Here is a 55565-nt window from a genome sequence, read left to right as displayed (position 1 = left end):
ACGCCCGGCAACTGGCGCGGCATGGTGCAGGCGAAGCTCCGGAATCTCAAGAGCGGGAACAGCTTCGAGTACAGGTTCCGCTCCGAGGATCGGGTGGAGAAGGCGGACCTCGAGGAGCACGAGATGGAGTTCCTGTACGCCGCGGGGGACGATTTTCATTTCATGAACACCGAGTCGTACGAGCAGGTGGCGATCCACCGCGACGACCTGGGAGACGCCGTCCACTACCTGGTGCCCAACACCAAGGCGATGGTGGAGTTCTATGAGCACCGGCCGGTGGGGGTCGAGCTTCCGGTGACAGTCGATCTGCGCGTGGTCGAGACCGCCCCCGGCATGAAGGGGGCAACCGCCAGCAACAGCGGCAAGCCGGCCGTGCTCGAAACCGGCCTCCAGGTCATGGTCCCCCAGTTCATCGACGTGGGGGAGGTGGTGCGCATCGACACCGCCGAGGGGAAGTACCTGGAGCGGGCCAAGTAGGGCCCCCGGGTGGCGGACCTCCTCCGGCTGGCGCGCTTCCGGGACAAGGATCGCTCCTTCTACGCCCTCCTCGAGAACGACGGGCGCGCCCGGCCGTTGTCCGCCGATCCCTTCGAATCCGACCCCTTCGCGGCCCTGGCACGGGTCAAGGGCCCGGCCCTGCCGGTGGACGGCTGGGAGTGGCTGCCCCCCTGCCGGCCGTCCAAGATCGTCGGCGTCGGGCGCAACTACCGGGACCACGCGGCCGAGCTCGGCCACGCGGTGCCCGAGGTGCCGCTTCTCTTCCTGAAGCCCCCGTCCGCGCTCCTTCCGCCCGGGGGCGTGATCCGGCTGCCCCGGGACAGCCGGCGCGTCGATTTCGAAGGGGAGATCGGCGTGGTGGTCGGCCGGACGGCCCGGGACGTCCCGGAGTCCCGGGCGAGGGACTTCATCCTGGGGTATGCCTGCGTGAACGATGTCACGGCCCGCGATCTGCAGAAGAAGGACGGGCAGTTCACGCGCGCCAAGGGGTTCGACTCGTTCTGCCCCTTCGGGCCTGCCATCGCGGTCGGCCTGCAGCCCGACGCGCTTCGGATCGAGACCTTCGTGAACGGGGAGCGCCGTCAGTCCGCGCCGGCGTCGAGCATGATCTTCGGCATCGACGCCCTCGTCAGCTTCGTCTCGCATATCATGACCCTCCTTCCCGGGGACCTGATCGCGACCGGGACCCCGGAGGGGGTCGGTCCCCTGGAACCCGGGGACGAAGTCACCGTATCAATAGACGGGATCGGCCGCCTGACGAACCGTGTGGAAGCGGCGCCGATCCAATCGGAGGGATGAGATGGCGGCCTTCGTGGTCCTGCTCGTGCTTCTGGGGGTCTTCGGCCTGACTCTGGTGGGCATCTACAACGGCCTGGTCACGCTGCGCAACCAGGTGCGCAACGCCTGGCAGCAGATCGGCGTGCAGCTGAAGCGGCGGCACGATCTGATCCCGAACCTGGTCGAGGTCGTGAAGGACTACATGGGGTACGAGCAGGAGACGCTCGACAAGGTCATCCGGGCGCGAAACCAGGCGCTTTCCGCGACGGGAGTCCAGGGCACGGCGGCGGCGGAAGGGGCCCTGACCGGCGCGCTGCGCTCGCTCTTCGCGGTCGTCGAGGCCTATCCGCAGCTCAAGGCGAACGAGAACGTGTCGCGCCTTCAGGAGGAGCTGACCTCGACCGAGAACCGCATCGCCTTCGCGCGGCAGTTCTACAACGACATGGTGATGCGCTACAACACCCGCATCCAGGTGTTCCCTTCGAACCTCCTCGCCTCGTTCTTCGGCTTCAAGGACGAGGCCTACTTCGAAATCCCCGCCGAGGAGCAGCAACCGGTCAAGGTCGATCTGAGGTAGAGCCGGACATGCCGCGGGTTGCCTGCCCGACGTGTGGCTACCGGAACCCCGCCTCGTACGCGGCCTGCGACCTGTGCCGATCGCCGCTTCGGGGGGAGGGGACCGGCGCGCCCGCCGCGCCGCCCCCCGCGCCCCGGCGGGATTTCTACAGCGAGCAGGCGGCGAACTCGAGGCAATCCTGGATCCTCATGGCCGCCTTCATCGGGCTGGTCGTCCTCGTCGCCTGGGTGGCCGGCGAAGCCTCGGGCCTCGGGCCGGTGGGCCTGCTGTTCGGCCTGGCCTTCGGATCGGCGGGTGCGCTTCTGGCCTACTACGCGGGGGATCGGATGGTCCTCTCCGCCAGCGGCGCCGTGGAAGCGTCCGCCGACCGGGAGCCGGTGCTGCACAACATCGTCGAGGAGCTGTGCCTGGCCTCGGGGATGCCGAAGCCGAGCCTCTACATCATCGAGTCGTCCGCCCCGAACGCCTTCGCCACCGGGCGGGATCCGGCCACGGCCTCCGTGGCGGTGACCCGCGGTCTTCTCCAGAAGCTGAGCCGCGAGGAGCTGCAGGGGGTGCTGGCTCACGAGATGAGCCACGTGCGCAATCTCGACATGCGGTTCGCCACCATCGTAGGCATCCTGGTCGGGACGGTCGCCCTCCTCTGCGACTGGGGCTGGCGCTCCTGGCGATTCCGCGGTGGCCGCCGGTCCTCCGGCAGCGCCGGCCTCGTGATCGTCCTCCTGGCGCTCGTCCTCGCGATCTTCGCGCCCCTGGCGTCGCGGCTGATCCAGATGGCCATCTCCCGCCGCCGCGAGCTGCTGGCGGACGCCTCGGCCGTGGAGCTGACCCGCAACCCGGGCGGCCTCGCCGCCGCCCTGCGCACGATCGCGGCCGATCCGGCCGGCCTGGAGGTCGCCAACCGGGCCACGCAGCACCTGTTCATCGTGAATCCGCTGAAGTCGTACGGGATCGATTCGAGCGCGCTTCTCAGCACCCACCCGCCGATCGAGGCGCGCATCCGGATCCTCGAATCGATGATGTGAGCGCGAGGACGCCGACAGGCTCCCAGGAGCCGGCCCAATACTCGGACAGGCTCCTAAACCGGCGCCGCGGTCGCGCGCGCGCCGCCGACGGACGCGGCCATCGTCACGCGGCGTCGCCCGGCCAGGAGGGCGGCGCGGAGCTGCGTCCTGGCCAGGGCGAAGGACGGCACGATATCCGAGGCGGCCCGATACTGATCGGCCGCCTCCGCATGGCGTCTCTGCCGCATCGCCAGGGCCCCGAGCCGCATGCGCGCCCAGAGAGATCGAGGATCGGCCTCCAGGATGGCGAGGTATTCCCTCCGGGCCGAGGCGAGGGCCCCACGGCGCTGCCAGTGCTCGCCGGCCGACAACCGGAGCGCGTAGCAGTCGCCGACGACCGCGCGCTGCCGGTCGAAATCTCCGGGCCCATAGGCGGCCAGGCGGCCGACGCGGCGCAGGGTCGACAGGAGCGTGCGGATCGAGCGGCGGGTCCAGGGGTCCTCACGGACATAGAACGCCTCGCGTCGCTCCTTCACCCAGTAGTCGTCCGTGAGCCCGTGCCGCACGCGGGCCTCCTCGTGGAGGGCGGTGCCCGGGTAGATGGTCATCGGGGAGACCAGGCCATCGTGCGGCCTGATCTCCTCGATGAGGCGGATGGTCGCTTCGAGGTCCCCGTCGGTCTCCGATTCGATGCCGGTGATCAGGTAGATGGAGAGCCCGAGTCCGACCTTGCGCGTGGCCGCGGCGGCCGCCCGCACCTGATCGATCGTGATCCCCTTGTTCAGCCGCTGCAGCATGCGCGGCGACCCGGACTCGACCCCGTACTGGATGTGCGTGCAGCCGGCGCGGCGCATCCACGCCAGGCGCTCTTCGTCCACCGCGTTGACGCGCGACTGGCAGTCCCACAGGAGGTCGATGTTCGCGTCGACGAGGCCGCGGCAGAAATCGATCACGCGCTTCTTGTTGACCGTGAACGTGTCGTCGCGCACCGAAACATAGACGACACCGTGCTTCTCGCGCAGCAGGCGCACCTCCTCGATCATGTTCGCCGCCGATCGGAAGCGCATCCCACGGCCCCAGAAATCGGGAGAGGAGCAGAAGGTGCAGGCGGCGGGGCAGCCGCGGGACGTGATGATGAACTCGAACTGGGTCGTTGGATCGACGCCCACCGAGGCCGGATCGGCCGAGGGGTGGGGGAGCGTGTCGAGATCCAGGATGACCGGCCTCTCGGGGGTGTCGATGAACCCGGCGGCCCCGGGGCCCGGAGTGCGGCCTCGAAACGTCACTCCGGAGATGAGAGGGAGCGCCTCGAGGAGATTCCCGCGCGCGTGGGCCCGCGCCAGCTCGAGCAGGGTGTCTTCCCCCTCGCCGCGCGCCACGATGTCGACCTGGGGGTAGTGCGCCAGGAGGTGGTGGGGCAGGTGCGTGGCGTGCGGCCCGCCCGCGACGATCACGCAGCGCGGGTTGGCGGCCCTGGCCAGGGCCGCCAGGCGCATCGCCTCGTGGCGATTGAAGGTGAACACCGAGACGCCGAACAGATCGGGGCGCTCGGCGTCGAGGAAACGCTCCGTGCGCCGCCAGCTCCAGGCGCTGCAGTTGACGATGCGGGCGTTGAAGCCGTCGCGCCTGAGGACGGCGTTGAGCGTGCCCAGCCCGAGCGGCGTGAAGCGGGAGTAGAACTCCATCTTTCCCAGGTCGTGACAGGTGTAGCCGAGGAGGATCTTCATCGTTTCCTCCGCGGCGAGCCCGCGTCCGGCACCGCGAGCAGCCGCTGCACCTCGCGCGCCAGGACCGGGAGCCGCTCGTCGCGCAGGAGCGGCAGCACGGTGCGGGCGCGGCGGAGGGAGGCACGCGGCAGGTCGCACACCACGAGCTCCTCCTGAATCAGCCGGCCTTCGGCCAGCGCCTCGCCTGCGGGATCCACGACGCACGATCCGCCGCTGAAGTTGATGCCGTCCTCGAAGCCGACGCGGTTGGCGTAGATCACGTAGAGCGTCTGCATCTGCGCCGTCACCCGGGCGAGGTTCCTCCAGGTCGCGTGGACCGCCAGCCCGCGCCGGTCCATCCCTTCCGTGGGCCCCGCCGACAGCACCACCAGGTAGTCGGCGCCGTCCTGCGCGAGGACGAGCGAGGTGGAAGGGTGCCAGAAGTCCTCGCAGATCAGAATGCCCATGCGGCCCAGCGGCGTGCTGAAGGCCTGCAGACGATCTCCGGCGGCGAAAAAGCGCCCCTCGTCGAACATCCCATAGGTCGGCAGGTAGACCTTCCGGTGCACGTGACGCACGCGGCCCCCCTCGAGAAACATGGCACTGTTGTGGTAGCGGTGCCCCGGCGACTCCTCGACGAAGCCGGCCACGATGGCGATTCTCCGGCTGAGGTCGACGAGCGGGCGGAGGCGGTCGCCGAGATCCGCGAGCGGCAGGGCGACCTCCGCGACCAGGTCCTGAAGCAGGTAGCCGGTCAGGCTCAGCTCCGGAAAGACCACGAGATCCGCGCCGCGCCGGAGCGCCCTGCGGGTCCAGTCGGCATGCAGGGACACGTTGGCCTTCAGATCGCCGAGGACCGGCTCGATCTGCGCCACGGCAACCCGGAGCCGGCCGCCGGATCGATCCACCGCTCGCTGCCGCGCCATTCCTCCCGCCTTCCGTGGTGAGCTTGGGATGAAGGCGCGAATCGTAGCACAGGCAGGCCAACGAAACAATGCAAGTGTCCCATTTTGTTGAATTTGGCACATTCATCTGGTAGCATGGCGGCCGCTCCCCGGATCGCGGGGAGCACCGGAAACCGAGATGATCCGCAGGCCCGCCGTCGCCGGCCAGTTCTACGCAGCCGATCCGGAGACACTGAGGCGCGACCTCACAGCGCTCACGGACGGGCAGCCGTCGCCGGCCGGGCCACGGGGGATTGCCCTCCTCGTGCCCCACGCGGGATACATGTATTCGGGCCGGGTGGCGGGCGCGACGTACACCTCGACGCGCCTGCCGCGGCGTGCGGTCATCCTCTGCCCGAACCATACGGGTGTCGGAGAGCCGATCGCGATGAACGACGAGGGGCACTGGGAGACTCCCCTGGGCCGTGTCCCGATCGACGTCCCTCTGGCGCGCGCCATCCTGGAGCGCTGCCCGCACGCCCGGGTGGACGCCCGGGCGCACGGCCGCGAGCATTCCCTGGAGGTGCAGCTCCCGTTCCTGCAGCACCTCGTCGGCGAGTTCCGGTTCGTGCCGATCTGCGTCGGCACGATGCACCTCGGCACACTGCTCGACCTGGGGCGCGCTCTGGCGGCGGCGATCGGAGACGGCGGGGACGACATCCTGACGATCATCAGCAGCGACATGTCCCATTACGTGCCGGCGGAAGTGGCCAGGAGACAGGATCGGAAGGCGATCGACCGCCTGCTCGCGATCGACCCCGAAGGGCTGCACCGCGTCGTGCGGGAGGAGGCGATCAGCATGTGCGGAATCGCTCCGGCGGTCGCCGGGCTGGAGGCGGCACGTCGGCTGGGCGCCTCCGGGGGGCTGCTCGTCGCCTACGGTCACTCGGGGGAGACCACGGGTGACGGCCGATCGGTCGTCGGGTACGCCGGCGTCGCCGTCTCGTGAGGGGAAGCCGGCGACGCATGCATCCGGCCGGGAGGCTTGCAACGGGCCTCTCCCTGCTCGCCGTCCTCTGCGGCAGCGCGACCGCGCAGGACCCCCCACCCGGTCCGCCCCCCTCTGCCGCGCCGGAGCGCCAGCGCAAGATCGTCAGCGCGGAGGAGGGGGGAAAGACGCTCGAGATCGCGGCCGGTCCTGGATCGGTCATAGGCAAGGACGAGCTCGTCCTCAAGGAGTATGTCGACATCAAGTATGGGGACACGAGGGTCCAGGCCGATTTCGTGCGGTACATCCCCTCCACCAAGGAAATCACGGCGCTGGGGAACGTCATCCTCGACCAGGGGACCTCGCGGCTCACCGCCGAGAAGCTCACCTACAACCTGGGGACGGAGACCGGCACCTTCTACGCCGCGCGCGGCTACGCCGAGCCCTCCTACTATTTCGAGGCAGCGCGTGTCGAGAAGATCTCCGGGAACGAGATGGTCCTCTACGATGCGACCTTCACGGCCTGCACGCAGCCGGTGCCCTACTGGAGCTTTCGGGTCGGCCGGGGGCTCATCCGGGAGAACGATTACGCCTACCTGCACAATCTCCGATTCAAGATCGGGCGCGTCCCCGTGTTCTACTCTCCGTACCTGGTCTGGCCGGTCAAGTCCGACCGGGCATCCGGCCTGCTGTTCCCGGAATTCGGCTTCTCGCGCCGCGGCGGAACGATCATCAGCAACGCCCTGTACTGGGCGATGCGCCGCAACATGGACGCGACCTTTTACCTGGATTACCTGTCCCTGGCCGGGTATGGCACGGGGCTCGAGTACCGCTACGTCCCCAGCGAGAGCGGCCGGGGGTACTTCACCGGCTACTACATCCGCGACCAGGTGGCCAAGGAGGAGCAGAAGGAGGGCGTCCCGATCGACCGCTGGGTGATCAATTATGGACACAACCAGGAATTTCTTCCTGGCTGGCGCTTCGTCGCGAACGCGAATTTCATCAGCGACTTTGACTATTACCGGGACTTCGAACGGGATCTGAGGCTGTCGACGAACCCGCAGGCCCTGAGCAACGTGTTCGTGACCCGCACCTGGGGTTTCTACACGCTGAACCTGAGAGGGGAGAGGCGCGAGCAGCTGATCAACGTCCCGGTGGAGCCCCTTATCGGCGACTCGTTTTCCCTGACCGAGGAGGAGACGATCACCCGCTGGATCAAGCCGAAGGTCGAGCTGCGCGGCCGGCGGCAGCGGCTTGGCCGGACGCCCCTCTTCATGACGCTCGAATCGTCGGCCAACTACTTCGACAAGGGGGTCGGCGGCCCCGGCTACACCCGCTTCGACGCCTTTCCCCTGTTCTCGTCGCAGCTCTCGCCGCTGCCCTGGCTCGACATCGACGCCAGCCTGGGATACAGGAACACCTTCTACTCCGCCAGCCAGATTACCGATGCCGGCTGCGACGGCATCCCCGGCACGGGCGATTTCGGCGAAGGGGACGGCAAGGACAACAGCGAGCACGACGAGAACCTGGACGGCTTCTTCGACGCGGGGGACGACATCGGGTGCGACAACAATGCCCTGACGATCGATTTCGGCCAGGGAAACGGGATTCGCGACGAAGAGAGGGCGCTGCCCTCCAACGAGTCATTCAACCGGCACAACTACCAGGCCGGCCTGACTCTCATCGGTCCGCGGTTCAGCCGGGTCTTCGATCGGCCGGGCTCGCATTTCTCGCCGCAGTACAAGCACGCCTTCGAGCCGCAGATCCGCTACAGCTATCTCTCACGGGTCGAGGACACCGATCGGGTCGTCCCGTTCGACGAGATCGACGCCGTGCGGGCGAACACCAACCGTGTCACGTACGCCCTGGTCACCCGCCTCTACGCCAAGCGCCCCGTGGCCGGGACCGCCGATCTCGGGGCGCTTCTGGGGCCCTCGAACGCGACGTTCGTGGGCGGTGGTGGCGGAGGCGATGCCCTCGCCCAGGCGGCGCAGATATTACGCCGCAAGTCGGAGGCTGCCCGCGGTGCAACGGGCGTCCCTGCCCCCGAATCCACGGAGGACAAGAAGAAGCTCAGCACTGTCGAAATCGCCACGCTCGAGATCAGCCAGGACTACTCGTTCCTGGGGCCGCTCAGCTCCTCGACCGCGCTCGGCTTCCCCGACGATCCGGTGACGAGCCCGGTCTCGCCGGTGCGCGCGACCCTGCGGATCAACCCGTCGATCCACGCCAGCCTCGACGTGCGCGGCTCGTTCGACATTCTGTTCCGGCAGATCCGCGAGGCCAGCCTGAGCGCCAACCTGCGCAGCACGCGGCGCGGGTTCGTCGATCTCACCTGGTCCATGGTGCGCGACCTGGAAGGCAGGGCGGCCTTCGACAAGGGGCTCGCCTTCAGCGAGGCGTTCGACCGCAACCAGATCGGCCTCCAGGGGGAGACCAACTTCCTCGGCCGGCGGGTTCTCCTCGGAATGCAGACGAACTACGAGCTGGGAGACGTCCTTCCCGGCGAGCCGCGGCTCCGCGATCAGCGCTACCGGTTCGGCTACAACACGCAGTGCTGCGGCTTCCAGCTGGAGGTGCTGAACCGCAATTTCCTGGGCACCAGCCAGCGCGAGTTCCGCTTTCTCATCAACCTGAAGGGGGTGGGGAACGTGATCGACTTCCAGTCGGGCTCCTCGGGGGCGCTGCCGGGGACCTTCCCGGGCATCGTCCCATGAAGACCCGCGCCGAGTTCGTCCCGATGGTGCTCGGGGCCGGCGGCATGCTCGGGCGCGTGCTGGTGGAGGTCCTGGAGGAGGTCTTTCCCGGCACCATTTCCGCCACCCGCGCCGAGGCCGACGTGACGGATCGCTTTCGCCTGGAGACGGAGATCGAGCGGCTGCGTCCCGACGCGATCATCAACTGCGCCGCCTATACCGACGTGGACGGCTGCGAAGCCGATCCGGAAGCGGCGAGGCGGATCAATGTCGAAGGGGCCGGAAACGCGGCGCGCGCGGCGGCGGCGGCCGGTTGCCGGATCCTGCACGTCAGCACCGATTTCGTGTTCGACGGTCGCGCCCGTCGGCCCTACACCGAGGACGACCCGCCGGCGCCGCTGTCGGAGTATGGTCGCGGCAAGCTCGAAGGCGAAGGGGAGGTGGCCGCGCTGGCTCCGGATCACCTGATCGTGAGGACCGCATGGCTGTACGGCGCCGGACGCCCCAACTTCGTGGACGCCATCCGCGCCCGCGCCAGGAACGGCGGAACGCTCCGCGTGGTGGACGATCAGCTCGGCTCGCCGACCTACGTGCTCGACCTGGCGCGCGCCTTGTGCCGCCTGGTCGACGGCGAGGTCCGCGGTCTCATTCACTTCGCGAACTCAGGCATCTGCTCGCGCTTCGAGATGGCGCGGTTCATCCTCGACGCCGGGGGCTTCCGGGGGGTGGCGCTGCAGCCGATCCAGACCGCCGAGGCCGGGCGGATTGCCGTCCGGCCCGCCTTTTCGGCGCTGGACGCGACGCGCTACACCCGCCTGGCGGGAAAGGCGCCCCGCACGTGGCAGGAGGCGCTCCGCGAGTATCTCGTCGCCACGCCGGCGGGGGAGGCGCACGCGTGAAGGTCCTGATCACGGGCTCGACCGGCTACCTCGGGGCGCACGTCGCCGCGCGTCTCGCGGGGGCCGGACACTCCGTCCTGGCCCTGGTGCGCCGCGGAAGAGAGGCCGCCGGCCCGCCGGGCTGCTCCCCGGTCGCGGGGGACGTGCTCGACCCGCCCTCGCTCGAGCGGGCGCTCGCCGGCTGTGACGCGTGCGTGCACATGGCGGCCCTGGTCAAGATGTGGGTCCGCGACCCGCGCGAGTTCGACCGGGTCAACGTGGAGGGGCTCGCGGCGGTCCTGCGCGCCGCCGAGCGGCGCGGCGTTTCGAGGATCGTCTACACCTCCACGATCGCGGCCCTGGGGCCGACCGGCCCCGAGGCGCGCGATGAGACCTGCGCGCGCACCGAGTTCAACTTCAGGACCGACTACGAGCGCAGCAAGTGGGCCGCGGAGAGGCTGGCGGTCGAGCGGGCCTCGGCAGGGCACCCGATCGTGATTCTCTACCCGGGGGTCGTCTACGGGCCGGGAGCCGCGACGCAGGGGAACCTCATGGAAAGGGTCTTCGCCGACTATGCCGCGGGACGGACGCGGACCCGCCTGGGAGGCCGGCCGACCCGCATCTGTTATGCCTACGCCGCGGACGTCGCCGCCGGGCATCTGCTGGCGCTCGAGAAAGGAACCCCCGGGAGAGGCTACATTCTGGGGGGGGAAAACGCCACGCAGGACGAGCTGTTCTCCCGGCTTCAGGAGTTGACGGGCATCGCGCCGCCCCGGACCACCGTCCCTTTCTGGGTCGCGGAAACGGCCGGCCGGGTGCAGCGCGTGAGGGCCCGGCTCACCGGCCGGACACCGGAGTTCACGGACGGGGCCATCAGGACGTTCCGGCACCACTGGGCCTATGCCAGCGAGCGCGCGGTCCGCGAGCTCGGCTACCGCATCACGCCCCTGCGGGAAGGGCTGCGCGCGACCCTCGAGGCCATGCGGGGCGGGGGCGGCCGCCCCACGGGGAAGGCTTGAGCGGACCGGTGAGGGGGCGCGGCGAAACGCAACGCAGGGCGGTCCACCTCGCCATGGGGGGGCTGGCCTTCCTCCTCCCGTGGCTGTCGCCTCTCGAGGCCGCGGGGGCCGCCGGGGGCGCGGTCCTCTTCAACCTGTTCGTCCTGCCGCGTCTGGCCCCATCGCTCTTCCGGGAAGGAGAGCGGGGATCCCCCTGGCGATCCGGGATCGTGATCTACCCCATCGCCGTTCTCCTGCTGGTGCTGGTCTTCCACCGCCGCATGGACATCGTCGCGGCGGCCTGGGGGATCATGGCGGCCGGGGACAGCGCCGCCGGATGGATCGGGCGGCGCCTCGGGCGGCGCCCGATTCCCTGGAATCGGGCCAAAACGGTGGAAGGATCGATCGCCTTCGCGCTGGCGGCCTGGCTGTTCTCCTGGGCCGTCCTGGTGTTCATGGGGCGACCCGCAATGGGAGCGGCTGTCCTGGCGGCCGCCGCCTCCCTGTTCGCCGCCTTCATGGAGTCCCTTCCGTGGCGGCTGGACGACAACCTCACGGTTCCGCTCCTGTCGGCGGCGTTCCTGGCGGGTCTGCTCGAGGTCGACCCGGAGCGTCTCCAGGCGGCGGCGCCGACGCTCGGTCCCCTGTTTCTTCTGGCCGTGGGGATCAACACGGTCCTGGCCTTCGGCTTCAGGCGCAGCGGCATGGTGGACAGCTCGGGCATGATCGCCGGACTGTTCGTGGGTGTCCTGACCATGGTGTTTGCGGGCTGGCGGGGTTTCCTCATCCTGGTCGCGTTCTTCGTTCTTGGTTCCGGCGCGACGCGCCTCGGCCGACGCCGGAAGGAGCGCCTGGGCATCGCCCAGGAGAAGAAAGGGGCGCGCTCGGCCCGGCACGCGCTGGCGAACTGCGGCGTCGCCGTCTACCTGGCGTTCCTGGTCCTCTCGGCGGCCGAGCCCGCGATGTTCGCCCTGGCGTTCGTCTGCGCCTATGCCACGGCCGCATTCGACACCGTCAGCAGCGAGATCGGCCGCGCGTACGGCGGCCGGCCGGTCCTGATCACGACCCTGCGTCCGGTCCCGGCCGGCACCGACGGGGGGGTCTCCTGGGCGGGGACCCTGGCCGGGCTCGCCGCGGCGTGGGTCCTCTGTGCCATCGCAACGGCCACCGGTTTCATCCCGACGGAGCGGACGCCTCTCGTGCTGGCGGCGGCATTCATCGGCTCGACCGCCGACTCGATCCTCGGGGCCACGCTCGAGACCCGCGGGCTCATCGACAACGAAGCGGTGAACTTCTCCAATACGCTCGTCGGCGCCCTGAGCGGGATCGGGCTCCTGGCGCTGTCCTAGGACTGGGAGCCCTCATGGGTTGGCCACGGGTCCCCTCGGTCAGGAGCTTCGCCTCGAGAGCGCGGCTGTATTTCGCGTTCACGCGGCCGTTCACGCTCCTGCCGCCGACCTTCGGGGTGGTCTCGGGGGCGCTCTGCGCGTTCGGATCCGCGCACAACCCCGATCCCGATCGGCGGCTTTCGCTGGCCGTCGTCCTCATGATCGCCCTCGGGTCCCTGACCGCCGCCCTGCTGAACGCGGCGAGCAACGTCATCAACCAGTACCACGATCTGGAAATCGATCGCCGGAACAAGCCGCAGAGGCCCCTGGTCTCCGGAGCGATCCGGCCGTCCACCGGGATGCGGTTTGCCGCCCTGCTCTACGTCCTGGCGATCGTGCCGACCTGGTTGATCGTCGTCCACCCGAGGGTCACGCTCTGGGAGAAGGCGACGGCCCCCCTGCGGGAGCACCAGTGCTTCTTCGTCTATCTGGCCGGCCTGCTGTTCACGCTGGTCTACTCCGACCCCGCCTGGGGGCGCACCAAGCGCTTCGGGATCTGGGCGAACCTCACCATCGCCGTGCCGCGCGGGTGTCTCTTGAAGGTCGCCGGCTGGTCCATGGTCGCAAGCGTGGTCCATGTAGAAGCGTGGTACATCGGCGCCATCTTCCTGCTGTTTCTTCTCGGCGCGACCTCGAGCAAGGATTTTTCCGACATGGAAGGGGACGCCGCCCACGGCTGCATGACGCTGCCGATCCGAATGGGGGTGGAGAGAGCGGCGCGCTTCATCGCGCCGTTTTTCGTCCTGCCGTGGCTGCTCATCCCGATCGGGGCGTTCCTCCCCGACCCGCTCGGCCGGGGGCCGATCCTGACGGGCGACCGCGTCCTCCTGACCCTTCTGGGCCTCGTCCTCTGCGCGTGGGGCGCCTGGACCGCCCGCCTGATCCTGCGAGATCCCCAGGCCCTGGCGCGATCCGAGAACCATCCCTCCTGGACGCACATGTACTTGATGATGATGTGCGCCCAGGTCGGATTCGCGGCGGCCTATCTTGTCCGGATCTGATCAGCCCGGCTCGGGCGGGCGGTAGCGCGCCACCCTGACGCGCGCCGGCCGTAGCAGGGTCCCGCCCAGGGTGTAGCCCCTGGAGGACTCCTCGAGGACCAGCCCGTCCCGCTCGGCATCGGGGGTCTCTTCGGTCGCAATCGCCTCCGCGACGGCCGGATCGAACTTCTGGCCCGCCGTCGCCACGGCCTCCACCCCCTCCGAGGCGAGCACCTGGAACAGGCGGTCGCGGATCAGCGTCACCCCGGCCAGGAGCGGGGCGGGATCGGTGGCGGCGCGCGCGGCGGCGATCGCCCGGTCGAGGTCGTCGAGGACGTCCAGGGTCTTCCGCAGGAGGTCGCCACGGGCCATCTCGAGACGCCGATCCAGATCGCGCGACAGGCGCTCCCGGAACGCGTCCCGTTCTTCGTCGATGCGGCGGTAGGCCGCCGAAATCTCCCGGGCCCGCCGCTCCGCTTCCTCGGCGCGGGCCTTCAGCTCCTCGACATAGGTGGGAAGGCGGGGGGGCGCGTCGGCCGCGGCGGGGTCTGCGGACGTGGACCTGCGGTCGATGACCGAGAAGGCCGGCTCGCGTCCCTTGGTCCTCCCGTTCCCCTTGTCCTTGGCGGTCTCGCTTCGATCGTTCATGTCCGGATGCGCCCGACTCAGCGCCCGGTCAGCCGCCGGATCCGCTCGCGGATCGGCGGGTGCGTGCTGAACAGGTTGGTGAGCGCTCCACCGGTGAAAGGCTTCACGATGAAGAGGTGGCTCGAGGCCGGTCCCGCGGTCTGCATCGGGATCCGCCGGCTGGAGTCCTCCAGCTTCTGCAGGGCGTTCGCCAGCCCGTACGGATTGTGGGTCATCTCGGCGCCCGTCGCGTCCGCCTGGAACTCGCGCGAGCGCGACACCGCGAGCTGGATGAGCGTCGCCGCGATCGGAGCCAGGATCACCGTCGCCAGGAAGGCGATAGGGTTCGTCCCTCCACGGTCGTCGCGCTGCCCCCCTCCGAAGAAGGCGGCCCAGCGGGCCATGTTGGCGATCACCATCACGGCCGCCGCCAGGGTCGCCGCGATGGAGCCGATGAGGATGTCGCGGTTCTTCACGTGGGACAGCTCGTGGGCCAGCACTCCTTCCAGCTCCTCGGCGTTCAGCAGCCGGAGGATGCCGTGGGTCACCGCGACGGCGGCGTGCTGCGGGTTGCGTCCGGTGGCGAACGCGTTGGGGGCCTCCTCGGGGAGGACGTACACCCGGGGCATCGGGATGCCGGCGCGGGCCGTGAGGCGCTCGAGAATTTCGTACAGCTGGGGTGCCTGCTCCCGGGATACGGGCTGGGCACGGTGCCACGCCAGGACCATGCGATCGGAGAACCAGTAGGAGAAAAAGTTCATGACCGCCGCCAGGCCGAGCGCGAGGATCATGCCCCGGGGGCCACCGAACACGCTGCCGAGTGCCACGATCAGGGCCGACAGCAGCCCGAGCAGAAAGGCCGTCTTCACCGCGTTCATCGTTCCACCTCGATGGTCATGGACCTTGCCCTTGATTCCTGAATCCTGGGCAGGACGATCTCAAGCACGCCGTTCCTGTACACGGCCCGGATGCGGGCCTGGTCGATCCCCTGCGGCAGGCTGAACGACCTCATGAAGGTGCCGTGCGGCCGTTCGGCACGGTGCATCTCCTCGGGCCGGACGTCTCCGGGGGGCCGCCTGTGGCCGCGCAGCACGAGGACGCCGTCCTCCACGCGCAGCTCGAAGTCTTCCCGGGCCACGCCGGGGAGGTCGACGCGCAGCGCGACGCGGTCGTGGGCCTCGAAGATGTCGACGGGCGGGCACCACGTTCCCGCAGGGTGCTCCCCGTGCCCCGCATCGGCCAGGGGATCGGGCTTCCGATGGTCCGTCCATTTTGCTACCGCCATCCTGGGCTCCCTTCCGCCGCGACCGTGCCGCGGCGGCCCGGGCCGGCGCTCAGCGCGCCCGCCGCCCGGACTGACCGGCCGGCTCCTGTCCGCCGGCCTTCTCGAACACCACGCCGTCCTTGTCCTTCGACCAGTCGGCGCGGATGACGTCCCCGGGCCCGAAGGCCCCCTCGAGCACCCGGCGCGACAGGGGGTCGAGGACCTGGCGCTGAATCGTCCGCTTCAGCGGCCTGGCGCCGTACTGTGGATCGTACCCGATCTCCGCCAGTTTCTTGCGCAGGGCCGGGGTCGTCTGCAGGGACAGCTGGCGAGCCTGGAGGAGGCCGCCCACCCTGGCCACCTGGATGTCGACGACCTTCAGGAGGTCCTCCCGCCCCAGGCTGTTGAACAGCACGATCTCGTCGATCCGGTTGAGGAACTCCGGCCGGAAGGTGCGCTTGAGCTCCTGCTCGACGATCCGCTTGAGGCCGTCGCGATCGCCCCCCTGGTGGCCCTGGATGAGCTCGCCGGCGATGTTGGAGGTCATCACGACCAGGGTGTTCTTGAAGTCGACCGATCGTCCCTTGCCGTCGGTCAGCCGTCCGTCCTCGAGAATCTGCAGGAGGGCGTTGAAGACGTCGGTGTGGGCCTTCTCGATCTCGTCGAACAGGACGACCGAATAGGGCCGCCGCCGCACCGCTTCGGTCAGCTGGCCGCCCTCCTCGTGGCCCACGTAGCCCGGGGGCGCCCCGATCAGCCGCGCCACGGAATGCTTCTCCATGTACTCCGACATGTCGATCCGGATCATGGCGCGCTCGTCGTCGAACAGGAACTCCGCCAGGGCGCGGGCCAGCTCGGTCTTGCCGACCCCCGTGGGTCCCATGAAGAGGAAGGAGCCGATCGGCCGGTTCGGGTCGGAGAGCCCGGCCCGGGCGCGCCTCACGGCCTGGCTGACGGCGGCCACCGCCTCGTCCTGGCCGACGACCCTCTCCCGGAGGCGATCTTCCATGCGCAGGAGCTTCTGCACCTCTCCCTCTAGCATCTTGCTCACCGGGATCCCGGTCCAGCGCGACACGATGGCGGCGACGTCCTCCTCGTCGACCTCCTCCTTCAGCATCGGGCGCCCGCGCTGAAGCGCCTGCAGGCGCCCGTTCGCCTGCTCGAGCTTCTTTTCCAGCCCGGCGATATCGCGGTAGCGCAGCCGCGCCGCCTCTTCGAGATTGCCGGACTTCGTCGCCTGGTCGACCTTGAGCCGGGTCGCCTCGATGGTCTCCTTGATCGATCGGATCTCCTGGATGATCTCTTTCTCGGCCTTCCAGCGCGCCTTCAGGGCGTCGCTCTCCTCGCGCAACCGGGCCAGCTCCTTAGCGGCCTCCGCCACTCGCGCCTTGCTTGCGGGGTCGGGCTCCTTTTCGAGAGCCTTGATCTCGATCTCGATCTGGATCCGCTGCCGGTCGAGAACGTCGATGTCGTGCGGCAGGGAGTCGATCTCGATGCGCAGGCGGGAGGCCGCCTCGTCGACCAGGTCGATCGCCTTGTCCGGCAGGAAGCGATCCGTGATGTACCGGTGCGACAGGGTCGCGGCGGCGACGAGGGCGGCGTCCTTGATGCGCACGCCGTGGTGCAGCTCGTAGCGCTCCTTCAGGCCCCGCAGGATGGCGAGGGTGTCCTCGACGCTCGGCTCGCCGACGAGGACCGGCTGGAAGCGGCGCTCGAGCGCCGCGTCCTTCTCGATGTACTTGCGATACTCCGCGAGGGTCGTGGCGCCGATGCAGCGCAGCTCGCCGCGCGCCAGAGCCGGCTTCAGCATGTTGGCCGCGTCCACGGCCCCCTCGGCCCCGCCGGCGCCCACGAGGGTGTGCAGCTCGTCGATGAACAGGATGTAGCGGCCCTCGGCCTGCTCGATCTCGCGGATCAGCGCCTTCAGCCGGTCCTCGAACTCCCCCCGGTACTTGGTCCCCGCGATCAACGCCCCCAGGTCGAGGGCGACGACCTGCTTGTTCTTCAGCCCCTCCGGCACGTCCCCGTCGACGATGCGGCGGGCGAGCCCCTCGACGATCGCCGTCTTGCCGACGCCGGGGTCCCCGATGAGGACCGGGTTGTTCTTGGTCCGGCGCGACAGGACCTGGACCACGCGACGGATCTCCTCGTCCCGCCCGATGACCGGGTCGAGCTTTCCCCGCCGGGCCATCTCGGTCAGATTGCGGGCGTACTTCTCGACGGTCTGGAAGGTGTCCTCGGGGTTCTGCGACACCACGCGCTGGCTGCCGCGGATGGAACGCAGGGCCTCGAGGAGCCTCCCCGAGGTCGCCCCGGCGTTCTTGAGAAGGTCGCCGGCCGCACCCCGTTCATCGAGAAGGGCAAGGAGCAGGTGCTCCACCGACACGAAGTCGTCATGGAACTCGGAGGCCTTCGCCTCGGCCTTTTCGAGCACCCGGCGGAGGCCGTCTCCCAGGTGGGGGGCCGCGCCTCCGCGCGCCCGCGGCCTTCCGTCCAGCGCTTCCCCCAGCAGGGTCCGGAGGCGCGGGACGTCGACCCCGATGCGCTGCAGGAGGATCGAGCACAGCCCCCCCTCCTGATCGAGCAGGGCGCGAAGGAGGTGTTCGGGGGCGATCTCGGGGTGCTCCAGCTGGACGGCGGTCTGTTGCGCTGCCTGCAGGGCCTCCTGCGATCGGACGGTCAAGCGCTCGAGATTCATCGACCGGTTCGTCTCCTTGGGCTGTCAAATGTTACGCGGAGAATTATGAACCTTGAGCGTGTCATTGTCAACATTTGCAAGCTAAGATATTTCGATACATATCAATAGCTTACGCAATTAATCAAGATCAACTTCGGCTCGAAGCGAGCCCATTTCCCACTCCGCCGGCCAGTTGCCTTCCTGCCGGCTCCTCCTCGAGAAACTCCCGGATCAGGTCGATGCACGTCCTCGTGTGGGTCAGGAAGAGATGGTGTCCCGTGCCGCGTACCGCATGCAGTCGCAGGGAGGGGTAGAGGAGGGGAAGCGGGCGGACGTGATCAATGGGTGCGACCGAGTCCTGCTCGCCGTGGATCAGAAGCGTCGGGACCGGCGGCACGGAGGGCAGGATCCCGTCCACCTGATAGTTCAGGAGGCAGTGCTCCAGTGTGGAGGTGAGGGACTTGAAGGTGAACTTGTGGCTGTCGATGAGGACCGCCCAGGGGAAGCGCAGGAGATAGCGCAGGGTGATCTCCAGGCCGCTGCGCTTCATCTGCGCCAGGGTCTCGGCGAGGGAGTGCTCGTTCAGCAGGCGGCGATAGTGGGGGGAGCCCCGCCAGAACAGGGCATGGGCGGAGACCGGGTCGCTGTACCGGGGGAGGCTCACCAGGATCATCCGGCGAACGTGCTCCCGGTACCGCGAGGCGTACTCCAGGGCGATCAGGCCGCCGAGCGAGTGGCCGACGATCGTCAGCGGTCCCGCGGCCAGGCCGCGCTCCTCGATGAACGCGCGCACGCTATCGCGGAACAGGTCCAGGGTGTATTCGACGTACGGTTTGGGAGACAGCCCGAACCCCAGGAGATCGGGGATCACCAGGCGGTAGTCGCGCTCCAGCGGGCGGACCTTCTTGTCGAAATAGCGGCGCGAGCCGGTGATGCCGTGCAGGAACAGGAGGACGGGCCCCCGCGGGTTCCCTTTCTCGAGGTAGTTGAGGGCGTTGGGCGGTCTCATCATGCGCGACACTGCGCGGCGGTCCGCCCGCGCGGGGCCGCGATCATACCACGCGGCCGGAAGCGGCCGGCTTGATCTGTCTTCGACGGCTGTCCTATGATGGCGTGCCCGTCGAGCCCAGCAGTTCGCGCAGTCGATCCGCGTTCTCCCGCCGAGGGTGGTTCGACGCTCCGCATGGACGCCGCCTGACAGGAACGCGGTGGGGAGGAACTCGTGTTGGATGCCTTGCGACAGACCGATCCCGAAGTGGCGGCCGCGCTCGAGGCGGAGATCGCCCGGCAGGCCGACACGCTCGTCCTGATCGCCTCGGAGAATTTCGCCTCGCGCGCCGTGCTCGAGGCGATGGGCTCGGTGTTCACGAACAAGTACGCCGAAGGCTACCCGGGCCGCCGCTACTACGGCGGCTGCGAGCACTCCGACACGGTGGAGCGCCTCGCCATCGATCGGGCGAAGGCGATCTTCGGGGCGGAACACGCCAACGTCCAGCCCCATTCGGGGTCCCAGGCCAACATGGCGGTGTACATCGCGGCGCTGAAGCCCGGAGACACGATCCTCGGGATGGACCTGGCGCACGGGGGGCACCTGACGCACGGCCACCCGCTCAATTTCTCCGGCCGGTACTTCAAGGTCGTGCCGTACGGCGTGAGCCGCGACACCGAGATCCTGGACTACGACGAGATGGAGCGCCTGGCCCGCGCCCACCGGCCGCGGATGATCGTGGCCGGCGCCAGCGCCTACGCCCGCGTCATCGATTACCCGCGCATCCGGCGGATCGCCGACGAGGTCGGGGCCCTGGTCATGGCCGACATCGCCCACGTGGCCGGACTGATCGCCGCCGGCGTCCACCCCAACCCGGTGCCCCATGCCGACTACGTGACCACCACGACGCACAAGACCCTGCGCGGGCCTCGCGGCGCCCTCATCCTGTGCCGGGAGCGGCATGCCAAGGCCATCGACAGCGCGGTCTTTCCGGGGACGCAGGGGGGCCCGCTGGTGCACATGATCGCCGCCAAGGCGGTGGCGCTCAAAGAGGCCATGACCGAAGGCTTCCGGAGGGACCAGGCGCGCACCGTCGAGAACGCGGCGCGCCTGGCGGCGCTTCTGACGGACGGCGGACTGCGGATCGTTTCGGGCGGGACCGAGACCCACCTGTTCCTCGTCGACCTGCGGCCGAAGAAGCTGACCGGCCGCGCGGCGGAGCAGCGGCTCGAGAAGGTGGGCATCGCGCTGAACAAGAACGCCATCCCGTTCGATCCCGAGAAACCGATGATCAGCAGCGGCGTGCGCATCGGCACCCCCGCGGTCACCAGCCGCGGGATGGGTCCGTCCCAGATGGAGGAGATCGCCCGCTTGATCCTGGAGACCCTCGCCGAGGAGCCGGACGCGGTGCGGATGAGCGCCATCCGCGAGCGTGTCTCCGCCCTCTGCCGCGCCTTCCCGATCTACGACTGGCTGCCGGGCGGGGGCGCTCATGGCTCCGCCCCGGGCGGGCCCTCCTGAGACCCGGAGGCCGGACGTCGATGGGCCTCCCCGTGATCCTGGATCTGGCCGGGAGGCGCTGCGTCGTCGTCGGAGGCGGCCGGGTCGCGGAGCGCAAGATCGCGGCGCTGATGCCGTCCGGCGCGGATCTCCTGGTCGTCGCTCCGGAGGTCACCGCCCGCATCCGGTCCCTTGCCGGACGCCGGCGACTCGGCTGGCGCCGGACCGACTACCATCCCTCCTGCCTGAGAAAGGCCAGTCTGGCGTACGCCGCCACCTCCGACCCGGCCACCAACAGCCGGGTGGCGCGCGACGCGCGGCGCCTCGGCCTGTTCGTCAACGTGGCGGACGACCCCGGGCTCTGCACGCTCGTCATGCCGGCGATCCTCAGGCGAGGCGATCTTCTCGTCACGGTGTCGACTTCGGGATTGAGCCCCACCCTCGCCCGTTCTCTGCGTGACGATCTTGGGGCGCGCATCGGCCCCGAGTACGGCGAGTACCTGCGCATCGTTGGCTCCGTTCGCCGGCGACTGCGGCTGGCCGTGGTCGATCCTCGCGACCGCGCCCGGCGCCTGCGGCGGATTCCGTCGGTGGCGCTTCTGGCGAGGCTGCGCTCGGGGCGCAGGCGGGAGGCCTGGCGGACCGCCGGCCGCGCCGCGGGACTTCCGGAGGGAGGAGGGACGCGGCATGGCGCAGCGTCCTGATCCCGAACGGGCGATCTACCTCGTCGACGGCAGCAACAACCTGTACCGGGCCTTCTTCGCCATCCGCGGACTGAGCAACAGCAAGGGGCTGCCGACCAACGCGATTTTCGGCTTCACCTCGATGCTTCGCAAGCTCCTGCGGGAGCACCAGCCGCGCTTTCTGGCGGTCGCCTTCGATCTGGCGGGCCCCACCTTCCGGCACGAGGCGTACGCCGACTACAAGGCGAACCGCCCGGAGACCCCGCAGGAGCTCATCGCGCAGATCCCCTTCGTCAAGCAGGTCTGCGGGATCCTGGGCGTCCGCGTGATCGAGAGCGCGGGATACGAGGCGGACGACCTCATCGCCACCCTCACCGACCGCGGGCGGAAGGACGGCCGGCCGATCGTCATCGTGGCCACCGACAAGGACCTGCTGCAGCTGGTGGGGGACGGCGTGCTGGTCTACAACCCGGTCCATGACGAGCTGCTGGACGACGAAGGGGTGGAGCGGGTCTTCGGCGTCAAGCCGTCGCAGGTGCGCGACGTGCTGGCCCTGTGTGGCGACGCCTCGGACAACATCCCGGGCGTTCCGGGGATCGGCGAGAAGGGGGCCAAGGATCTGGTCCGTCAGTTCGGCGACCTGGAGGGGGTGCTCCGTGCGAAGGACAGCCTGTCCCGCAAGAGCTACCGGGAGGGGCTGCAGAATCACGAGAAGGAGGCCCGTCTGAGCCGCGACCTGGCCACCCTGCGCTACGACGTCCCGGGCGATTGGGACTTCGACTCCCTGCGGGTGAGGCCGGCGGATCACGAGGCGGCCCGGCGGATCTTCCTGGAGCTGGAGTTCGGCGCCCTGGCGCGCGAGTACGCGGCGCCGGTGGCGACGCGTCCGGTCGCCGCGACGGTCGTCCAGGACGCCCGGGAGCTCGAGGAGGCCGTGGCCCGGTTGCGAGGCGGAGGCATCCTGGCAATCAACTTGGAGCGAGACCACAGGGAGCCCATGCGCGCGGCGCTGGTGGGAATCGCCCTGGCCGGCCCCGGAGGGGAGAGCCTCTACGTGCCCCTGGCCCACCGGCATCTGGGGACGCCCGCGCCGATCGACGCAGGCACCGTGCTGCGTCTCCTGCGCCCCCTCCTCGAGGACCCTCGGGTGCGCCGGGCCGGGCACAACGTGAAGAGCGACGAGGTGCTTCTGCGCAGCCTCGACTGGCCGGTCCCGGCGGTGGAATTCGACACCATGCTGGCCAGTTACCTCTTGAACCCCTCGCGTCGCAGCCACGCGCTCGACGCGGTGGCCCAGGAGATCAGCGGCCTGGCGGTCCCGTCGTACGAGTCGGTCCTGGGCCAGGGAGCCCGGAGCCTCCCGTTGCCCGACCTCGACATCGACCGCGCCGCGGAGCTGGTCTGCGCGCGCGTGGGGGCCATCCTTGCCCTCCGCGAGCCGCTCGAGCGCGGCCTCGAGGAGGAAGGCCTCCTGGCGCTCCTCAACGAGCTGGAGCTGCCGCTCGCTTCGGTCCTGGCGGAGATGGAGACGGCCGGCGTGCGCATCGACACCGCATTCCTCGCCTCCCTGTCCGCCGAATGGGAGGGCCGCCTGGCCGGCCTGACCCGGGAGATCCACGTCCTCGCCGGCAGGGAGTTCAACATCAATTCGCCGCGGCAGCTGGGGGAGATCCTGTTCGAGACGCTGAAGCTGACTCCCGGCCGCAAGACGCAGAAGACCCGCTCCTTCTCGACGAGCGTCGAGATCCTCGAAGAGCTGGCGGAGGAGCACGAGCTGCCGCGAAAGCTCCTGGACTACCGGAGCCTGCAGAAGCTGAAGTCGACCTACGTCGACAGCCTGCCCGCGCTCATCAACCCCCGGACCGGCCGGGTCCACACCTCCTTCAATCAGGCGGTCGCGGCCACCGGGCGCCTCAGCAGCAGCGATCCCAATCTCCAGAACATTCCGGTCCGCACCGAGCAGGGCCGTCAGATCCGGCGCGCGTTCGTGACCGAGCCGGGATGCGTCCTCCTGTCCGCCGACTATTCCCAGATCGAGCTGCGCGTCCTGGCTCATCTCTGCGGCGATCCCGCCCTGGTCGAGGCCTTCCGCGCCGGGGAGGACATCCATCGGCGCACCGCGGCCGAGGTCTTCGGGGTGCCGCTCGACGGGATCAGCGAGGAGATGCGCCGGCGGGCGAAGGTGGTGAACTTCGGCATCATCTACGGCATGGGCTCGCAGCGCCTGGCGCGCGAGCAGGGGATATCCCAGAAAGAGGCGGGAGAGTTCATCGAGGCCTACTTCAAGCGGCTTCCCAGGGTGAAGCAGTACCTCGACGCGACCGCGGCGCAGGCGGAGTCCGAGGGGCGCGTCCGGACGCTCCTGCACCGCGTCCGTTACTTTCCCGAGATCCAGGGGGGGGACCGCAACGCCCGGCAGCAGGCCCTGCGGGCCGCGGTCAACACCACGATCCAGGGAAGCGCCGCCGATCTCATCAAGCTGGCCATGGTCGCCCTCTCCCGCAGCCTGAAGGAGGCCGGGAGCGGCTCGCGCATGACCCTTCAGGTGCACGACGAGCTGGTCCTCGAGGTGCCCCAGGGAGAGCTGCAGGCGACCGTCCGGAGGGTCCGGGAGGTCATGGAGGGCGTGTACAAGCTGGCCGTTCCGCTGGTGGCCGACCTCAAAGCCGGCCCCAACTGGCTCGAAATGAAGCGCATCGAATCCAAAGATTGAAATCGACCGCTCCTCCGGTCCCGAAAAACGGCCCGGTTGCGCCGGAATTCGCCGCAACCTAGATTCCGGGTGCGACCGGTACGGCGCGCTGCCGCACCGACCTGCGGACAGGCCGGATGCCCGAACCGATCCACATCCTCATCGTCGACGACGACCCTGCGATTCGTGAGGTCCTCTCGGAAGGTCTGTCGGACAGCGGCTACCGCTGCGACACCGCCCGCGACGGCGCGGAGGGCCTGGAGAAGCTGAAATCGAACGGGTTCGCGCTCGTGGTCAGCGACATCGACATGCCGGTGCTGGACGGCGTCGGGCTCCTGCAGGAGATCAAGAGGCTCCGTCCCGACACCGAGATCATCATGCTCACCGGCGTGGTGGACGTCGACACCGCGATCCAGTCGATGCGACTGGGGGCCTCGGACTACCTGACCAAGCCGTTCCATCTCGCCGAAGTGCGCATCACCGTCGAGAGAGCCCTGGAAAAGCAGCGGCTGGTGCGCGAGAACCGGGAGTACCAGAGGAACCTCGAGGTCAAGGTCAGGGAGCGCACGGCCGAGCTGAGCCGGAAGAACCGTGAGGTCGAGGAACTCTTCAACCGCCTGAAGGACTCCTACCAGACCACCCTGGAGGCCCTGGCCACCGCCCTGGACACGCGCGACACGGAGACCCTCGGCCATTCGTTGCGCGTCGCCTCCTACACGGCCGCCGTGGCCCGCAGCATGGGGGTGAGCGAGCCGGAGCTGACCGACATCTATCGCGGCGCCCTCCTGCATGACGTCGGCAAGATCGGCATTCCCGACGCCATCCTGCGCAAGCCGGGGAAGCTCACCACGGAGGAATGGGTGGAGATGCGACGGCATCCCGAAATCGGCTACCGCATCCTGCAGGGGATCAACTTCCTGGAGGCGTCGCGGGAGGTCGTCCTCAGCCACCAGGAGTGCTATGACGGATCCGGCTACCCCCGCGGGCTCAAGGGGAAGGAGATCCCCCTGGGCGCGCGCATCTTCGCCGTGGTGGACACCCTCGACGCGATGACCAGCGACCGGCCGTACCGCAAGGCGCTGTCGCAGCAGGCGGCCCGTGAGGAAATCCGCAAGTACAGCGGCACGCAGTTCGATCCGGACGTCGTGCAGGCCTTCCTCGCCATCCCGGAGGACGACTGGGCCGAGATTCACCGCAAGGTCATGCAGGACGTGATGACGCGCACCGAGACGCGCTTCTAGGAGCCGGCCCCGAGGCTCGCGACGAGCTGGGCCAGGTCGTGCTCCAGGGTGGAGCGCGGGCTCTCGACGATGCGTCCGATCTCCCGTCCCCCGGCGGAAAGGACCAGGGTCGGGACTCTCTCGATCGCCCCGCGCCGCGCCAGCCGCGCCGGTTTCTTCTTGCTCCGGTCCAGGCCGAAGAACCGGACCCGCAGGCCCGGGGGGGAGGCGCGGTCCAGGATCTTCATGAGGCGCGGCAGCTCCCTCCGGCTGTCGGAGCACCAGCTGCCGAAATAGACATCCAGAACCGCGGGGCCCTTCAACGTGGCCAGCGTGCGGAGGTCCTCCGCCGACGGCTCGTATGCGTCGTACTCCTTCTCCCACGATTCCGAGATGGAGGGCAGGGTCGCGGCGTGCACCCGGCCGAGCAGGACCTCTTCGGCGGTCCAGGCCTTGAACGAGGCGGTGACCAGAACGACCCCAACGACAACGAGGATCAGGGCGGTGCGTCGAATCGCAGGCGGCATGCATCCTCCCGCCGCGGATCATCCGCCGGCGCCGGCTGGATTGTCAATCGTCGGCGACATGCCGGGCCGCGCCGCGTCTGTCGCGCGCGGCGTTGCTTGACGGAGTGATCTTCGTCTGTTAGATTGACCCTGTCTCGTTTCCGCGGAGGATCTCGATGACGATCCGGATGCGACTCGCGCCTGTGCCGTTGGTGGTGGCGCTTCTGTGCGCCTCGCCGGCCCTGCCGGCGCCGGCCCAGGAGCCGGCCGGTGACAAGAACGGTCACGCTCCATCTCCGGCCCCGGCGGATCCGATCCTGGCCCGCATCCTCCAGGAGTTCGATCAAGCGCAGCGGGACACCTCGACCCTGGTGGCGCGGTTCACGGAGAAGAAGGACCTCCGGCTCCTGGCACGTCCGGTGATCTCGCGCGGAGAGCTCTACTACAACCGCCCCAACCAGGTCCGATGGGAGTACCTCGAGCCCGACCGGAAGGTCTTCGTGATCACCGAGGACCGGTACATGGCCTACTACCCGGCGCTGAAGCGGGCGGAAGAGGTCCCTATCAAGAAATTCGTGGGCAAGCGACTGTTCCGGTTCATCGGGCTGGGCCAGTCCATCGAGGAGCTGGGGAAGTATTACGAATTCCAGCTCGCCACCCGCAACGAGCTCAAGGACACGCATCTCCTGGTGCTGGTGCCGCGCAAGAAGAAGCTGCGCGACCGTGTCGCGGAGATGAAGATCTGGGTGGATGATGCCACCCACCTGCCGCGGCAGCTGCAATACGTCGAGGCCGACGGCGATTCGACCCTCCTGACCTTCCACGACCTGCGCTCGAACGTGGACGTGGCGGCCGGTCGCTTCCGGCTGGAGCTTCCCAAGGACGTCGTGGTGTCGGACTCCTTCAACGGCTTCTCGCTGGGCGAGCAGAGCTTCTAGGCGCCGGCCGGATCCCCCGACAGGCAGTCTCCCGGACAAAAAAAGAGCCCCTCGCAACGCGAGGGGCTCTGACTTTCCGGAACGACGGTGACTCGATCCGTGCGGCCGGGTAACATGCATCCGGCCGCGGGGGATCAGTACATGTCGCCGCCGCCCATGCGCGGGCCGCCGCCCGACGGGGCCTTCTCCTTCTCGGGAATGTCGTGGATCAGGGCCTCGGTGGTCAGCATCAGCGCGGCGATGCTGGCCGCGTTCTGCAGGGCCGTGCGCACGACCTTGGTCGGGTCGATGATGCCGGCGTCGAACATCTCCACCCACTTGCCGGAGTAGGCGTCGAATCCGGTGGACGGCTTCTCCCTTTCCTTCGCCTGCTGGACGATGATGGAGCCCTCGTAGCCGGCGTTGATGGAAATCTGCCGGATCGGCTCCTCCAGGGCCCTGCGGACGATGTTGATGCCGGTCTGGACGTCTTCGCTCTTTTCCTTCAGCTTTTCCAGGCCCGGTACGGAGCGCAGGAGCGCGATGCCCCCGCCGGGGACGATGCCTTCCTCGACGGCCGCCTTGGTGGCGTGCATCGCGTCCTCGACGCGCGACTTCTTTTCCTTCATCTCGGTCTCGGTGGCCGCGCCGACCTTGATGATGGCGACTCCGCCGACCAGCTTCGCGAGCCTCTCCTGCAGCTTCTCGCGATCGTAGTCGGAGGTCGTCTCCTCGATCTGGGCGCGGATCTGCTTCACCCGGCCTTCGATGTCGGCGCGCTTCCCCTTGCCCTCGACGATGGTCGTGTTGTCCTTGTCGGCGGTGATCTTCTTGGCCTGGCCGAGGTCCTCGATCTTGACGTTCTCCAGCTTGATCCCGAGGTCCTCCGTGATGCACTTGCCGCCGGTGAGGATGGCGATGTCCTCGAGCATCGCCTTGCGGCGATCCCCGAAGCCCGGCGCCTTGACGGCACAGACCTGCAGGGTGCCGCGCAGCTTGTTGACGACCAGGGTCGCCAGCGCCTCGCCCTCGACGTCCTCCGCGATGATCAGGAGCGGGCGGCCGCTCTTGGCCACCTGCTCGAGGAGCGGCAGGAGATCACGCATGTTGGAGACTTTCTTCTCGTGCACGAGAATGTACGGGTTCTCGACCACGCATTCCATGCGCTCGGCATCGGTGACGAAATACGGGCTCAGGTAGCCCCGATCGAACTGCATCCCCTCGACGATCTCGAGGGACGTCTCGAGCCCCTTCGCCTCCTCCACCGTGATGACCCCGTCCTTGCCGACCTTCTCCATGGCCTGGGCGATGATCTCGCCGATGGTCTCGTCGTTGTTGGCGGAGATGGTGCCGACCTGGGCGATCGCCTTGCCGCTGACCGGCTTGGAGAGCTTCTTGATGTCTTCGATCGCCTTCTCGACCGCCTTTTCGATGCCCCTCTTCAGGTCCATCGGATTGGCGCCGGCGGTGACCGCCTTCACGCCCTCGCGATAGATGGCCTGGGCCAGAACCGTCGCGGTGGTCGTGCCGTCGCCGGCGACTTCCGACGTCTTGCTGGCGACCTCGCGGACCAGCTGGGCGCCCATGTTCTCCTTGGGATCCTCGAGCTCGATCTCCTTCGCGACGGTGACGCCGTCCTTGGTGCTCGTCGGGGATCCGAACTTCTTCTCGAGGACGACGTTGCGCCCGCGGGGACCGAGCGTCACCTTGACGGCCTCGGCCAGTTTGTTCACGCCGCGGAGGATCGCCTGGCGGCAATCCTCCGAATAGATAATGTCCTTGGCTGGCATGTTACGGTGACCTCCTTAAGTTTTTGAACTGCAGGGTGACGGGGCCGAGGCCTCGATCAGCCGATGACTCCGAGGACTTCCTCTTCCCGGACGATGACGTGCTCCACGTCCTCGATCTTGATTTCGGTTCCGGCGTACTTGCCGATCAGCACGCGATCCCCGACCTTGACGTCGAGCGGAATCCGCTTGCCGTTGTCGTCGAGGCGTCCGGCCCCGACCGCGACCACCTTCCCCTCCAGCGGCTTCTCCTTGGCCGTGTCCGGGATGATGATGCCGCCCTTGACCTTCTCCTCGGCCTCCACCCTCTTGACGAGGATGCGGTCGTGCAGAGGCTTCACTTTCATCGTGTATCCCTCCTGCTGGGTTTTGACCCTGGCGTATCCCGGGTCAGCGACTCTTGTTGACAATCCGGTCCTGCTAGCACTCGATGCGACAGAGTGCTAATGATAGCCAGGCCCTCCCGGCTTGTCAATAGCCAATCGCGCATTTCCGGCCCTATACTGGCTCACGAGAGACAGCAGTCCCAGGGGGATGCATGACCCACGGCCGGCCGCTCGTCGAAGTCATCAGGTCGATCATCCAGAGGACCTACGGCCTCACGCAAGTCATCGGAGAGGTCGGGCCCTATATTGTGGGAGATCAAGGGTTTAGAAAGCTCTACGGCGGCTCGCACGACCCGTCCGGGCAGGCGGGGGCCAGGCTCCTCGTGCGGCAATCCGGCGAATCGGTGCGGGCCGTCGTCTACTACCCGGACGCCCTCGTCCGCCATCTCGAGAGGTTCAATCCCATCAACGGGTTGGGGGACATCAACATCAGCGCCTTCGCGATTCTCGTGGAGGAGGTCGACCACCTCCTGACCCTGGCGAGCCGCGCGGTCGAGGGGAGGACGGTGAGTCTGCTCGAGCTGGAACACCACGCCAACGTCACCAAATACCTCACCGTCATGCACTTCCTGGGAAAGCAGACGGGCCGGGTCAAGGTCGATGAGGCGCTGAAGCAGTGGGCGCGGCACCACCTCTTCGAGAGATATGCCTCGGACGAAGGAGTGGAGGAGGCCCGCTATCGCGACGCGGCGCGCCTCGCCTGGAGGTATCTCAGGCGCCTGGAGAGGTTGCCCGTCGAGAGGCGCCGGGCCGAAATCAGGAGCTTTCACCGGCGGCCATTCGCGGAGAACCTGCACCAGCCGGGCATGAACTGAGGGGCTTGCGGGCCGGACAGGTGGGGCGGCCGGTCCTCAGTGCTCCCGGGCAGGCGGCGGGGACCCGCCGAGAGCGGCCAGCTCCTGCGCCTGGGGAAAGAGATCCAGCGCCTTCAGGAGCTGGAGATCGATTTCGGCGTGCACCTTGTAGGACTCCTCCAGGCCCCAGAGCGCCAGGACGATCGCTTCCTTGATCTCCCCCCTGAGCCTATCGCCGTTCGCCTCGATGTCGGCGGGCGACCACTTCACCTTGCGGGCCTTCAGGAACTCCTGAAACTCCGCGATCACCGCTGGCGTCACGTCGAAGGCCCGCTGGGTCCCCTTGTGCCGGGAATTGAAGTCCACGGCGAAGTGGAAAAAAATCTGGGCGCGCTCGAGCTGGTCGATGAACGGCGGCGTCGGATCGGTCACCACGACGTCGGGACGGATGCCCCCCCCGCCGTAGACGGTCCGACCCGCATCGGTGCGCCGGATGTCCTTCGAGAGGCTGATCAGCTCCTGGTCGCTCTCCTCGTGCGACAGGTAGTCCTCGAGGGAGTTGTAGTCGCGCTGGATGAGGCGCCCGCTCGGCGTGTAGTAGCGCGCCGTCGTGAGGGCCAGCGCGGCGTCCTGGCTGAGCGGGTAGACCGTCTGCACCAGCCCCTTGCCCCAGGTGGTTTCACCCACGATGAGGCCGCGGTCGTGGTCCTGGATCGCGCCGGCGACGATCTCGGAGGCACTGGCGCTGAACTTGTCGACCAGCACGACCAGCGGCAGGTTAATCGGGTTGCCGGCACCCGTGGCCTTGTACTCCTGATCGGCACCGCTGATGCGGCCGTGCGTGTACACGATGAGCTGGTCCTTCCGCAGGAACCGATCGGCGACCCGGACCGCCTGCTCGAGCAGGCCTCCCGGATTGCGCCGCAGATCGAGGATGAGCCGCGTCAGGCCCTGGCTCTGCAGCGCGCGCACCCTCTCCTCGAGCTCCCTGTCGGTCGTGCGGGTGAAGTTCTCGATCTTCACGTAGCCGACGCCTGGCCTCACCATGAACGATTGGCGGATGCTGTTCGTGGGGATGTCGTCGCGGGTGATCGTGAAATGCAGGACCTCCAGGTCGCCCGGCCGGGTCACGGTGATGGTCACGCGCGTCCCCTTCGGGCCTTTCAACCGGCGCAGCGCGTCGTCGATCGTCATGTCGAGGGTATCCACCCCCTCGATCTGGGAGATGATGTCTCCGGCGCGAATGCCGGCGTTCCATGCCGGGGTCCCTTCGAGCGGGGAGATGACGGTGAGAGGTTTGTCATTGGACGGCTTCGAGATCACGATCCCGAGCCCCGAGAAGCTCCCCTGCTGCTCCTCGATCATGTGCTTGTAGTCGTCGGGATCGAGGTAATTGGAGTGGGGATCCATGGTCCGGAGCATGCCGCGGATCGATCCCTCGATCGCCACGCGCGAATCGACGGCGTCGGCGGCGCGCGTCTGGACCATGCTGAGGAGGTGGGTGTAGGTGGAGAGCTGCTCGCCCGTCCTCTCCGACACCGTCGAGGCACGGCCGCCGAGCAGCCCGCCGGCGAGCCCGCCGGCGATGATGAAAGCCAATCCTCCCAGAACCGCTTTCCGGCGCACCCGCGTCTCCATCAATGGCACTGTAGGCAAATTATAGTGCCCGATCCGGCCCGTGTAAAGAAACGATGGAAATAGAGCACTTATTTCCGTTGCCCCGGTGGAGCGTCCGTGGCGTGTCGCGCCCCGGCGCCGGGCTGACGATGGTGCTAAGATGTCGGCTCCGTCGTGCGGCTCCGGAGCGGCCTCGCAACCCCCGTCGTGCCGGCGGATCGGGAGGGATGCGGCATGTTCGGCTCGATTGGCGGCCCGGAACTGCTGGTCATCTTCGCCATCGCCCTCCTCATTTTTGGACCCCGGCGGCTGTCCGATCTGGGACGCACTCTCGGCAAGGGGATCGCGGAGTTCCGCAAGGCGGCCACCGACATGCGCGACACGCTCGACGCCGAGGTGGCCCGGGCGGAGCTCAAGCCTCCCGCGGACAAGCCTCCGACCGACCCGTCCGCGAAGCCGGATGAGGCCCCGGCAGACGATGCCAAAGCGCGGGACGAGCACACCTGACCTGCCGACCATGAGCTTCCTGGAGCACCTGGAGGAGCTCCGGAAGCGGTTGCTGCGGTCGGTTGTCGCGATCGCGGTCGCCTTCGCCCTGGCGCTCGCCTATTCCCGGCAGATCCTGGGCTTTTTCCTGGCACCCATCCGGCCGCTCCTGGGGGATCAAAAGCCGGTCTTCCTCGAGGTGGCCGAGCCGTTCCTTCTGTACATGAAGGTGTCCTTCCTGGTGGCGCTGTTCCTCGCATCGCCGTTCGTGCTGTACCAGGTCTGGGCCTTCATCAGGCCGGGGCTCTACCCGGGGGAACGCCACTACGCCCTGCCGTTCGTGGTGTTCGCCACGCTCTTCTTCCTGCTGGGCGGAGCGTTCGGCTATTACGTGGGATTCCCGGCGGCCTGTCGGTTCCTCCTCGGCGTGGCGGAGGGATTCACGCCGGCGCTGCGCATCAGCAGCCTGTTCAGCTTCGAGAGCAAGATCGTGCTCGGGATGGGCCTGGTGTTCGAGCTCCCGACCGTGATCTACTTTCTCGCCCGGCTGAGGCTGATCACCGCCGGGTTCCTGTGGCGCAATCTGAAATACGCCGTCCTGATCATCTTCATCGTCGCCGCCTTGATCACGCCGACGCCCGACGTCGTGACCCAATGCCTGTTCGCCGGCCCGATGATCGTCCTGTATCTCATCGGCATCCTCGTGGCCCACGTCTTCGGGCGAGAGCCCGCCGCCCGGCCGGGGGCCGGGGAGGAGTGAGCCCCGACACGCAGGACCACCCAGGAGGAGATCGCGTGGGCCATCGGGTTCCCGGCCTGCCGCCCGACTGCGTCGAGGTCCGCTCCGCCGCCGGGGACTGGATCGCGAGGCGGGCCTGCGCCGCGGCGATCGCGAGGGGAGAGGCCGACTTCATCCTGTCGGGAGCGGGAGCGCGACAGACGGCGGCGGGCTCCGGGCGCGGGCCCCTGGCGCGGCTCACGCTCGCGGGGATCCCCGCCGTCGGCAAACGAGCGCTCCATGGGGGCCTCCTCGGCCCCCTTTTCGGCGGGCTCTACCTGGGAAGACGTCGCGCCATCGATCAGCTGCGTGCCTCGGTGCGTCTGGCGCAGGCGGGCGTGCCGACGCCCGAGATCCTGGCGGTCGGCACTCGACGGGTGGCCGGGATCCTGCACGCCCAGGCGATTGTCGCCCGGGAAATCCCGGACGCCCGGAACCTGCACGGCCTGGCAGGGGAGCCCCTCTCCGGAGCCCGGCGAAGGGAGATTCTCGACCGGACCGCCGGCGTCCTGCGCGACATGCATGATGCCGGTTTCGAGCATGCCGACCTGAACCTGGCCAACCTGGTCTGGGGGAGAGGTCCTGCCGGAGAGACGCTCTTCGTGGTCGACCTCGAGCGGGGCCGGTTCGCCGACCCGATCCGTGCGGGCGGCCGCATCCAGGCACTCGCCCGACTCGTGCGCTCCTGCGAGAAGTGGGTGGCCGGACCCCACCGGCTGACCCCTCGGGAAGAGGTCCGCTTCCTCCTGGGCTATGCCCGCGGCGATCGCGCGCTTGTGCTCCTGCTCGCCACGCGACTGGGCCGCTACCGCAGGCGCCTCGGAGCGCGGCGGCTCGCGTGGCGCCTGCGCGAGCTCCTGCGTTCAGAAGACCGGCTGGCGCGCCCCCTCGAGTAGCCCGGCCGCGGCGCGCTCGACCTCCTCGACCGAGATCTCCTCCAGACAGAACGGCCTGCCGGCCGGCGAGGGGGGACACTCCCGGAAGAAATCCTGCCGGCACGGGGAGCAGGGGTAGTCCTTGGAGATCGCCACGACGGGGGCGCGCGCCGCGGCGGGCGCCGTTTTCCCGGGCGTCCCGGGTCCGAAGATCGCGACCGTGGGAACGCCCAGGGCCGCCGCCACATGCATGGGGCCGCTGTCGTTTCCCACGAAGAGATGGCAGCGCTCGAGGACGGCGCCGGTGGTCTTGATCGACAGGATCGGATCAGGCAGGAGCACTCCCTGCCGCGGTATGGCCGCGGCGACCCGGTCCAGGAGGCCGCGCTCGGACGCGCTCCCCAGCAGGATGATCCGGGCGGCATGTCGCTCCACCAGGCGGCGCCCCAGCAGTCCGAAGCGTTCAGGGTGCCAGGACCGCGGCTCCTTCGAGGCTCCCGCGTGCAGCGCCACCAGGGGGGCATGCCCGAGCAGCCCGGCCCGTTCGAGAATCGCCTCCGCCTGCCTGCGGTCCTCTTGCCTGAGGTGAAAGGCCGGGCGCGGATCGGTGACCGGGCATCCGAGGGCCCGGGCGATCCCCAGAAAGGCCTCCATGTGGTGCGTGCCGGGTGGCGGGAGATCCAGAGCGTGCGTGAGCAGCCAGGAGCGGCGATCGGTGGCATATCCGATGCGCCGACGGACCCCCGCGAGAAAGGCCAGGGCCGCCGCATCGAACGCCTTCTGGAACAGGATGGCCAGATCGAAGCGCCGCCGTCGCAGCAGCGCCGCGAGCCGCATGCGGCCCATCACGCCGCGGTGCCTGCCGCCGTCGTCGTACTCGATCAGGTCGTCGTAGAACGGGTCGCCGGAGAGCGTTTCCAGGACCCAGCTCTTGGCCAGGATGGCGATGCGGGCCTCCCGGAAATGCGCGCGGATGGCGCGCATCGCCGGCGAGATCATCACCACGTCGCCGATCCAATTGTTGACCCGGATCAGGATGCGGCGGACGGACGCGGGGTCGATCGGTCTCATCGTCCGGGGCCGGATGCGCCGGCGAAGAGGGCGGCGCGCGACAGGCGGGGGGCTCCCGAGGCGTGCGCCAGCGACCGCGGAGGCAGGAGACGGCGGGCCGCCTCGTACGCCTGGTCGGGGTTGATGCGGGCCGTCGACCGGCCCTCTCTCAGGACGGCATGCATCGGGCCGAGAGGCGCGTTCAGGGCCGGATCGGTGGGTCCGAACAACGCGACGACCGGGCACCCGACAGTCCAAGCCAGGTGCATCGGGCCGGTGTCGGCGCCCACGAACAGGGCCGACCGCCGAAGGACGGCAGCCAGAAGCCGCAGGGAGGTCGGCGGCGCCAGGACGGCCCGCCCTCCGGACGCCGACACGGCCTCCCTGGCGAGCGTCTCCTCGCCCGGCCCGAAGACGACGAGCGGCAACGCACCCGACGAGCCGGCCAGCAGGGAGGCCAGGCGTCCGAAGTACACGGGCGGCCATCGCTTGGCGGCCTGCCGGCGGCTGGTGCCGGGAGAGAGGACCGCCAGGGGAGCCCGACCCGGATTGAGAGAGCGGACCATCGACTCCGCCTGACGCCCCTCCTCCGGGCGCTCCGGAAGCACCACCTCGATCTCGTCCCCCGCGGCCCCCAAGGCCTCGGCCAGGAGACAGTTCTTCTCCACCCGGTTCAGGCGCCGGCCGTGCGGGCGCACCCATTCGTTGGTGAGAAGGAAGCTGAACTCCCGGCAATGACCCGGGGCGAAGCCGATGCGCCGCGGCGCCCCCGATAGGAGGCCCAGGACGCCGCTCTTCAGGCTTCCCTGGAAATCGACGGCGGCCGTGAATCGTCGCGCGCGCAGCTCCCGGCGGAGCACGATGAGGCGGGCCATCAGCGCTCGCGGGCGGCGCGCCGTCTCACGGATCTCGCGGCGCGGGAACCGGATGACCTCGTCGATTTCGGGGTGCCCGTCCAGGAGCTCGCGCGACAGGTCCTCGACGATCCAGGCCAGGTGGACGGCGGGGAAGGTCTTCCGGATCAGGTGCAGGGCGGGGAGTGTCCGCAGGACGTCGCCCACCGCTCCCAGTCGGATGAGCAGGACGCGATCGCGCTCGTCGAGGCGGTGATCCCGGCGGCTCATGAAGATCCGCATCTTACATCGCCCGGGGTGGTCGCACGGTGGTTTGACAAATAATTCGTCCGGGGCTATAAGTCGCGGCCGAAAGAGGAGCCTCATGTCCGTCGACCCGCGACTTCTCGAAATCCTCGCATGCCCTCTGTGCAAAACGGAGGTCAAGCCGACTCCGGACGGCACCGGCCTCGTGTGCCGCGAGTGCCGGAGGCGGTACCCGATCGTCGACGATATCCCGATCATGCTCGTGGAGGAGGCCACCATCCTTCCCGGAGACGGTTCCTGAGCGTCCCGCAGATCCCCGGTGCGAATCTGAGCGCCGCGCGCGCCGCAGCCATCACATCCCGGTTTCCCAGTCTCACGCTTCTCGTCGTCGGCGACCTGATGATCGACCAGTACCTGTGGGGCGGCGTCTCCCGCATCTCACCCGAAGCCCCCGTGCCGGTGGTCCGCCTGGAACGCGAGAGCTCCCGTCTCGGCGGCGCCGGCAATGTGGTCAGCAACCTGCTCGCGCTCGGCGCGCGGGCGATCCCGGCCGGCGTGCGCGGCGACGATCGCTTCGGCGACCTCATCGAGACATTCTGCCGGGAGGCAGGGCTTCCCACCGGGGGGATCGTCGTGGCCCCCGGCCGGCCCACGACCGTGAAGACGCGGGTCATCGCCCACGGACAGCACGTGGTGCGCATGGACCGCGAGGTCGACACTCCGCCCGAAGACCCCGTGACCCGTCGACTGCAGGAACGGGCGCTGGAGCTTCTCGATGGCGTCCAGGGGATGATCGTCTCGGACTACGACAAGGGGGCCCTCTCCCCCATGCTCCTGGCGAGCCTCCTGCCCGAGGCGTCCAGGCGCCGACTTCCGGTCATCGTCGACCCCAAAATGCGACTGTTCCGGCACTACGGGCCCGCGACCGTGGTGACCCCCAACGCGCGTGAGGCGATGGAGGCCGGAGGCGGCGTGGCGCGCACCGGAGAGGAATTCGAGTCGCTCGGCCGGCGGATCCTCGGAATGCTCGGATGCCCGTTCCTCCTCATCACCCGGGGGGAGCATGGCATGCTCCTGCTCGAGAGGGACGGGGGATCGCTCTCCATTCCAGCCAGTGCGCGCGAGGTCTTCGACGTGACAGGGGCGGGGGATACCGTCGCGGCGACCCTGGCCCTGTCGGTGGCCGCGGGGGCCACAATGGCGGAGGCGGCCGTCTTCGCCAACCACGCCGCGGGTGTCGTCGTGGGAAAGATCGGGGCGGCGACCCTGACGGTCCGAGACCTCCTGGGGGCGATCGACGAGACGGGGAAGCCGGGATCAGCTCAGGTGTGAGGTGCGCACCACGATACCGAGCGTCATCAGCGCCCACAGGAGCCGGCAAATCTCGAAATCCTTCAACGTCGACGACCGGCACAGCTCGCGCAGGGGGATCGGTCTCTCGCAGCAGGACAGGAGTGTCCACTCGTCGAGGGACAGGGTCAGGTCACGGCTGATGTCCTCGATCCCGGTGGTCGTCTGATATTTGACCTCCAGGCCGCCGACCGCCTCCCAGATCCGTTCCCACCTCTCGATCCGGCGGATCCCCTCGAGAATGGTGTTCCCGGCGCTCAGCTTCAGGGTGATGACCTCGTCTGAAGGGAGGGGCCCCGGCCGGTAGCGATACCGGCCGCTGGTCCAGAGGAACAGACTGCAGACGATGTTCCGGACCTGGGCCCGGACCCCCTCGACGAGATCGTGCGCCTGGATGAGGCCCGACTCCACGAAGACGGTTCCGAGTCGCTTGTTTTCCTGCGCGGCGCGCTCGACCGTCTGGATCAGGCCCTCCAGGGAGACCAGCCCTGCCTTGAAGAAGATCTGCCCCAGCCGGTCGTCGCGATCATTGGACGTGGCGAAGACGGGCCGTCCGGCCTGGATGAAAATCGACTTTTCGATGGTGTCGCCGGTGAGGGTGAGAACGCCCGTCTCCTTCCGGCTCAGGATGGAATAGATGAGGCCTGGAAAGGTAGTGGTGGAGAGCACCCCCTCGCGCGCGGGACTCGGGTTCGCCATCAGGCCCCTATCATCCCGGCAAGGTAGGGGAGGGACGAAACTTTGTCAAGCAGTTGCCCGGCGGGGGGTTTCGCGGTACACTGCCTTTATGTATTGCAGGGACATGGGTTATTCCATGCTGCAGTCTGACCGCAACGGAATTACAAAAGTTTCTTGACAGGTCATTTATGTCAGGCCACCATTGCAGCAACCGGCGGTTCCCCGTACCTTTCGGGCCGCGCTCAGCGCCGGGGTAGGTTGAGGGAGATTCCGGAGATGGAACAGGAGCTGCGAGGAAGCACCCGGCTGGGGAATTATCTGCGCCGGCTGCGGGTCGGTTACGGGCTCTCCCTCCGCCGGGTCGAGGACAAGGCGAAGACAGGTGGCGGCGAGATCGACAACTCCCAGCTGTCCCGCTACGAGCGCGGCAAATGCTATCCCTCCTTCGACAAGCTCTGCCTGCTCGCCAACATCTTCAACGTGCCGATCCAGAACTTCTCGGACGTTCTGGATCTTGAGCGGGTCGATGCCTACGAGCCCGCCGAGCCGGCGACCTACGAGGACATCAAGACGGAGGCCGGCCGCGAGTGGGACCAGGGGAACTACGCGCGCGCCTATGCCATTTACGAGACCGCCCTGGCACGGCTCGAGGACGGGGCCGAAGGGGCCGTCGACCAGGAGACCCTGGCCCGGGCCCGCTTCAATCTGGCGAGGACGCTCCTTCGGATGGGCAAGATCAGCCTGGCCGAAACGGAGCTCCGCCTCATCCTCAGGCGCCATCGGGACATCTCGCCGACCACGCAGGTGGCCGTTCTCGGGGCCCTGGCGGACGCGCACGAAGACAAGGGGGACCGGTACCTGGCCCTCCTCGAGTCGGAAAAGGCCCTGGCTCTGGCGCGTGAATCGGCCAACGTCGAGTACGAAGGGTACGCGCTCCACCGCATCGGGCGCCTGCACTTCCTGGATGGCGAGTTCGACAAGGCGCTCGAGGGCTTCCGAGGTGCGCGGGCCCTCCTCGAGAGCACGGCGGGCAAGTACGACCTGACCCTCATCCGGATCAACATCGGCTTTTGTCAGGCCATGCTCGGCAAGGTGGACCGGGGCGTGCGCGAGCTCCGGGAGGCGCTGCAGGTGGCCGGCAAGGAGGGTTTCCGCCGCTGCTCCACCTACGCCCTTCTGTACCTGGGCCAGATCCACTACGCCAGGCAGGACATGGTGAAGGCCCGCGACTTCTTCGAGGAAGCCGAGCTCATGGCCCACGGGGGAGAGGAGAGGTTCGTCGACATCCTCTTCCAGACCGCCTATCACCTGTGGGAGATGGCGAGGATCTCCGGAAACCAGGTCCAGGAGAAGGTCTACTTCGGTCGCTTGAAGTTCCTGCGGTCGCAGCTGGACCGGCACTTCCTTGAAGTGGAAAAGTTCGATCAGTTCATCGAACAGGGAAAGGGCAGGTGACACCATGAACAGGCCGCACGTCATTCGCCCGCTGGTCCTCGTGGCCGCCCTGGTGATCGTCCCTTCCCTGGCGCTCGCTGAGGTGAGCGTGCAGTTCAATGGGCACGGTGACTTCAAGCGCGTCGTCTACCTGACCGGCGCGCACGGCCGGACCTACGTCGTCTGGGGACAGATGCGTCCGCGCCTGTTCCCCAATACCGTGCTCAACCCGCTGGGGGACAATCTGGGCGACCTGCCCCCGGTCATCCAGCTCTCGCCGGTGACCGGCCTCCCGTGGGTGGTGTGGCCGAAGAACTTCGGCAACCTCACGCAACTGGTGTACTCGACCTGGGACGCGAGCGGGAAGAGATGGACGGACCCGCGTCCGATCGTTGCCGGAATGCCGTTGATCTGGGGCGATATCACGCCGGCGCTCGCGTTCGACGGCTTCGGGACGCCCTACCTCGTCTGGGCGCGCGCCGAGCAGACCGCGACGGTCTACTTCAGCACCCTGATGAGCGGCGTCTGGACGCCGCCGCTCCGCGTCAGCGACGAGGGGGTCGACAGCCGGACGCCCGCCATCACGCTGGATGGGACGACGGCCGTGATCACCTTCCGCACCCCGCGCGGGCCGGTGACGAAGCGGTTCGAGACGGGGTTCCTGCTCGACAGCGCTGCCAAGCTGATGGACAATCCGGTCCCTCCCCTCGAAGGGCCCCCCGCGGGGCCTTCCGGCGGCGGCTCGGACGGTTTCGTCAAGAAGAAATAGGCGAGACACGCGGCAAGGCCCGGAACGACCCGGCCCGGTGTGGAATTCCTAGGCCCGGGGTTCGGCCCAGGAGGCGGTCGGGCCTTCGGCGGCGGACGGACTGCTGTCGGCGCCCTCGCGCCGGGCCAGCCGCAGGCGCAGCGAGTCGGCCTCCTCCTCGAGGCGCCTCATCTGCTTGCGAAGCAGACGGTTGGTGATCCGGATCTTGATGCCGTCGATGACCCCGATGGTGCAGGCGAACGCCACGCCGAAGATGGCGGCAGCCGCCACCACGGCCCCCATGGGGACGGGTCCGACCTGCCAGAACACCAGGTTGACGGTCACGTCGGCGCCGTTGTACACGCCCACCACGAACAGCACGATGAAGAAGAAGAACACGATCAGGTAGACCAGGATGTTCATCGTCGCACCTCGAGCGGGGTGTCGCGCCGCGGGCGCCTTCCGCCGCGCAGCGAAGGATCGAACCAGCCAAGGACTTCCCGCCATCGTCCCTGCGCCTTGAGGATCGCGTCGACGACTTCGCGCACCGCGCCGCGGCCCCCGGGAGCGCGCGTGACGAAGGGAACGCGCCGGATCACGTCGGAGTGCGCGTCGGCCACGGCGACCGGCATGCCGGCGCGCCCCAGGACCGCCAGGTCGGTGAGGTCGTCTCCCAGGTAGCAGGCCTCCTCGTCCGACAGCTTCTGCCTCTTCAGAATGCGCTGGTAGGCCTGCAGCTTGTCGGTGACCTTGAGGTGGATTTCGTCCAGGCGCAGCTCCTCGGCGCGCCGCACCACCGAGGCGCCGCCCCTTCCGGAGATGATCCCGGTCCGCAGGCCCGCGCGCCTCGCGATCCAGAGCCCGACTCCATCCTTGACGTCGTAGGTCTTGGCTTCGGAGCCTCCCTCGATGAACGAGAGGCCCCCGTCGGTGAGCACGCCGTCGACGTCCATCAGGATGATGGCCACCTTGCGCGCCCGCGGGCCGAGAGGCAGTCGGCACTTCATCAGGTTCCTCCGGGGACGTCTAGGAGCAGGCTCCTAGAACAACTGGGTGCGCCAGAGGTCGTGGATGTGCAGGACACCCAGGACGCGCCGTGCGTCGTCTACCACGACCAGGGAGGTGATCTTCCGGGTCTCCATGACGCGGAGCGCGGCGGCGGCGAGCTCCTGCGCCGGGATGGTGGCCGGGTCGCTGGTCATCACCCTGTCCACCGTCGTCGCCAGGAGGTTGTCCCCCTGCCCGAGGTGGCGCCTCAGGTCCCCGTCCGTGATCACCCCCGCAAGCGTGCCGTCCTCCCGCACGACGCAGGTCATTCCGAGCTTTCGGTCGCTCATTGTCCGGATGGCGTCGCGCATCGGGGAGCCGACCCGGACCAGCGGGGCCTCGGTCCCCTTGTGCATGAGGTGGGCGACGGTCACGACCTTCTTGCCGATCCGGCCGCCCGGGTGGTAGCGGGCGAACTCGTCCAGGGTGAAGCCGCGCTTCTCGAGGAGCGCCATCGCGAGCGCGTCGCCCAGCGCCAGGGCGGCGGTGGTGCTGGCCGTGGGCACCAGGCCGAGGGGCGAAGCCTCCTCGTCGATCCGGACGTCCAGAACGACGCGCGAGTGGCGGGCCAGGGTGGACTCCGGATCGCCGGTGAGCGAGATCAGGCCCACGTCCAGGCGCTTGATCAGCTCAAGGAGGCGCAGGAGCTCCGCGGTCTCGCCGCTCTGGGATATCGCCAGGACGACGTCTCCAGGGACCACCATGCCGATGTCCCCGTGCACCGCCTCGGCCGGATGCAGGAACAGGGACGGCGTTCCCGTGCTGCTGAAGGTCGCGGCGATCTTGGTTCCGATCAGGCCCGACTTGCCCATTCCCGTCACCACCACCCGACCCTTGCAGGCGTGCAGAAGATCCACCGCGCGGCCGAACGACTCGCCCAGCCGCGGAACCAGGTTCAGGATGGCGCGCGCCTCCAGCTCGAGCACCCGGCGGGCGATCTCGTGCGGCATCAGGCGCTCCGCACCACGGCGTCGATCGCGATGACCTGGCGCAGGAGCGGAACGACCGCGTCGAGGGGAAGCGAATTGGGCCCGTCGCTCTTCGCCGCACCAGGGTCGTCGTGCACCTCGCAGAACAGGGCGTCGATCCCCACGGCGGCCGCGGCCCGGGCCAGGAAGGGGATGAACCGCGCGTCGCCGCCGCTCCGGTCCCCCAGGCCACCAGGGTGCTGGACGGAATGCGTGGCGTCCATGATGACGGGGCAGCCGATCTCCTTCATCACCGCGAGCGACCGGAAATCGACGACCAGGTTCTGGTAGCCGAACGACGAGCCTCGTTCTGTGACCAGGACCCGCTCGTTCCCCGCCGATCGCACCTTGTCGACGGCGTTCTGCATCTCCCACGGGGAGAGGAACTGCCCCTTCTTGATGTTCACCGGCCGGCCCGTCCGTCCGGCGGCGGTCAACAGATCAGTTTGGCGGCAGAGAAACGCCGGAATCTGCAGGATGTCGAGGACCTCGGCGGCCGCCTCGGCCTGTCCAGGCTCGTGAATGTCCGACAGCACGGGCACGGCCACCTCCGACTTGACCCGCATCAAGATGCGCAGTCCCTCCCGCAGGCCCGGGCCGCGGAAGGACTCCGCCGAGCTGCGGTTCGCCTTGTCGAAGGACGACTTGAAGATGAACGGGACACCGGCCTCGGCGGCGGCCCCGGCGAGGGCGCGGGCCATCGCGAGAACGTGCCGCTCGCTCTCGATCACGCAGGGGCCGGCGATGAAGGCCAGAGGAGCGCCGCCGCCGATCGCCAGATCGGGAGCGATCGCCACCCGCCGCGTCCGCGCCGGACCGGGGTCAGCGCTGCGTCTGCCGGAATTGTCTGCAGGCACCGATGAAGCTCCTGAAAAGCGGATGCGGGAGCATCGGCTTCGACTTGAATTCGGGATGGAACTGGCAGGACAGGAAGTAGGGGTGGTCCGGCAGCTCCACGATCTCCACGAAGCGTCGATCGGGGGTCTCGCCGCTGACCCGCAGCCCCTTCTTGGTCATGGCGTCCAGGTACTCGCGGTTCACCTCGTAGCGATGGCGGTGTCGCTCGCTGATCTCCGCCAGGCCGTACGCCAGGTGGGCCTGCGACCCCGGATGCAGGACGCAGGGCCAGCGTCCCAGTCGCATGTTCCCTCCCATGCGCTCCACGCCCTCGAGCTCGCGCAGCTTGTAGATGACGGGGTAGGGCGTCGAGAGGTTGAACTCGGAGGAATCGGCGTCCTTCAATCCGCACACGTTGCGGGCGAACTCGATGATGGCGCACTGCAGCCCGAGACAGATGCCGAAGAACGGGATGCGCTTCTCGCGCGCGTGCCGTATCGCCTCGAGCATGCCGGCCACGCCGCGCAGCCCGAAGCCGCCCGGCACCAGGATGCCGTGGCAGGGGGCGATCGCCTCCTCGAGCTGGCCGTCCACGAGGTTGTCCGCCTCGATCCAGCGGAGCTTCACCCGCACGTCGTTGGCGATGCCGCCGTGCGTCAGCGCTTCGTTGAGGCTCTTGTAGGAGTCCTCGTAGGTGACGTACTTGCCGACGATGCCGATGGACACCTCGCCGCCCTTCGGGTTCTTGACGCGGTCCACCATGGTCACCCACTCGTCCATGTTCTTGTCGCGGTACGGCAGGTCGAGCAGCTTGAGCAGGATGGCGTCCAGCCCCTCCTTGGCCAGCACCAGGGGGACCTCGTAGATCGTCTCGACGTCCTTGGCGGTGATCACCGCGTCCTCGGGCACGTTGCAGAACAGGGCGATCTTCTTCTTGATCTCCTTGGGAATGAAGCGGTCCGTGCGGCACATCAGGACGTCCGGCTGGATGCCGATGGCGCGCAGGTCGCGCACCGAGTGCTGCGTCGGCTTGGTCTTCAGCTCGCCGGCCGGGCCGATGTACGGCACCAGCGTGAGGTGCACGAAGACCGCGTCGCTGCGCCCCGCCTCGAGCCGGAACTGGCGGATGGCCTCCAGGAACGGCAGCGATTCGATGTCGCCCACGGTCCCGCCAATCTCGACGATCTGGATGTCGATCCCCTTGGAGATCCTGCGAATCGACTGCTTGATCTCGTCGGTGACGTGCGGGATCACCTGGACCGTCCCCCCCAGGTAGTCGCCGCGCCTTTCGCGGGCGATCACCTGCTCGTAGATCCGGCCGCTGGTGAAGTTGTGGTCCCGCGAGCAGACTGTCGAGGTGAAGCGCTCGTAATGGCCGAGGTCGAGGTCGGTCTCGACGCCGTCGTCGGTGACGTAGACCTCGCCGTGCTGGTAGGGGCTCATGGTGCCCGGATCGACGTTGAGGTAGGGGTCCAGCTTCTGCAGCGTGACGCTGAATCCGCGCGCCTCCATGAGCCGGCCGATCGAGGCCGCGGCCAGCCCCTTGCCCAGGGAGGACACGACGCCGCCGGTGATGAAGATGTACTTGGTCGGCACGCTCATCTCCTCATGAGGAGGCCCGGAGCACCTGCTCGACGGCGAGCACGTCCTCCGGAGTATCGACCCCGTGATAACGCCCCCGGGCCGGTAGAACCCGCATCGTCCGCCCGCGCTCGATGGCACGGAGCTGCTCCAGGCCTTCCAGCGACTCGAGGGCTCCCGGGCCCCAGGACGCGAACTCCAGGAGAAAGCCGCGCCGGTAGGCGTAGAGGCCGACGTGCCTCAGCCAGGGCGGGGAGGCGGAGCCTCCGTCCCGTCCCTCCGGCACATAGGGGATCGCGCTCCGCGAGAAGTAGAGAGCCCGGCCGGACAGGTCGCACACCACCTTCACGACGTTCGGGTCGCGCGCCTCCCGGGCGTCACGGAGCGGCTCGCAGAGCGTGGCCATGTCGCACGCCGGGTCCGCGTCCAGGCACTCCACCAGCCTGTCGATGTCCCTCGGATCGACCAGCGGCTCGTCCCCCTGGATGTTGACGAACAGATCCGCGGAAAGCGATCGCGCCACCTCCGCCAGGCGATCGGTTCCGGAGACGTGCGCCGCGGACGTCATCACGACCTCCCCGCCCGACGCCACGACCGCCGACGCGATGCGCTCGTCGTCCGTCGCCACCAGGAGCCTGTCGATGCGGCCCGCGGCCCGGGCGCGCTCGAGGACACGCAGGACGAGCGCCTTGCCATCGATGAGTGCGAGAGGTTTGCCGGGGAAGCGAGTCGACCGGTATCGGGCTGGGATCACACCGACAGCGTGCATTGCCGCCTTGGGCGTGGACTGCTGCATCAACGGATGTTAGCGCACGCCGCGCGGCCAAGTCAAAAGGAAATTTCCCGCGGGCGTCGTCGCGCGAAATCTCTGGACAGCGCACCCCGCAAGGCTAATAATGAGCGGCAGCACGATTGGTCGCGGGCGCCGGTGGGAGCGCGCGACGTCCAACTCGCCGGCAGGAGGGGTCTCGGATGCCTGGAGAAGTCGAAAAGAGCCTCGAAGCGCTCGGGTACCGCCTCCCGGAGGTCGGCAAGCCTCTCGGGAACTATGTCCAGAGTGTCAGGTCCGGCAATCTGCTGTTCATCTCGGGCAAGCTCCCGAAGGAGAACGGCCGCCTCAAGTATCCCGGGAAGATCGGACGCGAGGTCACGGTCGAGCAGGGGAAAGAGGCCGCGCGCCTCGCAGGGCTGAGCGTCCTCGCGACCGCCAAGCAGTCGGTCGAGGACCTGGATCGGATCAAGCGGGTGGTCCAGATCGTCGGCCACGTCGCGGCGGCGCCGGGGTTCCTCGATGCGTTCGACGTCATCGAGGGAGCCTCGGAGGTGTTCGTGAAGGTGTTCGGCGAGCGCGGCAAGCACACCCGCCTCAGCCTGGGCGTTTCCGAGCTGCCCCAGAACGCCTGCCTGGAGCTGCAGGCGATTCTGGAAGTGGAATAGGATCGTGTGAACCTTCCCTTCAAGCTGCACGTCCTGATCTGCACCGGACCGCGCTGCGGGGGGGAGCGCCACTCCGAGCGCATCCGGCAGGAGTTCCGCAAGCAGTTCGTCCGTCAGGCCCTGCCGGCCTCCGTCAAGGACACGCCATGTCTCTGTTTCGGACTGTGCAGCTACGGTCCGAATGTCATCATCTACCCGGACGGCGTCGTCTACAGCGGCGTGGGCCCCCAGGACGTCGCGGAAATCGTCCGCGATCATCTCGTCCATGGACGGGTGGTCGAGCGCCTGCTCTTCAAGAAGAAGGAGCCGGCAGTGCCGGAAGGCGAGGCTCCGGAACCGTCCGGGGAGCCGGCATGAACGACGGCGTCCCGGGACGGATCCGGCTATAATCCAGGCATGACGGCCACCGTGGACAGCCCCGACCTGCGCGGTCCGCTCGTCGACCGTTTCGCGCGCGTCGTCCGCAGCCTGCGCATCTCCGTGACCGATCGCTGCAACCTGCGCTGCCTCTACTGCATGCCCGCGGGACCCATCGCCTGGTTCGAGAAGGACCGCATCCTGACCTTCGAGGAGATCGAGCGCGTGGCGCGCATCCTCGCCACGCTCGGGGTCCGCGAGATCCGGCTGACCGGAGGGGAGCCGCTGATGCGCCGCGACCTGCCGGTCCTGGCGCGCCGGATCGCGGGGATCGATGGAATCGAAGACCTGGCGATCACCACCAACGGCCTCCTGCTCAAGGAGCTGGCGGAACCGCTCCTTCAGGCCGGGGTCGGCCGGTTCAACGTCCACATCGACTCCCTGGATCCGGCCGGGTTCGCCGCGGTCAGCCGGCGGAACAGCCTCGACATGGTCCTCGAGGGGCTCGTCGAGCTCGAGCGGTTCCGCGCCGTGCCGATCAAGATCAACATCGTTCTTCTGCGCGGGATCAACGACGACCAGATTCCGCGTTTCGTCGACTGGGCGTGGCGCCGTCCCTACCAGGTGCGTTTCATCGAGATGATGCCTCTGGGCGGAGGGGAGCCGTTCGAAACGGAACGTCTGGTCCCGGGCAGCGAGGTCCGGCGTCGCGTCGAGGCGATCCACCCGCTCGTGCCGGTGGGCCGCGATCGCCCGTCGTCACCGGCCAACGTGTTCCGCCTCGCCGGAGGCGCAGGGGACATCGGATTCATCAACCCGGTCACCGAGCCGTTCTGCGGCGACTGCGACCGGATCCGGCTGACCTCCGACGGCAAGATTCGCACCTGCCTCTTCTCCCGCACCGAGACCGACCTTGCCGCCCTGCTGCGCGGAGGCGGCACCGACTCCGAGATCGCCCTCGCCCTCCGCACGGCGGTTCGCGGCAAGGAGGCGGGCGGGTGCCTGGACCTCCACCAGTACTACCAGGAACGGCTCCCGCGAAAGATGTGGCAGATCGGCGGGTAAGTCTCCGGGGCGCTTCCTGGGCTGTGCTATTCTTTCGCGCTCCGGAGGGGCGGGCACGTGGCGGCGGCGATCGCGATCGGTCTGTTCACCTGCGCCGCCGCCGGCATCCTGGCGGCGCTCCCGCTCGCTCCCTTCGGCGAGCTCGGACGCTTCTTCTTCATCCTGAACGCCAGCCTGGCGTTCCTTCTTCTCTGCCTCGCGGCCCCGTACCGGTTCTCCTCGCAGGGGGTGTGGTCCGCCGCGTCGATCCTGGCCCTCCTCGCCATGGTCCTGGTGATGGCCTACGTGGCGGCGCTGCTGGCGCTGCGCGGGGGCCGCTCCTCGCGGGGACTCCTGGTGACGACCGCGGCCGTGGCGCTCGCGACCGTCGCGGCGGACGGCCGCGCCGGTGCGGGCGCCCCGGGACCGTCGTGGGCCTTCGGAGTCAACGCGGTCTGCGCCTCGGCCCTCCTCGGCTCGGTGATCGTGGGGATGCTCCTGGGCCACTGGTACCTGGTCCGGACCCGCCTGGACGTGTCGCACCTGGTGGTGTTCGCCCGCTTCTTCGCCGCGGCGGTTCTCGGGCGGGCGGTGCTCTTCGCGGCCGGCCTGATCGGCGCCGGCGCGCAATCGGAGCTCGGGATGGGGTCGTACCTGAGGGCCGCCGCGATCGATCGGGGATTCTTCTTCTGGCAGAGGATCCTCTTCGGGATTCTGGGGCCGGGGGTGTTCGCCTTCATGGTGCACGAGACGGCGCGCATGCGCTCGACGCAGTCGGCGACGGGGATCCTCTACATCGCCGTGATCTTCGTGATGTACGGCGAGTTCCTGGCCCGCTACCTGACGGTGGCCGGCGCGGGACCGATGTGAAGCGGGACGCGCGGGGCGCCCGGCCGCCGAGCGCGGCGTTTCTCTGCGACGGCTGCGAGCGGGAGCTCGTCCATCCGCTGGATGCGCCGTTGGCGCGGGTCGCCTGTCCCGGGTGCGGGCGCGCGCACGACCTGGACGCCACCGGGGCGGGGCTCGACACGCGGCTCCTGTCCCGCTGCGTGCGCTGCGGGCTCGCCCGGCTGTACGTGCAGAAGGATTTCAACAAGAAGACGGGACTCTGGGTGTTCATCGTGGCCGCGGCCCTGAGCATCCCGACCTGGGGATTGAGCCTGCTCGCCGCCACGATCATCGACCTCGCGCTCTATGTCGCTCTCGGGGACGCGACCCTGTGCTACGGCTGCGGCACGATCCACCGGGGGTTCCGCCGGAACCCGGAGCACGGCCCCTTCGACATCCACATCCAGGAGGCGGTGGACCGCCGCCCGCGGACCGCCTGAGGACCGCATGACGACGGACCGGGACGAGAAGAGCGATTGGAAGGTCGTGCTGCAGTTTTTCATCGTGCCGCTCGGTCTCGTCGCGGTCCTGGTCAGCGTCTTTTTCGGGCTCCAGGTCCTGCGCACCCGCCATCCCGACCCGCGGGCGACGCTCGAGCACCTGAAGGGCCCGTCGCGGTTCCTCCTGCCGTGGGCCGGCGATCCGAAGCGCTGGCAGTCGGGATACGACCTCTCCCTCGCGGTGCGCTCCGGAACGGCCGACGGGGGGGCGGCCCTGGCGCCGGAGCTGGCCGCGGCCTTCCGGGAGGCCGGCGAGGACCCGAAGCTGCGCCGCTATCTGGCCCTGGCCCTCGGGCGGTCCGGCGACGCGCGCGCGGGCCCGGCCCTCAAGGAGGGGCTGCAGGATCCGGACGGCGCAACGCGACTCTTCTGCGCCTGGGGCCTGATGCAGGTCGGCGACCGGTCGTCCCTCCCGGATCTTCGGGCGGCGGTGGGGGACCGGGACGAGGGCGTCCGCACCATGGCCGTCTTCGCGCTGGGAGAGCTGGGGGACCATGAAGGGGCGGACGCCCTGAGGTCGGCCCTGCGCGACGCGACCCTGAGCGTGCGCTGGAACGCGGCGCTGTCCCTGGCCCGCCTGGGGGACGGCTCGGGCGAGTCGGTGCTGATCGGCATCCTCGAGGGGGGCGGGTCCGGCGCGGGGGAGCCGGTCGACACCTCGGCGCGCCTCAATGCCATCCGGGCGCTGGCCCTGCTCAAGGACGATGCCGCCCGCGCCGCGCTGAAACGCGCGGCTGATTCGGGGCAGGGGGACGAGATCCGCGCCACCGCCCGCCTGGCGCTCGAGGCGATCGCCGCGGAGGCGCCGCAGGCGTTGCCTTGACAGCGATCGCCGTCCCCCCTACGATGATGAGGCCGCCTGCCGACCGGTTCCATGACGGGCGGGCGGCCCGGTCGAATGCTCGGACAGGCTTCCAGGGGGCGCCGGCGAACCGATGGATGAACCGCTCAGGTACAGCGACACGGTCATGGACCACGCCCGGAACCCGCGTCATGTCGGCGAGATCCATGGAACCTCCGCGGTGGCCCAGGTCGGCGACCCGGAGACGGGCGACGTCCTCAGGATCAGCCTCCGGATCGAGAAGGAGATCGTGGTCGAGGCCCGCTTCAAGAGCTTCGGTTGCACCGCGGCGATCGCCTCGGGCAGCATGGCGACGACGCTCCTCCGGGGCCGCAGCGTCGAGGACGCCGCGCGCCTGACCAACCACGATGTGGTCGAGGCGCTGGGAGGCCTGCCGGCATCGAAAATCCAGTGCTCGGTCCTGGCGGAGCAGGCGATCCGGGAGGCCCTGAGGCGCCACCGGGAGGCGGCCCGGGCGGAGCGGGAGGCGGTGCGATGCCATTGATCGGCAAGCCGGTGAATCGCCCGGGCAGACCGACCCTTCTCGAGCTGACCTACCTTCCGTCGATCCTCAAGGGGATGTGGATCACCTTCCGGCACCTGTTCCGGCGCAAGGTGACGATGCAGTACCCCGAGCAGACATGGGCGATGCCCGAGCGTTACCGCGGCCTGCCGGCCCTGGTGCGCGACCAGGCCGAGCGCGTGAAATGCGTCGCGTGCTTTCTGTGCGAGTACGTCTGCCCGCCCAAGGCCATCCACATCGAGGCGCAGGAGATCGAGACGGGTGTCGAGAAGGGACCGAAGGTGTTCGACATCAACATGCTGCGCTGCATCATGTGCGGGTATTGCGAGGAGGTCTGCCCCGAGCAGGCGATTTTCCTGACCCGGGAATACTCGACGGTCGGCCTGAGCCGCGAGGACATGATCTTCCCCAAGGAGAAGCTGCTCGAAATGGGCGGCATCCGTCCGGATTCGATCCGGAAGTGGTCGCGTCTCGTTGGCGGAGCGGAGAAGGCCGCGACCGGGACCGCGGGCGGGGAGAGGAGCGCGGTCCGTTGAGCGACGCCCCGAACCGCGACGCGGCCGCCGCCCTCGCCGGGAGGCACGAGGAGGGCGCCCTGGACCAGTGGCTGCTCACGACCCGGCTGGCCGATTACGTCGCCTGGGGCCGCAAGAACTCGCTCTGGCCGATGCCGATGGGGCTGGCCTGCTGCGCCATCGAGCTGATGGCGATGGTGGCGCCGCGCTACGACGTGGCGCGCTTCGGGGCGGAGGCGCTGCGCTTCTCGCCGCGACAGGCCGACATGATGATCGTGGCGGGGACCGTCACCAAGAAGATGGCGCCGGCGGTGAAGCGGATCTACGACCAGATGCCCGAGCCGAAATGGGTCATCGCGATGGGGGCGTGCGCCTCATCGGGAGGGATGTTCCGATCCTACCCGGTCGTTCAGGGGGTGGACGAGATCATTCCCGTGGACGTCTACATTCCCGGCTGCCCGCCGCGCCCCGAGGCCCTGATCGAAGGGATCATGCAGGTGCAGCGACTGGTGGAGGAGCAGGCGGGCTCCGGGCGGGGCAAGGCGCTCCCCGGGGCCGCCGCTCGCGCGGCCCGTACCGATACTCGGACAGGCTCCTAGGCGATGGCTGCCTCCGACACCCGTGACCGCCTCGAGGCTGAAATCGCCGCGGAGATCGCCGGCCGCGGGCCGATCCCCTTCGCCCGGTTCATGGAGATGTGCCTGTACCACCCGACCCACGGATATTACACGCGGGGTCTCGGGGGCGGCGGCGGGCGGGACTATCTCACGAGCAGCGGCCTGCATCGCGCCTTCGGGGCGCTGATCGCCCGCCAGGCCGAGGAGATGTGGCGGCGTACCGGCCGCCCCGACCCGTACCTGTTCGTCGAGTTCGGTCCCGGTGAGGGGCACTTCGCCTGGGATTTCCTGCAGGAAGCGGCGCGGCACGACGGGTTTCTACGGGCCCTTCGGTACCTGATGGTCGAACCGAGCCGCGCCCTCAGGGATCGCCAGCGCGCCCGACTGGGAGGGCGCGGTGCAGCCCCGGTCTCGTGGCTGACCGAGCCGGAGCTCGACGCGCGGGCCAAGTTCGCCGGATGCCTGTTCGCGAACGAGGTCCTGGACGCTTTTCCGGTGCACCGCGTCGTGGGCACGCCGGACGGGCCGCGGGAGATCCACGTCGCCTCGCGGGACGGTCGGCTGGAGGAAATCACGGGACCGCTGTCGAGCGACGCGTTGGGACGATTCCTCGCCGACTCGGAGATCACTCTCGAGGACGGTCAGGAGGTCGACCTGAACCTGGCCGCCCCCTGCTGGGTGGCCTGGGCCGCCGGCCTGCTGCAGCGCGGCCACATGGTGCTCGTGGACTATGGATACGAGGCCCGCGATCTCTACGTCCCGGCGCGCCCTCGTGGCACGCTCCTGGCGTATCACCGGCATCGAGTCAACGAGGAGTTTCTCCTGAGGCCCGGAGAGCAGGATCTCACCGCGCACGTCGATTTCACCGCCGTGAAGCGCGCGGCGGAGACCGCCGGCGCGCGCCTCCTGGGCCTCACGACCCAATCGCGGTTCCTTCTCGCGCTGGGAGCGCTCGATTTCCTGGCGGTGCCGGCGGCCGTCGCGGCCGGCGGTCCCGGGCAGGTGCCTGTCCCCGTGGCACGGCGGGTCGAGGCGATCGAGGAACGGGAGGCTCTCAAGGACCTGGTCCTGCCCGGCGGGATGGGAGATCGCTTCAAGGTGCTCGTCCTCGGCGTGGGAGAGGTGACGCGCGACCTCACCGGGCTGTCCCGCCCCTGGGCCGGTACCCTTGAAGCGGCGGCCGCGACGCCGCTGCCGCCGCCGCGCGGCGCCGCCGCCGAGGACGCGGAGGATCGATCGTGAGCGCGCCGCGCAACGAGCCGGCCATCGTCCTGGACGCCCTCCGGACGGTGAAGGATCCCGAGCTGAACGTCGACATCGTCTCGCTCGGCATGATCGAGAACCTCCTCGTCGATGGGGACAAGGTCTCCCTGACGGTGAACCTCACGACCCCCGGATGTCCGCTGAAGGCCCAGATCGAGAAGGACGTCCGGGACGCCCTGTCGCGGCTTCCCGGAGTCGCCTCCGTCGACCTCAAGATGGGGGCCAAGGTACGCCGGAGTATCGAGACCGAGGGGGGGCTGATCCCGGAGGTGGCGAACGTGGTCGCCATCGGCTCGGGGAAGGGGGGAGTCGGCAAGTCCACGGTGAGCGTGAACCTGGCGCTGGCCTTCGCGCGCGCCGGCGCCGCCGTCGGGCTGATGGACGCCGACATCTACGGGCCGAACGATCCGCAGATGCTGGGCCTGAAGCTGAAGCCCGAGGTGCAGGACCGCAAGCTCCTGCCGGTGCCGATCCACGGCATCAAGATGATGTCGATGGCCTTCTTCCTGAAGGAGGACGAGCCGGTCGTCTGGCGCGGTCCCATGCTGCACGGCGCCATGAAGCAGTTCCTGGGGGACGTGCTGTGGGGGAAGCTCGACTATCTCTTCATCGACCTGCCGCCCGGCACCGGCGACGTCCAGCTCACCCTGTCCCAGATCATCCCCCTGACCGGGGCGGTGCTGGTTACGACCCCGCAGGACGTGGCCCTCCTCGACGTGCGCAAGGCGGCGGCGATGTTCCGGAAGGTGAACGTGCCGATCCTCGGCGTGGTCGAGAACATGTCCTACTTCGGCTGCCCGCACTGCGGCGAGCGGGTCGAGATCTTCAGCCACGGCGGCGGCAAGCGGGTGGCGGAGCAGTTCGAGACGGCGTTCCTGGGAGAGATTCCGCTCGACGTCCGGCTGCGGCAGGGGGGCGATGACGGCCGCCCCGTCGTCGTGTACGATCCGAAGTCCGGCCCGGCCCTCGCGTTCAAGGACATGGCCGAAAAGCTCGCGGCGATCATCAGCGTCAACACGTACAGGAAGTACGAGCAGGAGATCACGGCCCGGACCTGACACCATGCCTTCCCCTCTCCGTCGTTCCCTGCTCTTCGGCAGCGCCCGGGCCGTGCGCGTCCCCGCCCTCCTCGGGCTGCTGCTCCTGGCCTGCGCCCCGGGGCTCGCGGCGCCGGGCGCGGGGGAGGCCCCCGCGGATTCCGTCGCCAGGGTCAATGGCCGGCCGATCCTGCGGCGCGACTTCGAGGCGGCCGTGCAGCTCCAGTTCCGCGGCCGGCGGCCGGGACGGGACGGGCTCAAGGAGCTGCAGTCGGTGCGCGAGAAGGTCCTGGAGCAGCTGATCGAGAACGAGCTTCTGTACCAGAAGGCGTCCAAGGCCGATGCCGCGGTCCCGGAGGAGCGGATCGAAGCGGAATTCAAGACCCTGCGGGACGGCTTCCCGTCCGCCTCGGAGTTCGCGGACGTCCTGAAGGAGACCGGGGTCACCGAGGCCGAGATCAAGGAGCAGCTCCGAAGGACCCTGATCGTGACGCGCTTCGTCGACCGGGAGGTCCTGTCCGGGCTCGAAGTGACGGACGAGGAGGTCCGGCGCTATTACGATCAGAACCCGGCCGAGATGGTGCGCCCCGAAGCCGTGCGCCTGAGCCAGATCATGGTGCGCGTCACCCCCTCGGCCTCGCAGGCGGAGCGGGCCGCCGCCCGCCAGAAGATCGAGGCGATCCTCAAGGAGCTCCGCGCCGGAGAGGACTTCGCCCAGCTGGCGCGCAGGCATTCCGAGGGGGCCGAGGCCGCCGCGGGCGGCGACGCGGGGCTCCTCATCAGGGGGAAGGGGCCCCCCGCCATCGAGAAGGTGGCGTTCTCGCTGGAGCCCGGCATGGTCAGCGACGTGATCGAGTCGCGCTACGGCCTGCACATCATCAAGGTCGCGTCCAGGCGGCCGGAGGGCCCGATCCCGTTCGAGGACGCCAAGAATGCGATCCGCGCCCGGCTCCTGGCGCGCGGGCGCGAGGCGCGGATCCGCGCCTACGTCGATCGCCTCAAGGAGCAGGCCAAGGTGGAGCGCAGTCTGCCTGCCGCGTCCTGATGGGCGGCCGGGCGGCAGCGGAGAGGCGCCCATGATCCAGGTGGCGTCGCTTCTCGGGGCGGCTCTGATCCTGGCGGCCTACGCCGCGCACCAGGCGGGGCGCCTCGGGCGCGAGTCGCTGGCCTACCACATCGTCAACGCCGTGGGAGGGGCGATCCTCTTCGGCGTGGCGGTCGATGCCTCCCAGTTCGGATTCATCCTGCTCGAAGGGGCGTGGACCGCCATCAGTCTCTACGCGATCGCGCGGAGCCTGAAGCGTCGCGCCCGCGGCGCCTGAGACGCGCCGGCCGCACGGCCTTCAAAATGCCCGGTCGCGTCAGGCGATCCGGGTCGAGGGCGCGGCGGATGGCCTCCCGCTTCAACAGGCCGCTCTCGATCGCGAGGGTCGCGATCGTCTTCCCGGTCCGGATGGACTCCTTCGCCATCTCCGCCGCCTTCGCGTAGCCCAGGACGGGCGCCAGGGCCGTCGCCAGGGTCGGGCTCCTCTCGAAATAGAAACGGCAGCGCGCGGTGTCGGCCCGGATCCCCCGAAGTCCGCGCCGCGCGACCGCCGCGACCGCCGCCTCCAGGAGGGCGATCGACTCGAGGACATTGTGGGCGATCACCGGCAGCATGACGTTCAGCTCGAGCTGCCCGGCCGCGGCGGCCCAGGCGACCGTCTCGTCACAGCCGATCACCTGGAAGCAGACCATGTTCAGCATCTCGCACATCACCGGATTGACCTTGCCCGGCATCATCGAGGATCCCGGCTGCACGGCGGGCAGCCGGATTTCCGCCAGTCCCGCGACGGGGCCGGACGCCAGCAGGCGCAGGTCGGAGGCGATCTTTCCCAGGTCGATCGCCGCCCCGCGCAGCGCCGCGGAGAAGGCCGCGAAATCGGCGGTCGACATCGCGGTCTCCACCGGGTCCCCGGCCGGGAGAAGACGAAGGCCGGTCTGCCGGGAGAGCGCGCGGGCCACGCGGCTCGCATAGCGCGGGTGGGCGTTCAGGCCGGTCCCCGCCGCCGTTCCGCCAAGATTCAGCCGGGAGAGAGGTGCCGAGGCCTCCCGGACGCGGCGGGCGGCGCGGTCCACCATCGTGGCGAAGGCGCCGAATTCCCGGCCCAGCGTGATCGGCACCGCGTCCTGCAGGTGCGTGCGCGCCGTCTTCACGGTGTCGTGGAACCGGCGCTCCAGCGCCCGCAGCTCCGCCTCGCACGCCCGCAGCGAGCGGAGAAGGCCGGGCAGGGCCAGGAGGACGCTGATGCGCAAGGCGGACGGGAAGGTGTCGTTCGTGGACTGCGACAGGTTGACGTGATCGTTCGGGTGGACCACGGAATAGTCCCCGCGATCTCCGCCGAGGATCTCGATCGCCCGGTTCGCGAGGACCTCGTTCAGGTTCATGTTCTGGGACGTTCCCGCACCGGCCTGGTACACATCGATCACCATCTGGTCCAGGTGGCGTCCGGCGAGAATCTCGGACGCCGCCCGGCGGATCGCCGCACCCCGCCTTCGATCCAGAAGCCCCAGCGACACGTTTACGCCCGCGGCCGCGT

Annotated in this window: 57 protein-coding genes (2 of these 57 running past the window's edge); 36 read left to right on the top strand and 21 right to left on the bottom strand. The window is 68.8% G+C overall.

Features of this window, described 5'->3' with window-relative positions; genetic code table 11:
- The 4 genes in view from efp to VGV60_08270 are tightly spaced (at most 9 nt apart) and all read left to right on the top strand, a layout consistent with a single transcriptional unit that may run on beyond the window.
- Positions 1-477, top strand: partial view of an elongation factor P gene (gene efp, locus VGV60_08285; protein HEV8701254.1) — the 3' portion only. The gene continues 84 nt to the left of window position 1, outside the view; the window shows 477 of its 561 coding nt (coding positions 85-561); the start codon falls outside the window, past its left edge; the stop codon is at positions 475-477.
- Positions 478-486: 9 nt separating this feature from the next.
- Positions 487-1296 (top strand): fumarylacetoacetate hydrolase family protein, encoded by an 810-nt coding sequence (locus VGV60_08280; protein HEV8701253.1) that lies wholly within the window; start codon positions 487-489, stop codon positions 1294-1296.
- Between the two features lies 1 nt (position 1297).
- Positions 1298-1852, top strand: a complete 555-nt coding sequence (locus VGV60_08275) for a LemA family protein (protein ID HEV8701252.1) — start codon at positions 1298-1300, stop codon at positions 1850-1852.
- 8 nt (positions 1853-1860) lie between these two features.
- A complete protein-coding gene (locus VGV60_08270; GenBank protein HEV8701251.1) occupies positions 1861-2877 on the top strand; it encodes a M48 family metallopeptidase in 1017 nt (338 codons plus the stop codon).
- Between the two features lie 53 nt (positions 2878-2930).
- Here the strand turns inward: VGV60_08270 and VGV60_08265 are convergent, their stop codons facing one another.
- The gene (locus tag VGV60_08265; GenBank protein HEV8701250.1) at positions 2931-4583 is read right to left on the bottom strand and encodes a radical SAM protein; all 1653 of its coding nucleotides are present in this window, start codon (positions 4581-4583) and stop codon (positions 2931-2933) included.
- Positions 4580-5488, bottom strand: coding sequence for a nitrilase-related carbon-nitrogen hydrolase (locus tag VGV60_08260; GenBank protein ID HEV8701249.1), 909 nt, complete (start codon positions 5486-5488; stop codon positions 4580-4582). Before VGV60_08260 ends, VGV60_08265 begins: the two co-directional genes overlap by 4 nt.
- Before the next feature lie 157 nt (positions 5489-5645).
- Here VGV60_08260 and amrB point away from each other — a divergent pair, with 157 nt between their 5' ends.
- From amrB to VGV60_08230, 6 genes are read left to right on the top strand one after another with little or no spacing between them, the layout of a single operon-like run.
- Positions 5646-6455 carry an AmmeMemoRadiSam system protein B gene (amrB, locus tag VGV60_08255; GenBank protein HEV8701248.1) on the top strand — a complete coding sequence of 270 codons (810 nt, stop codon included), beginning with the start codon at positions 5646-5648 and terminating at the stop codon, positions 6453-6455.
- 17 nt (positions 6456-6472) lie between these two features.
- On the top strand, positions 6473-9151 hold the full coding sequence (gene lptD, locus VGV60_08250) for an LPS assembly protein LptD (GenBank protein HEV8701247.1): 2679 nt from the start codon (positions 6473-6475) through the stop codon (positions 9149-9151).
- Positions 9148-10029, top strand: a complete 882-nt coding sequence (gene rfbD, locus VGV60_08245) for a dTDP-4-dehydrorhamnose reductase (protein ID HEV8701246.1) — start codon at positions 9148-9150, stop codon at positions 10027-10029. Before lptD ends, rfbD begins: the two co-directional genes overlap by 4 nt.
- Positions 10026-11027 carry an NAD-dependent epimerase/dehydratase family protein gene (locus VGV60_08240; protein ID HEV8701245.1) on the top strand — a complete coding sequence of 334 codons (1002 nt, stop codon included), beginning with the start codon at positions 10026-10028 and terminating at the stop codon, positions 11025-11027. The genes rfbD and VGV60_08240 overlap by 4 nt, the downstream gene beginning before the upstream one ends.
- On the top strand, positions 11024-12355 hold the full coding sequence (locus VGV60_08235; protein HEV8701244.1) for a DUF92 domain-containing protein: 1332 nt from the start codon (positions 11024-11026) through the stop codon (positions 12353-12355). The genes VGV60_08240 and VGV60_08235 overlap by 4 nt, the downstream gene beginning before the upstream one ends.
- Positions 12356-12369: 14 nt before the next feature.
- Positions 12370-13395: a UbiA family prenyltransferase gene (locus tag VGV60_08230; GenBank protein ID HEV8701243.1), complete on the top strand. Its 1026-nt coding sequence runs from the start codon at positions 12370-12372 to the stop codon at positions 13393-13395.
- Here VGV60_08230 and VGV60_08225 read toward each other — a convergent pair whose 3' ends face one another.
- The 5 genes from VGV60_08225 to VGV60_08205 all read right to left on the bottom strand — a co-directional run bounded on the left by VGV60_08225 (position 13396) and on the right by VGV60_08205 (position 18954).
- Positions 13396-14022, bottom strand: coding sequence for a nucleotide exchange factor GrpE (locus tag VGV60_08225; GenBank protein HEV8701242.1), 627 nt, complete (start codon positions 14020-14022; stop codon positions 13396-13398).
- A gap of 17 nt (positions 14023-14039) precedes the next feature.
- Positions 14040-14879 (bottom strand): zinc metalloprotease HtpX, encoded by an 840-nt coding sequence (htpX, locus tag VGV60_08220; protein ID HEV8701241.1) that lies wholly within the window; start codon positions 14877-14879, stop codon positions 14040-14042.
- Positions 14876-15286 carry an Hsp20/alpha crystallin family protein gene (locus VGV60_08215; GenBank protein ID HEV8701240.1) on the bottom strand — a complete coding sequence of 137 codons (411 nt, stop codon included), beginning with the start codon at positions 15284-15286 and terminating at the stop codon, positions 14876-14878. The genes htpX and VGV60_08215 overlap by 4 nt, the downstream gene beginning before the upstream one ends.
- A 49-nt stretch (positions 15287-15335) precedes the next feature.
- Positions 15336-17963 (bottom strand): ATP-dependent chaperone ClpB, encoded by a 2628-nt coding sequence (gene clpB / locus VGV60_08210; protein ID HEV8701239.1) that lies wholly within the window; start codon positions 17961-17963, stop codon positions 15336-15338.
- Between the two features lie 127 nt (positions 17964-18090).
- Positions 18091-18954, bottom strand: coding sequence for an alpha/beta hydrolase (locus tag VGV60_08205; protein HEV8701238.1), 864 nt, complete (start codon positions 18952-18954; stop codon positions 18091-18093).
- 213 nt (positions 18955-19167) lie between these two features.
- Between VGV60_08205 and glyA the strand changes: the two genes are divergently transcribed.
- The 4 genes from glyA (at position 19168) to VGV60_08185 (ending at position 25046) form a co-directional block, all read left to right on the top strand.
- Positions 19168-20451, top strand: coding sequence for a serine hydroxymethyltransferase (glyA, locus tag VGV60_08200; GenBank protein HEV8701237.1), 1284 nt, complete (start codon positions 19168-19170; stop codon positions 20449-20451).
- 20 nt (positions 20452-20471) lie between these two features.
- Positions 20472-21134, top strand: coding sequence for a bifunctional precorrin-2 dehydrogenase/sirohydrochlorin ferrochelatase (locus tag VGV60_08195; protein HEV8701236.1), 663 nt, complete (start codon positions 20472-20474; stop codon positions 21132-21134).
- A complete protein-coding gene (gene polA, locus VGV60_08190) occupies positions 21118-23826 on the top strand; it encodes a DNA polymerase I (GenBank protein HEV8701235.1) in 2709 nt (902 codons plus the stop codon). The genes VGV60_08195 and polA overlap by 17 nt, the downstream gene beginning before the upstream one ends.
- 116 nt (positions 23827-23942) lie before the next feature.
- On the top strand, positions 23943-25046 hold the full coding sequence (locus VGV60_08185; protein ID HEV8701234.1) for an HD domain-containing phosphohydrolase: 1104 nt from the start codon (positions 23943-23945) through the stop codon (positions 25044-25046).
- On the opposite strand, the gene VGV60_08180 is transcribed toward VGV60_08185, so the two are convergent.
- Positions 25043-25552, bottom strand: coding sequence for a hypothetical protein (locus VGV60_08180; GenBank protein HEV8701233.1), 510 nt, complete (start codon positions 25550-25552; stop codon positions 25043-25045). The two genes, VGV60_08185 and VGV60_08180, sit on opposite strands and share 4 nt — an antisense overlap.
- 155 nt (positions 25553-25707) lie before the next feature.
- Between VGV60_08180 and VGV60_08175 the strand changes: the two genes are divergently transcribed.
- Positions 25708-26469 carry an outer membrane lipoprotein carrier protein LolA gene (locus VGV60_08175; GenBank protein ID HEV8701232.1) on the top strand — a complete coding sequence of 254 codons (762 nt, stop codon included), beginning with the start codon at positions 25708-25710 and terminating at the stop codon, positions 26467-26469.
- A gap of 134 nt (positions 26470-26603) precedes the next feature.
- Here VGV60_08175 and groL read toward each other — a convergent pair whose 3' ends face one another.
- Positions 26604-28238 carry a chaperonin GroEL gene (gene groL / locus VGV60_08170; GenBank protein HEV8701231.1) on the bottom strand — a complete coding sequence of 545 codons (1635 nt, stop codon included), beginning with the start codon at positions 28236-28238 and terminating at the stop codon, positions 26604-26606.
- A gap of 56 nt (positions 28239-28294) precedes the next feature.
- A complete protein-coding gene (locus VGV60_08165) occupies positions 28295-28582 on the bottom strand; it encodes a co-chaperone GroES (GenBank protein ID HEV8701230.1) in 288 nt (95 codons plus the stop codon).
- A 191-nt stretch (positions 28583-28773) separates the two neighbouring features.
- Here VGV60_08165 and VGV60_08160 point away from each other — a divergent pair, with 191 nt between their 5' ends.
- A complete protein-coding gene (locus VGV60_08160) occupies positions 28774-29436 on the top strand; it encodes a hypothetical protein (GenBank protein HEV8701229.1) in 663 nt (220 codons plus the stop codon).
- Positions 29437-29472: 36 nt separating this feature from the next.
- Here VGV60_08160 and VGV60_08155 read toward each other — a convergent pair whose 3' ends face one another.
- On the bottom strand, positions 29473-31041 hold the full coding sequence (locus tag VGV60_08155; GenBank protein ID HEV8701228.1) for a S41 family peptidase: 1569 nt from the start codon (positions 31039-31041) through the stop codon (positions 29473-29475).
- Between the two features lie 225 nt (positions 31042-31266).
- Between VGV60_08155 and tatA the strand changes: the two genes are divergently transcribed.
- From tatA to VGV60_08140, 3 genes are read left to right on the top strand one after another with little or no spacing between them, the layout of a single operon-like run.
- On the top strand, positions 31267-31539 hold the full coding sequence (gene tatA / locus VGV60_08150) for a twin-arginine translocase TatA/TatE family subunit (protein HEV8701227.1): 273 nt from the start codon (positions 31267-31269) through the stop codon (positions 31537-31539).
- Positions 31511-32278, top strand: coding sequence for a twin-arginine translocase subunit TatC (gene tatC, locus VGV60_08145; GenBank protein ID HEV8701226.1), 768 nt, complete (start codon positions 31511-31513; stop codon positions 32276-32278). Before tatA ends, tatC begins: the two co-directional genes overlap by 29 nt.
- Before the next feature lie 35 nt (positions 32279-32313).
- On the top strand, positions 32314-33192 hold the full coding sequence (locus VGV60_08140; protein HEV8701225.1) for a lipopolysaccharide kinase InaA family protein: 879 nt from the start codon (positions 32314-32316) through the stop codon (positions 33190-33192).
- Here the strand turns inward: VGV60_08140 and waaF are convergent.
- Positions 33160-34242: a lipopolysaccharide heptosyltransferase II gene (gene waaF, locus VGV60_08135; GenBank protein HEV8701224.1), complete on the bottom strand. Its 1083-nt coding sequence runs from the start codon at positions 34240-34242 to the stop codon at positions 33160-33162. The genes VGV60_08140 and waaF overlap by 33 nt on opposite strands.
- On the bottom strand, positions 34239-35357 hold the full coding sequence (locus VGV60_08130; protein HEV8701223.1) for a glycosyltransferase family 9 protein: 1119 nt from the start codon (positions 35355-35357) through the stop codon (positions 34239-34241). The genes waaF and VGV60_08130 overlap by 4 nt, the downstream gene beginning before the upstream one ends.
- An 82-nt stretch (positions 35358-35439) precedes the next feature.
- On the opposite strand from VGV60_08130, the gene VGV60_08125 reads away from it, so the two are divergent.
- Positions 35440-35622: a Trm112 family protein gene (locus tag VGV60_08125; GenBank protein ID HEV8701222.1), complete on the top strand. Its 183-nt coding sequence runs from the start codon at positions 35440-35442 to the stop codon at positions 35620-35622.
- On the top strand, positions 35538-36653 hold the full coding sequence (locus tag VGV60_08120) for a PfkB family carbohydrate kinase (GenBank protein HEV8701221.1): 1116 nt from the start codon (positions 35538-35540) through the stop codon (positions 36651-36653). Before VGV60_08125 ends, VGV60_08120 begins: the two co-directional genes overlap by 85 nt.
- On the opposite strand, the gene VGV60_08115 is transcribed toward VGV60_08120, so the two are convergent.
- Entirely contained in the window at positions 36639-37370 is a 732-nt protein-coding gene (locus tag VGV60_08115) for a DUF4388 domain-containing protein (protein HEV8701220.1), read from the bottom strand. The genes VGV60_08120 and VGV60_08115 overlap by 15 nt on opposite strands.
- Before the next feature lie 255 nt (positions 37371-37625).
- Here VGV60_08115 and VGV60_08110 point away from each other — a divergent pair, with 255 nt between their 5' ends.
- Both VGV60_08110 and VGV60_08105 read left to right on the top strand, forming a co-directional pair.
- On the top strand, positions 37626-38804 hold the full coding sequence (locus VGV60_08110; GenBank protein ID HEV8701219.1) for a helix-turn-helix domain-containing protein: 1179 nt from the start codon (positions 37626-37628) through the stop codon (positions 38802-38804).
- Positions 38805-38808: 4 nt separating this feature from the next.
- Positions 38809-39552, top strand: a complete 744-nt coding sequence (locus VGV60_08105) for a hypothetical protein (protein ID HEV8701218.1) — start codon at positions 38809-38811, stop codon at positions 39550-39552.
- A gap of 48 nt (positions 39553-39600) precedes the next feature.
- Here the strand turns inward: VGV60_08105 and VGV60_08100 are convergent, their stop codons facing one another.
- The 6 genes from VGV60_08100 to kdsB are packed head-to-tail and all read right to left on the bottom strand — an operon-like array spanning position 39601 to position 44733.
- Positions 39601-39954 carry a LapA family protein gene (locus VGV60_08100; GenBank protein ID HEV8701217.1) on the bottom strand — a complete coding sequence of 118 codons (354 nt, stop codon included), beginning with the start codon at positions 39952-39954 and terminating at the stop codon, positions 39601-39603.
- The gene (locus tag VGV60_08095) at positions 39951-40538 is read right to left on the bottom strand and encodes an HAD hydrolase family protein (protein HEV8701216.1); all 588 of its coding nucleotides are present in this window, start codon (positions 40536-40538) and stop codon (positions 39951-39953) included. Before VGV60_08095 ends, VGV60_08100 begins: the two co-directional genes overlap by 4 nt.
- A gap of 33 nt (positions 40539-40571) precedes the next feature.
- Entirely contained in the window at positions 40572-41528 is a 957-nt protein-coding gene (locus VGV60_08090; protein ID HEV8701215.1) for a KpsF/GutQ family sugar-phosphate isomerase, read from the bottom strand.
- Complete coding sequence (gene kdsA / locus VGV60_08085) at positions 41528-42343, bottom strand: 3-deoxy-8-phosphooctulonate synthase (protein HEV8701214.1); 816 nt, start codon at positions 42341-42343, stop codon at positions 41528-41530. Before kdsA ends, VGV60_08090 begins: the two co-directional genes overlap by 1 nt.
- Before the next feature lie 25 nt (positions 42344-42368).
- Complete coding sequence (locus VGV60_08080) at positions 42369-43979, bottom strand: CTP synthase (GenBank protein ID HEV8701213.1); 1611 nt, start codon at positions 43977-43979, stop codon at positions 42369-42371.
- 10 nt (positions 43980-43989) lie between these two features.
- A complete protein-coding gene (gene kdsB, locus VGV60_08075) occupies positions 43990-44733 on the bottom strand; it encodes a 3-deoxy-manno-octulosonate cytidylyltransferase (protein ID HEV8701212.1) in 744 nt (247 codons plus the stop codon).
- A 203-nt stretch (positions 44734-44936) separates the two neighbouring features.
- On the opposite strand from kdsB, the gene VGV60_08070 reads away from it, so the two are divergent.
- The 13 genes from VGV60_08070 to VGV60_08010 all read left to right on the top strand — a co-directional run bounded on the left by VGV60_08070 (position 44937) and on the right by VGV60_08010 (position 54308).
- On the top strand, positions 44937-45401 hold the full coding sequence (locus tag VGV60_08070) for a RidA family protein (protein ID HEV8701211.1): 465 nt from the start codon (positions 44937-44939) through the stop codon (positions 45399-45401).
- A gap of 6 nt (positions 45402-45407) precedes the next feature.
- Positions 45408-45758 (top strand): (2Fe-2S) ferredoxin domain-containing protein, encoded by a 351-nt coding sequence (locus VGV60_08065; protein ID HEV8701210.1) that lies wholly within the window; start codon positions 45408-45410, stop codon positions 45756-45758.
- 39 nt (positions 45759-45797) lie between these two features.
- Positions 45798-46823 (top strand): GTP 3',8-cyclase MoaA, encoded by a 1026-nt coding sequence (gene moaA, locus VGV60_08060; GenBank protein ID HEV8701209.1) that lies wholly within the window; start codon positions 45798-45800, stop codon positions 46821-46823.
- 57 nt (positions 46824-46880) lie between these two features.
- Complete coding sequence (locus VGV60_08055; GenBank protein HEV8701208.1) at positions 46881-47672, top strand: hypothetical protein; 792 nt, start codon at positions 46881-46883, stop codon at positions 47670-47672.
- A complete protein-coding gene (locus tag VGV60_08050; protein ID HEV8701207.1) occupies positions 47669-48130 on the top strand; it encodes a hypothetical protein in 462 nt (153 codons plus the stop codon). The genes VGV60_08055 and VGV60_08050 overlap by 4 nt, the downstream gene beginning before the upstream one ends.
- A gap of 7 nt (positions 48131-48137) precedes the next feature.
- On the top strand, positions 48138-49013 hold the full coding sequence (locus tag VGV60_08045) for a HEAT repeat domain-containing protein (GenBank protein ID HEV8701206.1): 876 nt from the start codon (positions 48138-48140) through the stop codon (positions 49011-49013).
- A gap of 112 nt (positions 49014-49125) precedes the next feature.
- Complete coding sequence (locus tag VGV60_08040) at positions 49126-49536, top strand: iron-sulfur cluster assembly scaffold protein (GenBank protein ID HEV8701205.1); 411 nt, start codon at positions 49126-49128, stop codon at positions 49534-49536.
- Complete coding sequence (locus VGV60_08035; GenBank protein HEV8701204.1) at positions 49527-50090, top strand: NADH-quinone oxidoreductase subunit I; 564 nt, start codon at positions 49527-49529, stop codon at positions 50088-50090. Before VGV60_08040 ends, VGV60_08035 begins: the two co-directional genes overlap by 10 nt.
- A 59-nt stretch (positions 50091-50149) precedes the next feature.
- Complete coding sequence (nuoB, locus tag VGV60_08030; protein ID HEV8701203.1) at positions 50150-50668, top strand: NADH-quinone oxidoreductase subunit NuoB; 519 nt, start codon at positions 50150-50152, stop codon at positions 50666-50668.
- Positions 50669-50671: 3 nt separating this feature from the next.
- Positions 50672-51928: an SAM-dependent methyltransferase gene (locus VGV60_08025; GenBank protein ID HEV8701202.1), complete on the top strand. Its 1257-nt coding sequence runs from the start codon at positions 50672-50674 to the stop codon at positions 51926-51928.
- Entirely contained in the window at positions 51925-53007 is a 1083-nt protein-coding gene (locus VGV60_08020; GenBank protein ID HEV8701201.1) for an Mrp/NBP35 family ATP-binding protein, read from the top strand. Before VGV60_08025 ends, VGV60_08020 begins: the two co-directional genes overlap by 4 nt.
- 4 nt (positions 53008-53011) lie before the next feature.
- On the top strand, positions 53012-54031 hold the full coding sequence (locus tag VGV60_08015; protein HEV8701200.1) for a peptidylprolyl isomerase: 1020 nt from the start codon (positions 53012-53014) through the stop codon (positions 54029-54031).
- Between the two features lie 31 nt (positions 54032-54062).
- The gene (locus tag VGV60_08010) at positions 54063-54308 is read left to right on the top strand and encodes a hypothetical protein (GenBank protein ID HEV8701199.1); all 246 of its coding nucleotides are present in this window, start codon (positions 54063-54065) and stop codon (positions 54306-54308) included.
- Here the strand turns inward: VGV60_08010 and VGV60_08005 are convergent.
- A protein-coding gene (locus VGV60_08005; GenBank protein ID HEV8701198.1) for an aspartate ammonia-lyase crosses the window boundary here: on the bottom strand, positions 54256-55565 show its 3' portion. The gene runs 175 nt beyond the window's last position; only the last 1310 of its 1485 coding nucleotides appear in the window; its start codon lies beyond the right edge, outside the window; it ends in the stop codon at positions 54256-54258. The two genes, VGV60_08010 and VGV60_08005, sit on opposite strands and share 53 nt — an antisense overlap.

The sequence above is a fragment of the Candidatus Polarisedimenticolia bacterium genome (assembly GCA_036001465.1).
In the GTDB taxonomy this organism is placed as follows: Bacteria; Acidobacteriota; Polarisedimenticolia; order Gp22-AA2; family Gp22-AA2; genus Gp22-AA3.
The sequence above is the reverse complement of the archived record's forward strand: the minus strand, read 5'-3'. Positions and strand labels throughout refer to the sequence as shown.

Coding starts and splice junctions, on each gene's coding strand:
- VGV60_08275 (HEV8701252.1), top strand. CDS start 1,298: ATGGCGGCCTTCGTGGTCCTGCTCGTGCTTCTGGGGGTCTTCGGCCTG.
- VGV60_08270 (HEV8701251.1), top strand. CDS start 1,861: ATGCCGCGGGTTGCCTGCCCGACGTGTGGCTACCGGAACCCCGCCTCG.
- VGV60_08265 (HEV8701250.1), bottom strand. CDS start 4,583: ATGAAGATCCTCCTCGGCTACACCTGTCACGACCTGGGAAAGATGGAG.
- VGV60_08260 (HEV8701249.1), bottom strand. CDS start 5,488: ATGGCGCGGCAGCGAGCGGTGGATCGATCCGGCGGCCGGCTCCGGGTT.
- amrB (HEV8701248.1), top strand. CDS start 5,646: ATGATCCGCAGGCCCGCCGTCGCCGGCCAGTTCTACGCAGCCGATCCG.
- lptD (HEV8701247.1), top strand. CDS start 6,473: ATGCATCCGGCCGGGAGGCTTGCAACGGGCCTCTCCCTGCTCGCCGTC.
- rfbD (HEV8701246.1), top strand. CDS start 9,148: ATGAAGACCCGCGCCGAGTTCGTCCCGATGGTGCTCGGGGCCGGCGGC.
- VGV60_08230 (HEV8701243.1), top strand. CDS start 12,370: ATGGGTTGGCCACGGGTCCCCTCGGTCAGGAGCTTCGCCTCGAGAGCG.
- VGV60_08225 (HEV8701242.1), bottom strand. CDS start 14,022: ATGAACGATCGAAGCGAGACCGCCAAGGACAAGGGGAACGGGAGGACC.
- htpX (HEV8701241.1), bottom strand. CDS start 14,879: ATGAACGCGGTGAAGACGGCCTTTCTGCTCGGGCTGCTGTCGGCCCTG.
- VGV60_08215 (HEV8701240.1), bottom strand. CDS start 15,286: ATGGCGGTAGCAAAATGGACGGACCATCGGAAGCCCGATCCCCTGGCC.
- clpB (HEV8701239.1), bottom strand. CDS start 17,963: ATGAATCTCGAGCGCTTGACCGTCCGATCGCAGGAGGCCCTGCAGGCA.
- VGV60_08205 (HEV8701238.1), bottom strand. CDS start 18,954: ATGATGAGACCGCCCAACGCCCTCAACTACCTCGAGAAAGGGAACCCG.
- VGV60_08195 (HEV8701236.1), top strand. CDS start 20,472: ATGGGCCTCCCCGTGATCCTGGATCTGGCCGGGAGGCGCTGCGTCGTC.
- polA (HEV8701235.1), top strand. CDS start 21,118: ATGGCGCAGCGTCCTGATCCCGAACGGGCGATCTACCTCGTCGACGGC.
- VGV60_08185 (HEV8701234.1), top strand. CDS start 23,943: ATGCCCGAACCGATCCACATCCTCATCGTCGACGACGACCCTGCGATT.
- VGV60_08180 (HEV8701233.1), bottom strand. CDS start 25,552: ATGCCGCCTGCGATTCGACGCACCGCCCTGATCCTCGTTGTCGTTGGG.
- VGV60_08175 (HEV8701232.1), top strand. CDS start 25,708: ATGACGATCCGGATGCGACTCGCGCCTGTGCCGTTGGTGGTGGCGCTT.
- groL (HEV8701231.1), bottom strand. CDS start 28,238: ATGCCAGCCAAGGACATTATCTATTCGGAGGATTGCCGCCAGGCGATC.
- VGV60_08165 (HEV8701230.1), bottom strand. CDS start 28,582: ATGAAAGTGAAGCCTCTGCACGACCGCATCCTCGTCAAGAGGGTGGAG.
- VGV60_08160 (HEV8701229.1), top strand. CDS start 28,774: ATGACCCACGGCCGGCCGCTCGTCGAAGTCATCAGGTCGATCATCCAG.
- tatA (HEV8701227.1), top strand. CDS start 31,267: ATGTTCGGCTCGATTGGCGGCCCGGAACTGCTGGTCATCTTCGCCATC.
- tatC (HEV8701226.1), top strand. CDS start 31,511: ATGCCAAAGCGCGGGACGAGCACACCTGACCTGCCGACCATGAGCTTC.
- waaF (HEV8701224.1), bottom strand. CDS start 34,242: ATGAGACCGATCGACCCCGCGTCCGTCCGCCGCATCCTGATCCGGGTC.
- VGV60_08130 (HEV8701223.1), bottom strand. CDS start 35,357: ATGCGGATCTTCATGAGCCGCCGGGATCACCGCCTCGACGAGCGCGAT.
- VGV60_08125 (HEV8701222.1), top strand. CDS start 35,440: ATGTCCGTCGACCCGCGACTTCTCGAAATCCTCGCATGCCCTCTGTGC.
- VGV60_08115 (HEV8701220.1), bottom strand. CDS start 37,370: ATGGCGAACCCGAGTCCCGCGCGCGAGGGGGTGCTCTCCACCACTACC.
- VGV60_08110 (HEV8701219.1), top strand. CDS start 37,626: ATGGAACAGGAGCTGCGAGGAAGCACCCGGCTGGGGAATTATCTGCGC.
- VGV60_08105 (HEV8701218.1), top strand. CDS start 38,809: ATGAACAGGCCGCACGTCATTCGCCCGCTGGTCCTCGTGGCCGCCCTG.
- VGV60_08100 (HEV8701217.1), bottom strand. CDS start 39,954: ATGAACATCCTGGTCTACCTGATCGTGTTCTTCTTCTTCATCGTGCTG.
- VGV60_08095 (HEV8701216.1), bottom strand. CDS start 40,538: ATGAAGTGCCGACTGCCTCTCGGCCCGCGGGCGCGCAAGGTGGCCATC.
- VGV60_08090 (HEV8701215.1), bottom strand. CDS start 41,528: ATGCCGCACGAGATCGCCCGCCGGGTGCTCGAGCTGGAGGCGCGCGCC.
- kdsB (HEV8701212.1), bottom strand. CDS start 44,733: ATGCACGCTGTCGGTGTGATCCCAGCCCGATACCGGTCGACTCGCTTC.
- VGV60_08070 (HEV8701211.1), top strand. CDS start 44,937: ATGCCTGGAGAAGTCGAAAAGAGCCTCGAAGCGCTCGGGTACCGCCTC.
- moaA (HEV8701209.1), top strand. CDS start 45,798: ATGACGGCCACCGTGGACAGCCCCGACCTGCGCGGTCCGCTCGTCGAC.
- VGV60_08045 (HEV8701206.1), top strand. CDS start 48,138: ATGACGACGGACCGGGACGAGAAGAGCGATTGGAAGGTCGTGCTGCAG.
- VGV60_08040 (HEV8701205.1), top strand. CDS start 49,126: ATGGATGAACCGCTCAGGTACAGCGACACGGTCATGGACCACGCCCGG.
- VGV60_08035 (HEV8701204.1), top strand. CDS start 49,527: ATGCCATTGATCGGCAAGCCGGTGAATCGCCCGGGCAGACCGACCCTT.
- VGV60_08025 (HEV8701202.1), top strand. CDS start 50,672: ATGGCTGCCTCCGACACCCGTGACCGCCTCGAGGCTGAAATCGCCGCG.
- VGV60_08015 (HEV8701200.1), top strand. CDS start 53,012: ATGCCTTCCCCTCTCCGTCGTTCCCTGCTCTTCGGCAGCGCCCGGGCC.
- VGV60_08010 (HEV8701199.1), top strand. CDS start 54,063: ATGATCCAGGTGGCGTCGCTTCTCGGGGCGGCTCTGATCCTGGCGGCC.